Consider the following 43,459-nt stretch of genomic DNA (forward strand, 5'->3'; position numbering starts at 1 on the left):
TCGACCACGGCCAAGGCGGCGGCCGGCACGTCGGCCAGGCGGTCGAGGACGTCGTCGACCCACCACTGCGGGCCCAGTTCGAGGACGCCGCCGGGCCGCCCGCCGCCGGCCCCGATGGCGGCCAGGAGGAGATCGAGACGGGCCAGGTCGGGCTTGAGGTGGGGCAGGACGTAGAGGACCGGGCCCATGCGGTCCCCCAGCGGGCCCAGGGCGTCGAGGAAGCCGGACACCCGTTCGCCCGTCCCTTCGATATCGCGCCGGTGGGTGATGGCGGCGTGGGCCTTGGCCACGAAGCGGAAGCCATCGGGGACCTGCTCGGCCCATCGGGCCAGGGCGGGCCCCCGGGGCGCCTGGCGATGGGTGCTGTGGGCCTCCACAGCCGTGAACGTCTGGGAGTAGAGGCCCAGCATCTTGGCCGGGGGAGTGCGTACGGGGTAGAAGGTGCCCTTCCATGACGGGTAGGACCACCCGCTGGTACCGATCCTCACGGTTGCCAGGTGCCCACCCCTTCGGAGGTCAGAAGAGCGAGGTCACGGCCGACCACACCCGGTCCCAGAAGCTCGGAGCCGGTGAGGGTGGCCCCGGGCCGTCGGTGACCGGGGGATCGGGGACGGTCGGTGGCGAACCGTCGGGCAGGACCACGTAGGCCTCCTCGCCGGGGCGGACGAGCTGGTAGCGCAGGCGGGCCAGGCGCTCGATCTCCTCGTCGGTGCTGAGGCGGGCCTTCTCGCTCTCGAGCTGGCGGTTGGCACTGGCCAGCGCCTCGACCTGGCGGGCCAGGTCCTCGCGCTGGTGGAGCTGGTCGACGTAGGCGCGCGCCGGGAAGGCGCCGAGCCCCATGACCCCGGCCAGCGCCAGCAGCGCGACGAAGAGCCACGGGTGGCGCCTCACCGGACGGCGCCCCGGCGGGCCAGCACGGCCCCGCCCCTGAACTCGGCCGACTCGCCCAACTGCTCCTCGATGCGCAGCAACTGGTTGTACTTGGCCACCCGGTCGGAGCGGGCCGTGGCCCCGGTCTTGATCTGCCCGCAGTTGGTGGCCACGGCCAGGTCGGCGATGGTCGTGTCCTCGGTCTCGCCCGAGCGGTGGGAGACCACGACCCCGTAGGCCGACCGGGTGGCCAGCGAGACGGTGGCCATGGTCTCGGTCAGGGTGCCGACCTGGTTGACCTTGACGAGAACGGCGGTGGCCACTCCGTCGCGGATGCCTTGTTCCAGGCGCTCGGCGTTGGTGACGAACAGGTCGTCGCCCACCAGCTGCACGCGGTGGCCCAGGGCCGCGGAGATGGCCGCCCACCCCTCGGCGTCGTCCTCGCCCATGGGGTCCTCGATCGACACGATGGTCGGGTGCCGGTCGACCAGCCCGGCGTAGTAGTCGACCATGTCGGCCGGGGAGAGCGAGCGGCCCTCCAGCTGGTAGCGGCCGTCCTTCCACAGCTCGTTGCCGGCCGAGTCGATGGCGATGGCCAGCTGCTCGCCGGGCACGTAGCCGGCCGCTTCGATGGCCCGTTCGAGGAAGACCACGGCCTCCTCGTTGGACGCCAGGTCGGGGGCGAACCCGCCTTCGTCGCCCACGGCCGTGGCCAGGCCGGCCTGCTGGAGCAGCTTGTTGAGCACGTGGTAGGTCTCGGCCCCCCAGCGCAGTGCCTCGGAGAACGACGCCGCGCCCACGGGCACGAGCATGAACTCCTGGAGCTCGATGGAGTTGAAGGCGTGTGCCCCGCCGTTGAGCACGTTCATCATGGGCAGGGGCAGGACGTGGGCGTCGGTCCCGCCCAGGTAGCGGTAGAGGGGCAGCTCGAGCTCGTCGGCCGACGCCTTGGCCACCGCCATGGACGTGCCCAGCACGGCGTTGGCCCCCAGCCGGCGCTTCCCGTCGGTGCCGTCGAGGTCGATGAGCTGGGTGTCGAGGCCCCGCTGGTCGAGGGCCTCCCAGCCCACCACGGCCGAGCGGACCTCCCCGTTCACGGCCTCGACCGCCGACCGCACTCCCTTGCCGCCGAACCGCTCGCCGCCGTCGCGGCGCTCCCAGGCCTCGTGGCTGCCCGTCGAGGCCCCCGAGGGGACGGCCGCCCGGCCCCGGGCCCCGCTCTCGAGCACGACGTCGACCTCGACGGTGGGGTTGCCCCTCGAGTCGATGATCTCCCGGGCGTGTACGTGCTCGATGGCGCTCAAGTGTCTGTCCCCGCTCGCGGCCGCCGCCTGTTGCTGGTGTGGCGAATGTCAACAATACCGCCCGGATGCCCAGGATCGGGCCCTCTCGGTCCGCTTCCCGGTCTGGACCACGGCCCATGTGGGGTAGACCAACCGCCATGGAACCCGTCGGCCAGGCTGGGATGCTGGTGCCTTGAACCTGTTCGACACCATCTTCCTGGTGGTGCTGGCCGGAGCCGTGGTCGGTGGTTACCGGGCCGGCTTCGTGACCCGCGCCGCCTCGTGGGTGGGGCTGGGCCTGGGGGTGGCGGCCGCCGTCATGGTCGCCCCCACCGTTCTGCGGGCCGTGGGCGACGCCATAGACCCCCAGTTCCGAGCCATGGTGACCGTCGGGCTCTTCCTCGTGCTGGCCAGCCTGGGAGCGACGCTGGGCGAGGTCGTCGGGGTCACGGTGCGACGCCTCATCCCCTTCGGGCCGGCCCGGGCCGTCGACCGGGCGGTGGGCGCCGGCTTCGCGGGGCTGGTCACCGTCGTGCTGCTGTGGCTCCTGCTGCCCGCCCTGTCAGAGGTGCCCGGCGAGGTCTCGTCCCAGGTCCGCAACTCGTCGGTGGCCCAGGTCGTGGACCGGGCCGCGCCCACGGCCCCCGGCCCCCTCCAGGCCCTGCGCAACCTCGTCCAGGACGCCGACTTCCCGCGGGTGTTCGAGGGACTCGGTCCCTCCCCCTCGACCGGCGAGCCGCCCGAGGCCAGCGGGCTCGACCCCGAGGTCGAGGCCCGGGTGGCGGAGTCGACGGTCCGCCTCAGCGGCACGGCCTGCAGGCGGGTGCTCCAGGGCAGCGGGTTCGTCCCCGAGCCCGGGATCGTGGTGACCAACGCCCACGTGGTCGCCGGGGTCACCGCCCCCACCGTGCAGACCCCGTCGGGGCGCCGCCTCGACGCCCAAGTGGTCGCCTTCGACCCCGACCGCGACCTGGCCGTGCTCCAGGTCGCCAACCTGGGAGCGGCCGCCCTGCCCACGGCCGAGCCCGAGGTGGGCGGGGACGGGGCCGTCTTCGGCCACCCCGGAGGCCAGGTGCAGCTCGAAGTCTCCCCGGCCCGGGTCGAGCGCCGGATGAACGCCGTGGGGCGCAACATCTACGACGACGAGCTCGTGCGCCGGGACGTGCTCGTCCTCGCCTCGCGGCTGGCGCCCGGCGATTCGGGCGGTGCCCTGGTGAACACCAGCGGCGAGGTGATCGGCGTGGCCTTTGCCATTGCCCCCGACCGGCCGGGCACGGCCTACGCCGTCAGCAGCGCCGAGCTTCAGACCGTGCTCGATATGCCCCGCTCGCCCGTCTCCACGGGGCCGTGCATCAGGTGACGCGGCGTCCGGCGGCCAGCGCGGCGATGGTGCCCAGGGCGTCGGGGTTGGCCACCGCCCCCCGGGTCACGACCGCGTCGATGGGTTCGCCCATCAGGACCCGCTTCACGGGCACCTCCAGCTTCTTGCCGTTGAGGGTCCGGGGCACCTCGGTGACGGCCACCACCTCGTCAGGGACGTGGCGAGGGGACAGGTCGGTGCGCAGCCGGTCCTCGATCTCGGCTCTCAGGCTCGGGCTGACGACCGGGGAACCGTCGGCAGGCACGACGAACAGCCACAGCCGCCCGGTGTCCACCACCAGGCTGTCGGCCACGCCCCCGACGGCCTCCACCACCCGGTAGATCTCGGCCGTGCCGGTGCGCACGCCGCCCCGGTTGAGCGTGGAGTCCGACCGGCCGGAGATCACGACCCCGCCCGCGGCGGTGACCTCGACCCAGTCACCGTGGCGCCACACCCCCGGGAACGTCGAGTAGTAGCTGGCCCGGTAGCGGTCGGCGCCGGGAGTGTCCCCCCACAGGAACAACGGCATCGACGGCATCGGTCCCGTGAGGACCAGTTCGCCGACCTTCCCGGTGACCGGCTGGCCGGCGGCGTCGAAGGCGGCCACCGGTGCGCCCAGGCACCGGCATTGCACCTCGCCGGCCCGCACCGGCAGGGTCGGGCACGGGCCCACGAAGGCGGTGCACACGTCGGTCCCCCCGCTCAGGGACGCGAGCAGCAGGTCGGGGCCGACGTGGTCGTAGACCCACCGGAAGCCGTCGGGCCCCAGGGGGGCGCCCGTCGAGCCCACGGCCTTCACCTTCGACAGGTCGGCGGCCCGGGCCGGCTCGGTGCCCGCCCGCATGCACGCCTCCACGAACGGCGCGCTGGTACCGAACCACGTGGTCCCTGTGGAGGCGGCCAGCCGCCACAGGGCGTCGGCGTCAGGCCAGGTGGGGCTGCCGTCGTAGAGCACGGCCGTCGCCCCGACCAGCAGGGCGCCCACCAGCATGTTCCACATCATCCAGCCCGTCGAGGTGAACCAGAAGAACCGGTCGTCGGGGCCCAGGCCGGCGTGCAGCGAGAGGAACTTGAGATGTTCGAGCACTATGCCGCCGTGGCCGTGGACCAGGGCCTTGGGCCGCCCGGTCGTGCCCGAGGAGTACAGCACCCACAACGGATGGTCGAAGGCGACCGGGGTAGTGGCCAGCGCTGTGGGCCCGCCGAGGCCGAGGCCGGTGCCGAGGCCGGCGAACGGGACCGTACCGGCCAGGGGCCCGGTGCCCACCACGTCGATCAGCACCGTGGCCCGCAGCGTGGGCAGGGAACGGGCCAGCTCGGCCACCACCGGGCGGCGGTCGTGGACGGCGCCCTTCCACCGGTAGCCGTCGGCCGCCAACAGGACGGTCGGCCCGATCTGGGCGAAGCGGTCGAGCACGGCCGCGGTACCGAAGTCGGGCGAGCAGCACGACCACACGGCCCCCAGGCTGGTCACGGCCAAGAAGGCGACCACGACCTCGGCCACGTTGGGGGCGTAGGCCGCCACCCGGTCACCCCTACCCACGCCCAGGCCGGCCAGGCCCCGGGCCACGGCCGCCACCCGATCGCGCAGCTCGCCGTAGGTGACGACCGGGTGGTCCCCGGGCTCCTGGCCCTCCCAGCAGCAGACCAGGGCCGGGCGGTCTTCGGGCGCGCGGAAGACCTGTTCGACGTAGTTGAGGGTGGCCCCCGGGAACCACACCGCTGCGGGCATGGCCGCATCAGCCAGGGCGGGCCCGGGCCCGGGGTCGCCGACCACGCCCGACCAGTGCCAAACCTGCGCCCAGAACTCGCCGGGGTGGGCCACCGACCACCGCCACAGCTCGTCGTAGCGGTCGTGGCCCGCAGCCCGCCCGAAGGCGGTCACGGCCGCAGCCTCGACCGCCTCCGGCGAAGGCGACCACAGCACCTCGGCCGTCACTGGCCCACCGCGGGCTCGTCGAGCAGCAGCAGGGTCTGGGTGGTCTTGACCCCGGGGATGGACTGGAGGCCGTCGAGGATCACGTCCCGCAGGTGGTCGACGTCGGGTGCCCGCACCAGCAGCACGTAGTCCGACGAACCGGTGGTCAGGGCCAGCCACTCGACGCCCGGTAGGTGGCGCAGGCGGTCGCCCACCGGCCTCCACGAGTGCTGCTCGACCCCCACCAGCACGAGGGCGGCGATGTCGAGGCCGAGCCGGCGGGGGTCGACGTCGACCGTGAAGCGCCGGACCACACCGGACTCCCGCAGCCGGGCCAGCCGCTGGTAGGCGGTGGCCCGCGAGACGCTGGCCTCGGCCGCCAGTTCGCTGACCGAACGCCGGCTGTCGGCTCGCAACAGTTCCACCAGGCGGCGGTCGACGGCGTCGAGCCCCGGGCGGACGTTTGGATCAGCCATATAGGTCCACAGCCTCATTTTGTCTCGTTCTGCGGCGAACTACTGGACATTCAGCGCATCGAGGCGCACACTGGCCTACGAAGTGGCTGAGAGCGCCCCGCTCTATGCCCCGGTCGTGCGGGACGGCCAGGGGGAGGTCGAAGTGGTGCTGGGGGCCGGCCACCCGGGCTTCTCCGACCCCGCCTACCGGGCCAGGCGCAACGCCCTGGCCGCGCTGGCCCTCGACTGGCGCCCGGGCCGGCCCATCCCCCGGCCCCAGTACACGGCCGTCGAGCACGGCGTGTGGCGGGCCATCGCCGTCGAGCTCGCCCCCCTCCACCACCGCCACGCCTGCCGGGCGTTCCTTGAGGCCAAGGAGGAGCTGGGCCTACCTGCCGACCACGTGCCCCAGCTCGACGAGGTCACCGCCCGCCTCCGGCCACTGACCGGGTTCACCTACGTGCCGGTGGCCGGCCTGGCCCCCCTGCGGGACTTCTACGGGGCATTCGCGGCGGGCACGTTCTGCTCCACCCAGTACCTACGCCACCCGTCCGTGCCCCTCTACACGCCCGAGCCCGACGTGGTCCACGAGGTGGTGGGCCACGCCAACCAGCTCGCCTGCCCGGAGATGGCCGCCCTCTACCGGATGGTGGGCCAGGCCGTGGCCCGCACCCGCTCGGGCCCGGCCCTGCGCTTTCTGTCCCGGGTCTTCTGGTTCACGCTGGAGTTCGGCGTGGTGTGGGAGGACGGTGAGCTCAAGGCCTACGGAGCGGGCATCCTGTCGTCGGCGGGCGAGTCCCGGGCGTTCGGGGGGGCCGACGTCCGGGACCTCGACCTGGCCGAGATGGGCACGCTGGCCTACGACATCACCCGCTTCCAGCCGGTCCTCTACGCGGCCCGCTCCATGGCCCACCTGTTCGACGAGCTCTCCGGCTTCTTCTCCGCCTTCGACGACGAGACCTACCGGCGCCACACACACCAGGAGGCCGCCTGATGGTCGCCACTGCCCGCCCCACCCACCCCGTCCGCCACCCGAGCACGGTCGCCCCCCGGGAGCTGCTGAGGGGCTGGGACGCGGTCGAGCTGTGGGTGGGCAACGCCCGGGCCGTGGCCGGGTTCCTGTGCTCGTCGTTCGGCTTCCGGGTCACGGCCTACGCCGGGCCGGAGACGGGCTGGCCCGACCGGGCCTCCTACGTGGTCGAGCAGGGGCGCATCCGCTTCGTGGTCACGGCCGGCCTCGAACCGGGGTCAGCCGTGTGCGACCACGTCCGCCGTCACGGCGACGGCGTGCACGACGTGGCCTTCACGGTGTCGGATGCCATCGCCGCCTTCCGGGCGGCCACCGAGCGGGGGGCGCCGGCCATCGACGCGCCCCACGACGTGGCCGACGCCCACGGGACCGTCCGCCTGGCCTCCATCGCCACCTACGGCGACACCCGCCACACGTTCGTCGACCGCGCCCGCTACCACGGTCCCTACCGGCCGGGTTACAGCACTGACCGCCTGCCCCCCGAGCCGGCCGGCACCCCGGTCGGCCTCGACCGCATCGACCACGTGGTGGCCAACGTCGGCAAGGGCGACCTCGACCGCTGGGTCGACTTCTACCGCTCGGTGCTGGGGTTCGAACGGCTGCGCCACTTCGACGACTCCCAGATCTCCACCCGCTACTCGGCCCTCATGTCGACGGTGGTGTGGGACGGCAGCGAGATCGTCCTGCCCATCAACGAGCCGGCCGACGGGCTGCGAAAGAGCCAGGTCCAGGAGTACCTCGACACCTACCACGGGCCGGGAGTGCAGCACATCGCCCTGCGGACCGAGGACATCGTGGCCGCGGTGTCGTCCCTGCGGGCGCGGGGCCTGCGGTTCCTGGAGGCGCCGCCCTCGTACTACGCCGACGTGCGGGACCGCCTCGGCCACCTCGACCTGCCCTGGGACGACCTCCAACGTCTCGGCATCCTGGTCGACGAGGAGCCCGACGGCTGGCTGCTGCAGATATTCACCGAGACGGTCACCGACCGGCCCACCCTGTTCGTCGAGATCATCCAGCGGGGCGGCGCCCGGGGGTTCGGGCAGGGCAACTTCAAGGCCCTCTTCGAGGCCTTCGAGCGCGAGCAGGCCCGGCGGGGCCACCTGTGAGGCCACGGGTGTGAACGAGGCCGGCTTCGGTGTCGAGAACCTGCCCTACGGCGTGGCCCGCCTGCCCGGTGGGCGGGTGGTGTGCGTGACGGCCCTCGACGGGGGCGTGGTCGACCTGGCCGGGCTGGCCGAGGGCGGGGCCTTCGACCGCGTACCGGGCCTGGCCCCGGGGGCGCTGGCCCGGCCATCGCTCAACCGGTTCCTGGCCGGCGGCCGGCGGGCGTGGTCGGGGGTGCGGGCGGTCGTGGCCGAGATGGCGGACGCGGGCGACGAGCGGGTGACGGCCGCCACCGTGCCCATGGGTTCGGTCGAGCTGCTGCTGCCGGTGGCCGTGGGCGACTTCGTGGACTTCACGGCCTCGCGCCACCACGCCGTGAACATGGCCGCCCTGCTGCGGCCGGGGTCGCCCCCACCGGGGCCCGAGTGGGACCGTTTCCCGCGTGGCTACCACAGCCGGGCCGGAGCGGTCGTGGTCTCGGGCACTCCCGTGCGCCGTCCCTGGGGACCGCGGGCCGGCGGCGCCGGGACCGGGCCCACGCGGGCCCTCGACTTCGAGGCCGAGATCGGGTTCGTGGTCGGCGCTCCCAACCGGGAGGGGCGGCCGGTGCCCGCCACTTTCGAGGCGCTGGCCGACCACGTGGCCGGGGTCGTCGTGCTCAACGACTGGAGCGCCCGTGACGTCCAGAGTGTCGAGTCCCACCCCCTGGGCCCCCTGCTCTCGAAGTCGTTCGCCACCTCGATGTCGCCGTGGGTCGTCACCCTCGACGCCCTCGAACCCTGGCGGCTGCCCGGGGGCGGCTACCGGCTGGAGCTCTACGTCGCCCTGGAGGCAGCCGGCGGCGGTGGGCGGGTGACCGTCAGCCGGCCCCGGTTCGACGACCTGCACTGGACGATGGCCGAACTGCTGGCCCACGCCACCCTCAACGGGTCGGCGGTCAGGACAGGCGACCTGTTCGGGTGCGGCACCACCTCGGGCCCGTCCCCCGGGGCCCTCGGCTGCCTGGCCGAGCTCACCGGCGCGGGGGCCCGCCCGCTGGTCCTGCCGGGCGGCTCCACCCGGGCCTGGCTGGAGGACGGCGACACCGTGACCATCGGGGCTTCAGCCGGGGGAGACGGCCGCCCGGTGGTGTCTCTCGGGGCCGTGACCGGGACGGTCCTGGCGGCCCTGCCCTCGGTACGAACGGAGGCCTGAACCATGCCCTATTTCCGCAGCGTCGGCGACGTGCCCCCCAAGCGCCACCTCCGGGTGCCCGGCCCGGGCGGGGGCCTGCTGTTCGAGGAGCTCATGGGGGAGGAGGGCTTCGCCGGCGAGTCGTCGCTCCTCTACCACCTGTCGTCGCCCTCCGCTCTGGTGGCCGTCGAGGCCTTGGGCGACGACCGACCCGACCTGGTGCCCAACCGGCCCCTGCTGCCCCGCCACGTCGTAACGGCCAAGGTGGCCGTGGGGGGCGACCCGGTGTCGGGCCGCCAGGTGCTGCTGGGCAACGACGACCTGCTCCTGTGCTGGGTGGCGGCCGACGCCGACAGCCCCCTCTACCGGAATGCCGCAGGCGACGAGCTGGTCTACGTGCAGTCCGGCCGGGCCCGGTTGGAGTCGGTCTTCGGCACCCTCGAGGTGGGCCCCGGCGACTACGTCGTCGTCCCCCGGGCCACGACACACCGCTGGGCCCTCGAGCCCGGCGGCCCCCGGCTCGAACTTCTGGTGGTGGAGTCCCGGGGCCACGTGCGGCCGCCGGCCCGCTACCTGTCGCCCGCCGGCCAGTTCCTGGAAGCCGCGCCGTACTGCGAGCGCGACCTCCGGGGCCCGGTGGGGCCGACGGTGGCCGACGGGCACGGGGAGGGGCCGGTCGACGTCGTCGTACGCGACCGGGGAGGGCTGACCCGCCACGCGATGGCCTCCCACCCCTTCGACGTGGTCGGTTGGGCGGGCTGTCTCTACCCGTGGGCCTTCTCGGTCCACGACTTCGAGCCGGTCGTGGGCAGCATCCACCAGCCGCCCCACGTCCACCAGACGTTCGAGGGCCCCGGGTTCGTCGTGTGCTCGTTCGTCCCCCGGCCCTTCGACTTCCACCCCGGGGCCATCAAGGTGCCCTACCACCACAGCAACGTCGACAGCGACGAGGTGCTCTTCTACTCGGCCGGCGACTTCATGAGCAGGGCCGGGGCGGGCATAGGCGCCGGTTCGGTGACCCTCCACCCCGGCGGCTTCGTCCACGGCCCCCAACCGGGCAGCGTGGAGCGGGCCGCCGACCAGGACCGCACCGAGGAGGTGGCCGTGATGGTCGACACGTTCCGCCCCCTGGCGTTGGGACCGGCCGCCCTCGAAGCGGCCGACGACACCTACCCGTGGAGCTGGTCCCGGCCCGTGTGACGCCCGGGAGGCGAACGGCACGGGCGTAGGTAGGCTCGGAGCGGAGGCCGCGATGGTCCTTTTGTGCCCGCGCTGCGGCGCGCCCTTGGCGAGCGATGTACGAGGCGACTGGTTCACCACCCGCGAGCAGTGTTCGGACTGCGGGGTCGCCATGCGCACCATGTCCGGCATGCTGAGACCGTCGGCCGACGACGTGCGCTACGCCCTTGACGGGTGGCCGGCGGCTGACCGCGCCCTGGTCACCACCGCCCTGCACGACCTCGACGCCCTGTACCGCTGGGAGCCCGGCCTGGTTCTGGCCGTGCCCGCCCCGGCCGAGAGCGACGTCGACCGGCTCATCGAGGATCTCCTCGCCGGCGGGGACACCGAGGGGCTCGACGAGGACCGGTTCGGCGACGGCCGGTTCGGCGACGGCACCGGCGACGGCGGGGAGGTGGACGGCGGGGAGGAGGCTCAGGCCGCCATGGCTGACCTGTTCGTGGCGGCTGACCGCCTGCGCCAGGCCCCGTGGGACCAGGGGGTGGCGGCCGGGCTGTTCGACGCGGTCGACGCCGTCAACCGCAGCCTGCCGCCCTACGGGGTCCATCCTCAGGTGTGGCGCCACGTCCAGAAGCTGGGCACGGCCTTGGCCGGCAGCGCCTCGGCGGACCACCTCGACCACGACGGAGTGGCCGCGGCCGCCCGGTCCCTGCGCGATCTGCTCCGAGACTACGTATAGGGCACAATCGCGCCATGTCGAGACAAGACGTTCGCCTCACCCTCTACTGCCCCAACTGACTGCCGGGCTTCCACCTGCCGTACCTGGCGGCAGCGGTGAACGGTCTGTTCGCCGAGCACGGTCTCGACGTCGAGGTGCTCGACCCGTCGGGAGGCCCCGACAACGTGGTCCGGGTGGGCCAGGGGGGCCCCGACTTCGCGCTGACCAGCGTGCAGCACTACCTGACGGCCCGGGACTCCCACGGCGAGGTCGGGGCACGTTTCGTCGCCATGATCGTCCAGCGCAGCCCGGTGGGTGCGCTGGTCCCGGTGTCCTCGGGCCGGAGCCGCCCCGAGGACCTGGCCGGGTGCCGGCTGGGCGCCGACCCGGCCAACCCCCAGGTCTCGGAGCTTCTGGCCACCCTGGCCTACCGGGGCATCGCCGCCCCGGTCGTGGTCGAGATGGACGGGGCCGAGGCCCGGGCCGCCCTGGGCCGGGGCGAGGTGGACGCCATCGTCGCCCTGGTCGACGCCCTGCCCCGGCGGCGGCGCCAGGCCGGGGTCGACCTGCGGGCCGTGCGGGTGGGTCGCGACGACGTGTACGGCAGCGGGCTGGTGGCCGCCGATTCCGCCTCGGACACCCTCGTGCGCCAGGTGCGAGCGGCCGTAGCCGCCGCCCTCGAGGCTCAGCGGCGCCAGCCCGACGCCGGGCTCGACGCCATGTCCGAGCGCTACACCGACGACCTCCGCGAGGACGCCCCCGAGAGCTGGGACATCCTCGAGGACCTGGTGTTCACGGGCGTACCCGTGGGGACCATGGACGAGGCCCAGTGGCGTACGACCCTGGAGTTCCTCTGTGCCGCCCGGGACCTGACCGTGCCCGAGCCGTCCTCGGTCTACCGCCCCGAACTGGTGGGCGCCCCCGTACCCGGCTGACGCCCCCCACCCCACGAAACCCGCGCGGGAATCGTGGGCGTTTCGCCCACGATTCCCGCGCGGGTTTGCTCTTGGTGGGCCTCGTTCCCGCACCGATTGGGCCGAAGGGCCCATATCGGGCGGTGTCCCGGGGCCGATGGCACGGGCATGGAACTCTCGCCGCTGGCGCGGGCAGGGCGGACGGTGCTGGGTGCCGCCACTGCTTGCGTGCTCGTCACATCCCTGCTGGTCCCCGCCCCCTCGTCGGCCGCCCCGCCCTCCCGGACAACGGTCCCCGCCCCGGCCACCCTGGCTGACTACTGGGCGGGTACAGCCGACTGGGAGATGGCCGCCTTCTACCCCAAGGAGGCCTACGAGCTGCTGCCCGGCGACGGCGGTTTCGGGGCCGGCACCATGATCGACGTGGGCCCTGACGGGGCCTGGTACTGGTTCTACCGGACGATCGTCAACCCGCCCGGCTGCTCGGTCTTCCCGTCGTCGGGCACGGTCGTGCGCCGGTCGACCGACCGGGGCCGGACGTGGGGGCCGGTGGCCCGGGTGGTCACGCCCGAACCGGGGACACCGTGGGCCTGTGACGCCACCGACGGCGACGCCCACTGGGACGGCGCCCAGTGGTTCTACCTGTTCCAGTGCCGGTCGGACCCGGCTGCCCCCGGGCCGTGGGGCGAGCTGTGGAACATCTGCGCGGCCCGCAACCCCAGCCCTGACCCGACCCTCGGGACCTGGGTGCCGGTCTCGGCCGAGCCCGTCATGGGGGACTACCCGGGCGGCTACAACCCCTTCGTGGAGATCTGCGACCAGCCGGCCGACGACTGCTCCCGCCTGGCCGGGGGCCCGGGCCGGGTAGGGCAGCCGGGCACGCCCAGCATGTTCACGGTCCCGTCCGAGCCGGGCTGGGCCTTCGTCGACCTGCACGCCGTCGACCCCGGTGGCCTCCAGTACCAGTCGATCGTCAAGACCCGGGACTTCCGCACCTTCGTGGCCACCGGGACCAACCTGCCGGGAGACGCCATCTTCGACCGCGACGACGTCGCCGGCTGGCGCGAACCGGTCCCCGGTTGGCACTCCCGCCAGATCGGGGGCGGCGGCGGGGCTGTGGTCCGTAGCCCCTCGGACGGCATGTACTACAACCTGGTCGAGGCCTCCGACGGGCCGGGCGGGTGCGTGCTGGCGTCGGCTATGGACCTCGGCCTGCTGCGGGCCTCCAGCCCGGCGGCCACGACCTGGTCCCAGCCCACCCGGCCGGGCCGGGAGAACCCGGTCTTCTACTCCCAGCAGCCCGACCCCTCCGAGGAGGTCTACAGCCTGCGCTGCTCGCCGTCCTACTCGGGCATGCTCGTCGACCCCGGCTCGGGCGAGACCTACGCCTGGTTCTACCGGCGATCGAGCGACCGTGTGCAGGGTGTCTACCTGTTCAAGCTGGCGTTCAACCTGCTGGCCAACGGGGATGGCTGGCGGTGTGTCGAAGCCGCCCCCTGGGCCCTGGCCGACCTCTCGGCTCCGGCGTCGTCGTTCGCCATCTGGCGGGACGGCAACTGGGCGAGCGACGGCGGCTGCTACTTCGCCCTCTCCCGGGACGTCTTCCAGGACGTGGCCGTGGCGCCCCGCTCGCTGGCCGCCGTGGACTGGGGTGGCCACGTGGCCGTCCGCCAGTCGGGCACCACGCCCCCGATGGGCTTCGGGTCCTCCCCGGTGACTGGCCGGGTCGCGCTCACTCTCGACCAGTACAACTCGTCTGGTTCGCTGCTGGCCACGGCCTCGGTGGTGGTGGACAGCAGCGACGGCGCCTACCGGGCCCTCTCAGCCCGGACCGCCGTCCACCGCGCTGCGGTCACCCTGCGGCTGACAGTCGCCCCCGCCACCGCCGGCACGGCCGTTCTGGCTGACCAGTTGTTCGTCCGTCCCGGCCGGTAACCCGGGCCAGGCGCGACATTGCCCGCCGGGCTAGGCCGGCGGGCAATGTCGTGTGCGGGGTCAGGGCCGTCAGGGCCGTCAGGGCCCAGGGTCAGCTGGTCTTGGCCGGGGCCTTCTTGGTATCGGTTGCCTTGGCCGCCTTGCCCCCGGTCGGGGCCGGGCTGGACTTGCGGGTGACCATGGAGGCGAGGACGAGGACCAGGCCTACGGCCAGGAGCCCGATCGTGCCGGCCAGGATGATCTTGGCCGTCTTGGACGCGCCCCCGCCGAGGGGCTCGAACTGGGCGGCCGCGATGTACAGGTCCTGGAGGCCGCCGCCCAGGTAGGCGTTGTCGGCCACCGCCGGGTCGGAGTTACGGGTGTCGTCCCACCCGAACACGGCATACTCGTTGGCCGAGCCCACCCCCGGGGCCGAGGCGATGTCGTAGTTCAGCCCCCATATGCCGAGGCGGCGGTCGACCGTGCGGTCGGTCACCCGCTGGTTGGCGCTCCAGGTGCGGCCGTCGTCGGTCGAGTACGTGTAGAACACGTCGTTGGACCGCATGCCCGGCGTCTCTCGCGTGTCCCACCACACCACGTCGATGCGCCCGTTGGGGGCGATGTTGATGTTGGGGAAGTACTGACCGGCGTAGATGCTGGGGTCGTCGTCGGTGAGGTTGCGGGCTTCGGTCCACGTGGCGCCGCCGTCGTAGGAGGCCCGGTGGTACACCTCGCTGTGGCCGACGAGCTCGGGGGTGGGGTTGCGGTTGTAGACGATGTGGATGCTGCCCTCACGGGTGACGCCCATCTGCGGGTAGGACCCGGCCGGGCCGCCGGTGGCGTTCTCGTAGCTGAAGGGGATGGCGAGTTGGGTCGTCCACGTCTGGCCGCCGTCGGTCGACTTGGAGAGGGCCAGGCCGCCCGGGGGGTTGGGGTTCTGGTGAGCGGCGCCCGTGGGCCAGGTGGCGTACGCGTTGCCCCGGCCGTCGACCCGCACGATCATGCCGTTGCGGCTGCCGGCCGAGCCGAAGTTGGCGGCCTGGTCGGGAGTGGCGGCCCGTGAACCGGCCGGCGGCGTGGTCGTCGACGTGGTCGTGGCGTTGGGAGCCAAGGTGGTCGTGGTCGCCGCCGAACGGGCCTGGTCACGTATGGCCTGGCTCTCGAACAGGTCGCCCACGAGGCTGTTGCCGCCGTCGAACGTACGCCCACCGTCGCGGGACACGGCCACCATGGGCTGGGCGGGCACGGCGTTGGCGCCCGTGAGGCCCGGTCGCGTCATGGCGAACATGATGTAGACGACGTCGTTGGTGCCGTTCTTGCGGTCGACGGCGATGCTCTGGATGGGCCTCAGGTTCTCGGCGTCCTCACCCGTCTTGCCGCGCGACGTGCGGACGACGACCGTCTCCCAACTGTCGCCCAGGTCGGTGGAGCGGGCCACCATGACGGCGCCGCCGGCCCGGGCCGCTTCCTCGGCGCCCCAGCCGTTGACGGCCATGTAGACGGTGTTGCCGCCGCCGAAGGCCATCGGGGCCTGGATGACCCCGCCCTGGCTCTGCGAGCAGAACGGGTAGTCGGCCGTGCCCGGTGATGCGTCCGGCCTGGTCCAGGTGTTGCCACCGTCGGTGGTCCGTACCACGCCGCACCGCCGGGTGCGCAGGTCGGCGAAGCCGGCCACCATGCGCTTGGGGTTGGACGGGTCGATGGCGAACGACGGGCTCGAGTAGAGGCGGCCCGGGTCGAGGTCGGCCTTGGTGGTCTGGACCGGTTGGGTGAAGACCGGCGGCTCGGCGGCCGGTGCCACCCCCTGAAGCAGGGCCAGAGCCAGACCCCCGGAAACCAGGGCGGTGGCGGCCCGATGCGACTTTCTCATGTGCGTTTTTCTCCCCCTTGGATGACACTGCGTGCGAACCCAGCGCCCCCGCCACTGCAGAAGGAGGTCCTGCCAAGCCGCGCCCTGAAGTCTCGGTCTCCAAGGTGTTGAATGCAATACGACGGTCGTGATCGAGTCATTCGTTATGTCGATCTGACTGATCGCTTCTCTCGATGGGCTCGCTGGCGGAACGGCCGTCGGCGGGCGCAAGATGGGAGGCCGGCATTGTTAGCCGGCACTGGAATGCCAGCGACGTGCAAGTGGGACCGCCTCGATGAACCTCAACCAGCTCCGTTTTGCCCAGGCGGTGGCCGACGCGGGCACCTTCACGGCCGCCGCCCGGCGCTGCTACGTGACGCAGTCCACCCTGTCTTCTGGCATAGCCATGCTCGAGAAGGAGCTGGGCCAGAGGCTGTTCGTCCGGACCACCAGGTCGGTGGCGCTGACCCCTTTCGGGCGGTGCATGCTGCCCGTCATCGGCAAGCTGCTGGAAGCCGAGGCCGAGTTGCGGCGGACCGCCGAGGGCTGCATCGACCCCGACCTCAAGGTGGCCCGCCTGGGCGTGTGCCCCCTGGTCGACGGGCGACGGCTGGAGCAAGTGCTGGCGCCCTACCGGGAGGCCAACCGTAACGTCCAGGTCGTATTGGAGCAGCTCAAAGGCATCAGCCCCCGGGTGGCGCTGGAGGAAGGCCTGTTCGACTTCCAGCTCGGGCCCAACGAGATCCGGGGCACCGCCTTGGAACGGGCCCGGCTCTACGAGGACCGCCTCGTCTACCTGCCCAGCGGGAAGGTCTCCGGCCCCGGGGCCAGCCACGAACCGGTGCGCCTGCGGGACGTCGCCCGCGACACGTTCCTGCTCGTCCACGACGGCTGCGGGCTGACCATCCGCACCCGCCAGCTCTTCCGGGCCGCCCGGCTCGCCCTCGAGCCTTACCCCGGCCAGTCGGTGAGCTTCCAGGTGCTGGAGGAGTGGGCCGCCATGGGCGTCGGCTCGGCCCTGCTGCCGCAATCGAAGCTGAGCGACCCGGGGTTGGGCCGGCCGCTGCTGCTGGGCAACGGCCAGGCGGCCATGCTGCGCTTCGAAGCCGTGTGGCTGCCGTCGGTGACCGCCTCGCCCCACCTCGAGCTCCTGGCCCGCCACCTGAAGACGGCCAGCGCCCGGCTGGCCTCCCAACCCGGCTAGTCCTGAACCAATCCGGTCGACGGCCGGTCCTGGGTGTGCTCGGCCGGGATCGCTCGCGGCCGGCCGAGGTGATCGCCCGGCCCGAGATGGGCTAAGCGTGGGGCATGACCAACGCGCTGATCTGGATATCGGGGGCCTCGAGCGGGATCGGCCGGGCGCTCGTCGGTAGCGTCCCTTGGGAACGAGCCCGGATCATCGGTATCAACCGCCGACCGGCCGAGGGCACCGAGCACCTCGGGGCCGACCTGTCCGACCCGGCGTCGTGGACGGCCGTGGGCGAGTCGTTCCGCCGGGAGCTGGCATCGTTCGTGGGCGAGCGGGTCGTGTTCGTGCACGCCGCCGGCACCCTGGAGCCCATCGGTTTCGCAGCCGACGTCGACCCCGCGGCCTACCGGGCCAACGTAGTGCTCAACAGCGCCGCCCCCCAGGTGCTGGGCCAGCTCTTCCTGGCGGCCGCCGGACCGGTGACGGCCGACCGCCACCTGGTGATGATCACCTCGGGGGCGGCCAGGAGCGTCTACCCGGGATGGACCTCCTACGGGGCCGGCAAGGCGGCCGTCGACCAGTGGGTGCGCAACGCCGGGGCCGAGCAGGACGTCCGGGGCGGGGTCCGAGTGGTCTCGGTAGCCCCTGGGACCGTCGACACCGGCATGCAGGCCCAGCTGCGATCGACGACCGAGGACCAGTTCCCGTCCCGCCAGAAGTTCGTCGACCTGCACGCCGCCGGCAAGCTCACCCCGGCCGAGGCGGTGGCCCGCGACATCTGGGCCCTGCTGGACGCCGGTCTCGACAACGGAGCGGTCGTCGACCTGCGCGACCTGGGAGCGGCCCGGGCCCGGTAGCCCGACCGGCTCGGGGGGTCGTGTCTGGTTCCGAAGACCTCGTGACCTCGCCGGGGACGGGGCCACTTGCGGCCCGGGCGGCCACCGGCGACGCTCTGGGCGTGGCTTGCCAACCCGAGGGCGGGAGCCGGCGGTGACCCCGGTCGAGGGCGCGGCCGATGCGTTCTGCTACGTCACCAGCACGGGCCGGCGCACCGGCAGGGCCCATACGATCGAGATCTGGTTCGCGGCCTCACCGGCGGCGCCGGTGCTCTACGTCCTCACCTCGCCCCGCTCCGATACCGTCGCCAACCTGGGGCGCCGGCCCTCCTGCACCGTCCGGATCGGTGCCGTGGAGCACCGGGCCGAGGCCCGGGCCCTGGAGCCCGGTTCCGACGAGGACGTCCTGGCCCGCCGCCTGCTCCTGGCCAAGTACCAGTCCCCGGGCTCCTCGGACCTCGAGCACTGGGGCACCAGCGCCCACGCCATCGCCTTCGACCTCGACCCATGACCCGCCGAGCGCCTGCGCCGGGCTGGGCCTTCAGCCCAGAGGGTGCCCGTTGGGGCAGGCCGCCTGCCAGCGGAAGCCCTCGAACCCGCAGACGGCACACGTCTTGCCCGGCACGTCGCTGAACCCCGTCGACAACATCGTGCGCCGGAAGGTCTTCGCCCGCGGGGCCGTGGTCACCGCCGCCGGCACCGCCTCTACCGGGGGCGTGGGCTCGGGTGACGGTTGGTCGCCGGGGTCGTCGGCAGGCTGGTCGCTCACGATGTGATCGTACGCCCATGGCCGGCCCTGGCCGTGCGCAAGGCCGCTGGCGATCCAAAGGCCCTCCACGCCCGCCACCGGCTTCAAGCGGGGCGTGCCGGGTCGAACCAGTCGAGGCCGTCGAAGCGAGCGAAGCCGCGGTCGGCGGTGGCCACCCGGCACCCGTTGGCCAGAGCGAGGGCGGCGAGCCATGCATCGGGCACGAGATTGCCCCTGACCTGCTGATCAGGCCCTGCCAACTTCGAGAAGGCAGCCCAAACGGCGTCGGTCACCGTGACCCAGCGACGCCGGTGCGAAGCACGTACGGCGTCGACGAAAGCCATCGCCACCGGGGTGGGTGCGGGGCTTTCGTAGATGCGGGGGCTGGTGACGATCCGGAGAAAGCCGGTCAGCGTGCCCTCGGAGAGGCCGACCTCGTCCGCTCCGCCCAGGAGGTCGGCCAGCCACGCGGCGTAGCTCTCGTGGAGCGCGTGCTCCCGCCTGAAGGCGTAGACGAGCACGTTCACGTCGGGCAGGACGATCAACGAGGGTCGTCGCCTTCAAGGGCGGCCCACAGCGAGTCCCGGTCGGCGACGTCGACGAGCACCCTCCCGCCCGGGCGGCCATATGCCGGAAGCACGATCGGGTCGTGTGCCGGCTGGGCCGCGAGCACGGTCCTGAGACCCTCTTCGACGACGCTGGTGAAGGTCCTACCCTCGGCCGCTGCCTTGGCCTTGGCGGCCTCGGCCAGAGCGTCAGGCAGATTGATGGTCGTGCGCATGCATATCAGCATACCCATGTGCTCGGGCGCTGTGGCTGCCGCAGTCGGCGATGATCGGCCGGCATGGCTGAGAGCAGGTGGGCATGGGGTGGGGTCGTCGGCCCGACGGTCTTCGTCTTCGCCTGGATGGTGGCGGGCACGGTCGAGGACGGCTACTCCCAGGCCGACGAAGCCATCAGCCGGCTGGCGGCGGTGGGAGCCTCGACCCGGGCGCCTGTGAGCGCTGCGCTGGTGGTCCTGGGGACCGGGATGCTCATGTTCGCGGCTGCCGTCAGGCAGTCGGCCGGGGGCCGGTGGGCGGCGTCGGCGGCCATGGTCACCGGGTTGGCCACCATCGGGGTGGCCGCCACACCCCTTGGCTGGACCGCGGCAGTCGACGACCTTCACGGCGTCCTCGCCGTCGCCGGCTACGCCAGCCTTGCCGCCGTGCCCATGCTGGCCGCCCGCGGGGCGCGCCTACCGGTGCCTGTCCGACTGTCGATGGCGGTCGGCATTGCTGGGCTTGCTTGCCTGCTGGCGTCCGTGATCGGGACCGTGGCCCCTGGGGCCCTGCAACGGGCCGGTCTCACGATCGTCCACGCCTGGGTGGTGTTCGTCGCCCTGCGATTGGCCCGCTCGCGCACCCCGAATGAATGAATGAAGTGGGTGAGTTGGTTTGGTTGGTTGGTTGGTTGGTTGGTTGGTTGGTTGGTTGGTGGAGGTGGAGGGAATCGAACCCTCGTCCTTCAGAGCCTTGATGGGTCTTCTCCGAGCGCAGCCGGTGGATGGGTCTCGGGCGGTCGCACGTCACCGGCGCCGGGCGACTGCCCCAGTCAACTGAAGTGTCCCCGGCGGAGCTCGCTGACGTCGCTCACCGGGTAAGCCCTGCTAGATGACGTTCGGGGCCGGACCGCAGGGCTGGGCCCGGTCGAACGTCTCACGGTTGTTTAGGCCGCGAGAAGTGCCGGCTGGTTGTCGGCGTTTGTATTTTTGTTCCGGCTCTTTAACGTGGCTCCGGAGACCACGGCTCGCTTCTCCCACCTCGACGACCGAAGTCGAAACCATGCACCCCCGTGTTAGATGTCTGTGGTCAGTGTAAACGCCCCCGGGCGACCGGCCCTTCCCGGTTGCGCGAGCGCAGGGCTCGTTCGGCCTCCCGGTTGGCGTCTCGGGTGGCGATGGCGTTGCGCTTGTCGTGGCGGCGGCGGCCCCGGGCTAAGGCCAGCTCGACCTTGGCCCGCCCGTCTTTGAAGTAGACCGACAGGGGCACGAGGGTCAGCGACTCGAGCTTCACCCGCTCGGTCAGCTCCTCGATCTCCTGGTGGTGCAGGAGCAGCTTGCGGCGCCGCTCGGGCTCGTGGCCGCCGAACCCGTCGGCCTGGGCGTAGGGCGAGACGTGCACGCCCACCAGCCACAGCTCGCCGCCCTCGGGCCGGGCGTAGGAGTCCTTGAGCTGGATCAGGCCCTCTCTCAGTGACTTGACCTCGGTGCCGACCAGGGCGATCCCGGCCTCGACCGTCTCCAGCACCTCGTAGTCGTGGCGGGCACGGCGGTTCTTGGCCACGACCTTCACGGGCTTGTGGGCCGTGGACGGCGGCGGCGACGTTCGACCCTTGGCCATGGCAACGACGGTACCCTCGGCCCCCCCATGCTCACGCTCGATTACACGGACTACCTGGCCATCGTGGCCCACGCCCTCGACGGCCTGCCCGAGGAAGCGTGCGGGCTGCTGGCCGCAACGGGCGCCGCGGGCGCCGCCTCGGACCGGGTGACGGCCGTCTACCCGTGCCGCAACGCGGCCGCCTCGGCCCGGGTCTACGAGGTTCACCCCCTCGACCACCTGCGGGCCGACCGCGACGCCGAGGGCCGGGGCCTACGCATCTGCGGCGTCTACCACTCCCACACCCACACCGACGCCTGGCCCTCGCCCACCGACGTGGCCCAGGCCCCCGACCCGGCCTGGCACTACGTGATCGTCTCGCTGCGCCACCCCGAGCCGGTCGTGCGCTCGTTCCGGATCGTCGACGGGGAGATCACCGAGGAGCCGGTGACGGTCGACGGCCGGTAGGATCGGGCGCCATGGCAGCCGAAGTCCGCCTTCCCACCGTCCTGCGCCAGTACGCCGGCGGCCAGTCGTCGTTCACGGCCAACGGTTCCACCGTGGGGGAGGTGTTCGAGGACGCCGTCCGCCAGTTCCCGCTCCTGGCCGGCCACCTCGTGGCCGATGACGGCAAGCTGCACCGCTTCGTCAACGTCTACCGCAACGACGAAGACGTCCGCTACCTCGACAAACTCGCCACCCCGGTGGGCGACTCCGACGTGATCTCGGTGCTGCCGGCCGTGGCCGGCGGCTAGCGAGCCTGGCGCCACCTCGCCCATGGCCGTAGTGCGGTCGGTCCTCGACCTCATCGGCAACACCCCGGTGGTCGACGTCAGCGGGCTCAGCCCGCGCCCCGACGTGCGCATCCTGGCCAAGCTGGAAGGCCAGAACCCCGGCGGTTCGGTCAAGGACCGCATCGCCGTGGCCATGGTCGACGCCGCCGAGGCCGACGGCACCCTGAGGCCGGGCCAGACCATCCTCGAACCCTCGTCGGGCAACACCGGCATCGGGCTGGCCATGGTGTGCCGGGTACGGGGTTACGGGCTGCGCATCGTCCTGCCCGAGAACGTCTCGCCCGAGCGCCGCCAGCTCCTGGAGATCTTCGGGGCCGAGGTCATCGCCTCCCCGGGCGACGAGGGGTCCAACGGGGCCGTGCGTATGGCCGAGAGGCTGGCCAAGGAGATGGCCGACGTCGTCATGCTCTACCAGTACGGCAACCCGGCCAACGTGGCCGCCCACTACCGGGGGACGGGCCCCGAGATCTGGCGGGACTGCCCCGACGTCACCCATCTGGTGGCCGGGCTGGGGACCAGCGGCACCCTGATGGGCGCGGGCCGCTACCTCAAAGAGCAGAACCCGGCCGTGCAGGTGTGGGCCGTCGAACCCCCCGCGGGCGAGCTGGTGCAGGGCCTGCGCAGCCTCGACGACGGGTTCGTCCCGCCCATCTTCGACCCCGAGGTGCTGGACCGCAAGGTCATCGTCCGCCCCCGGGAGTCGATCGAGTGGACGCGCCGGCTCACGTCCGAGGCGGCCATCTTCGCCGGCATCTCGTCGGGCGCGGCCATGGCCGGGGCGGCCAAGGTGGCCCGGGAGCTGGCGGCCGGGGGCGTGATCGTCGTCGTGCTGGCCGACGGCGGCTGGAAGTACCTGACCACCGGGGCCTGGACCGACGACCTCGACGAGGTGGTCGAGAGGGCCTCGCGGATCGTCTACTTCTGATGGGTGGGCGCCCGGCCGCCGCCGACCCCCGGCCTATCGGCATGTTCGACAGCGGCTTTGGGGGACTGACCGTGGCCCGGGCCGTGATCGACCTCCTCCCGGGCGAGGACCTCGTGTACTTCGGGGACACCGGCCGCTACCCCTACGGCCCCCGCCCCCTCGACGAGGTGCGGCTCTTCGCCGACCAGATCGCCGACCTGCTGTGCGGGGAGATCGGGGTCAAGCTCCTGGTGGTGGCGTGCAACACGGCCACCGCGGCCGCCCTCGAGGTTCTGGCCAAGGACTGCCCGGTGCCCGTGGTGGGGGTCATCGAGCCCGGGGTGCGGGCTGCCGTCAAAGCCACCACCAGCGGGCGGGTGGGGGTGATCGGCACGGTGGGCACCATCGGTTCGGGCGCCTACCAGACGGCCATGGCCGAGGTCGCACCCTCGGTCTCGCTGACCTGTGCCTCCTGCCCGGGCTTCGTGGAACTGGTCGAACGGGGCGAGACGGCCAGCGACCAGGCCTTCGTGCTGGCCGAACGGCTGCTGGCCCCGGTGCGCGCCGCCGGCGTCGACACGCTGCTGCTGGGCTGCACGCACTACCCGTTCCTGGCCCGGACCATCGCCGACGTGGTGGGCCGCGAGGTCGTGCTCGTCTCGTCGGCCGACGAGACGGCCTTCGAGGTGCGGGCCGTGCTGGAGGCCACGGGGCTGGGGTCGGGGCGGGCGGCCGGGGGGTCGCACCGCTTCGTGTCCTCGGGCGACGTGGCATGGTTCAGGGCGCTGGGGGCCCGCCTGCTGGGCCCCGAGCTCGACGGGGTGGAGGCGTGGACGTGGGCCTGAAGGTGACCGTGCTCGGCTGCTCGGGGTCGTTCCCGGGGCCGGGCGGGGCGTGCAGCGGCTACCTGGTCGAGGACGGCTCGACCCGGTTGTGGCTGGACGCCGGTTCGGGCACGCTGGCCAACCTCCAGCGCCACATCGACCTGGCCGACCTCGACGCCGTCGTGCTCAGCCACGAGCACCCTGACCACTGGACCGACCTGGAGGGCCTTCATACCGTGCTGCGCTTCGTTCTCGAACGGCGGGACTTTCCCGTCTACGCCCCCGCCGGCCTGCGCCGGCACGTCTACGCCGACATGTCACCGTGGGTCGATTGGCGCGACGTGACCGGGGGCGACCGGGTCGAGGTCGGCTCCTTGGCCTTGACCTTCTCCCGGACGGACCACCCTCCCGAGACACTGGCCGTGCGGGTCGAGGGCTCGGTGGGCGGGGGCCCGGTCCTGGGGTACTCGGCCGACACCGGGCCGCGATGGTCGCTCGAAGCGCTCGGGGACGGTCTCGACCTGGCCTTGTGCGAGGCCACCATCCCTAGCTCGATGGAGGGCAAGATGGACCATCTCTCGGCCCGCCAGGCCGGGGAGTCGGCCCGGGCGGCCGGCGCCCGGCAGCTCGTGCTCACCCATCTGTGGGCGACGCTCGAACCCGAGCAGGCCCGGCGGGAGGGCGCGGAGGCGTTCGGGGCGGACGTGGAGCTGGCGGCCGTGGGCCGGAGCTGGGAACTGTGAGGGTCGACGGCCGGGAGGCCGACGAGCTGCGCCCGCTGTCGTTCCAGCGCGACTACACCGAGTTCGCCCCCGGGTCGGTCCTGGTCTCGATGGGACGTACCCGGGTGCTGTGCACGGCCTCGGTCGAGGAACGGCTGCCCCCGTGGCTGCGGGGCCAGGGCAAGGGCTGGGTGACGGCCGAGTACTCGATGCTGCCCGGCTCCACCCCCGACCGCAGCGACCGTGAGGTCAACCGGGGCAAGCCGTCGGGGCGCACCCAGGAGATCCAGCGGCTGATCGGCCGTTCGCTACGGGCCGTCACCGACATGGTGGCCGTGGGGGAGCGCCAGGTCATCTTGGACTGCGACGTGCTCCAGGCCGACGGGGGCACCCGGACGGCTTCGATCTGCGGGGCCTACGTGGCCCTACACGACGCCTTCACCCGGCTGGTCAAGTCGGGCCGCATCCTGTCCCACCCCCTGACCGCGGCTTGCGCGGCCGTGTCGGTGGGGATCGTGGGCGGCGTGCCCATGCTCGACCTGCAGTACACCGAGGACGTCAAGGCCGAGGTCGACATGAACCTGGTGATGACTTCGGAGGGCCGCTACGTGGAGGTCCAGGGGACGGCCGAGGGGCTGGCCTTCAGCCGCTCCGAGCTCGACGACCTGCTGGGCCTGGGCGAGCACGGCATCGCCCAGATCCTCGACGCCCAGACCGAGGTGCTCTCTTCGCCCCCGCCGCCCCGGGGGTGACGCTCGTGAGGCTCGTGCTGGCCACCGCCAACCCCGACAAGGCAGCCGAGATCGCCGACCTGCTGGCCGGCACCGGCGTCGAGGTAGTGGCCCGGCCGCCGCAGGTCGGGGATGTCGACGAGACGGGCGAGACGCTGGAGGAGAACGCCCGCCTCAAGGCCCTGGCCGTGGCCGCCGCCGCCGGGGAGCCGGCGGTGGCCGACGACACCGGCCTGGAGGTCGACGCCCTCGACGGCCGGCCGGGTGTGTACGCCGCCCGCTACGCGGGCGAGAGCGCCACCTACGCCGACAACGTGGCCAAGCTGCTGGCCGAGCTGGAGGGCGTCGGCGCCGTGGGAGACGAGGCCCGGCGCGCCCGGTTCCGCACGGTGGCCGTGGTGTGCTGGCCCGACGGCCGCGAGGTCGTGGCCGAGGGGTGCGTCGAGGGTCACATCGCGGGCTCGGCCCGGGGCCAGGGAGGGTTCGGCTACGACCCCGTGTTCGTGCCCGACGGCTCGGGCGGCCGCACCTACGCCGACATGACCCTGGCCGACAAGCAGGCCATCAGCCACCGGGGCCGCGCCTTTCGTGCCCTGGCCGCCGTCCTCGCACCCCGTGTGCCGCCGACCGACGATGAACCCGCTCCCTGATCCGGCGGGCCAGCAGCGGCGCCGGGCGGGCCGGCGCCGGCCCCGGCCCCGGTAAGGCCGCGGCTGTGGACCAGCGGCCTCGGGTGCTCGCACCCGACCCGGCGTGGGCCCTGGAGGCCGGCGAAGGAGCCTTGGTGCTCTCCGCGGGCGCCGACCTGCGCTACGGGGTGGTCGACGTGCCCGAGGCCGTCGCCCGCGAGGTCCTGACCGCGTGGCGCTGGCGGGGCGCTCAACCTGGCCGTGGAGGGCGTCCCCCAGGTGGTCGTCGTGTTCGTGCTGTTCACCGACCGGGTCGTGGCCAAGTACGGGGCCATGGGCCGGCGCTTCGCTCTCATGGAGGTCGGCCACGCCGCCCAGAACCTGGCGCTGCGCCTGGCGGCTGACGGGCTGGGCGGGTGCCAGGCCGGAGGTGTCGTGGAGACCGAGATGCTGGGCCTGCTGGGCCTGGACGGCACGCCCGCCCGGGTCGCCCTCGCCTACGCCTGCGGGCTCCCGGCCTGAGCCGGCCGGCCTCCGTCAGGGGCGCGTCCAGCCCTCGGGCAGCCAGGTGTCGAAGTAGTAGACCTGCCAGTGGTAGTAGCCGAGGTAGGCCCGCTCGTCGGCCTCCATCTGGCGGGCGTAGGCCCGAATGGCCCGCACGTAGCGGTTGGACGGGTTGTAGCGGAACAGGGCGTTGTCCATGTCGGCCGGGGCCCCGTTGGCCCTCAGGTAGCGGGCCGCGGCCCGGATCGAGTCCCGGTAGGAGTGGATGTCGCCGCCCGCGCCGTAGGCCGCCCAGGTGGACGGCAGGAACTGCATCGGGCCCTGGGCGCCGGCCGAGCTGTCCCCCCGGATGCGGCCCATGCGCGACTCCACGAGGTGGATGGCGGCCAGGTACGGCCAGCCCACGCCCATCTCCGCCTCGGCCGCCTTGTACTCGGCCAGCAGCTCGGCGGCCGGGGGCGGGGCCACGATCTGCCAGTCGGGCAGGCCCCGGGGCTCGCTGGACACGAGCTGGCGTAGCTCTCGGCTGGCGGCCACGTTGGCCTCGACGGCCGTCCGCACGGCCGGGGGCACCACGGCGAGGACCGGGGCGTCCCACTCCGGGCGGGTGGCCAGGGCGACGGTGGCCAGCTGCTGGGTGTGGCCCAGCCGGGGCAGTTCGGCCGCCGGGGTGGACGGGTCACGGACCGCGGTCTCGACCCGGGCCAACTGGGCGGCCAGGGCCTCGGGCGACGACGTGTCGGCCTCGGGCGGCCCGGGGGGGACGGTCGTCGTGGTGGTGGTCGTGGCTACGTCGCCGGCGGCCGGGCCGGGCCCGGGGTCAGGCGAGACCTGGGCCTCCCCTGCGCGACCGCCACCCTGCGAGCAGGCGGCCAGGCCCATGCTCAATGCCAGCGTGGCCAGGACCGCGGCTGCTCGCCGGCGGCCGGTCGCCGTAACCAACCTCACGTGACGGGCTGGACCTCGTCGTAGCCGGCCTCGGCGATGGCCGCCACCACGGACTCCTCGGAGGCCGTGCCGTCGATGACGGCCCGCTTGGACTCGATGTCGACCTCGACCCGCTCCACGCCCGGCACCTTGGCCACCTCGGACTCGATGGCCGACTTGCAGTGCCCGCAGGTGACCCCGGGGACGACGTAGGTGAGCGTTGCCATGGCCCCAACCTACCGGCTAGTGCCGACGGAGAGATTCGAACTCTCACTGACGACGACCTAAACGTCGTGCCTCTGCCAATTGGGCTACGTCGGCGGGCGGACCGGTGCCGGGGGGGACGGTCGGCCCTGGAACAGCGATGCCACTACCCTCGGCAGACATGATGCCCGATCAGCTCCTCCCGTCGGTAACGGCCCAGGTCGGCCCGGCCGACCGCAACTTCGACGTGTACACCCGGCTCCTCAAGGAGCGCATCGTCTTTCTGGGCACCCAGGTCGACGACTCGGCCGCCAACGACATCTGCGCCAAGCTGATCCTCCTCGAGAGCGAGGACGCCGACCGCGACATCTTCCTCTACATCAACTCACCCGGTGGCTCGGTCTCGGCGGGCATGGCCATCTACGACACCATGCAGTACGTGGCCTGCGACGTGGGCACGATCTGCCTGGGCATGGCCGCCTCCATGGGCCAGTTCCTGCTGTGCGCCGGCACCCCCGGCAAGCGCTACGCCCTGCCCCACTCGCGGGTGCTGATGCACCAGCCCTCGGCCCGCATGGAGGGCTCGGCCATCGACATCGCCATCCACGCCGAGCAGATCATGTACACCAAGCGCATCATGGCCGAGCGCATCGCCCTGCACACCGGCCAGGAGGTCTCCCAGATCGAGACCGACTTCGACCGTGACCGCTGGTTCACGGCCCAGGAGGCCAAGGAATACGGCATCATCGACCACGTGATCCAGAAGTCCCGTCAGGTATCGGCCGCCTGACTGGCGGCCGGGCGACGTGCGGGTACTGGTCAGCGGTTCGAGCGGGCTCATCGGGGGGGCCGTGGTCAGGTCGCTGGAGGCCGACGGCCACCAGGTCACCCGCCTGGTCAGGGGCCTGCCCGGGCCCGGTCAGGCGGCCTGGGACATCAAGGAGGGCACGGTGGACGCCGCCGCCCTGGAGGGCCACGACGCCGTCGTCCACCTGGCCGGGGCGGGCATTGGCGACCACCGGTGGACCGGCAAGTACAAGCGCGAGGTGCTCGACAGCCGGGTGCAGGGGACATCGCTGCTGGCCCGTACCCTCGCCGGCCTCGACGCCCGGCCCCGCGTGCTGGTCTCGGGGTCGGCCGTCGGTTACTACGGCGACCGGGGCGACGAACCGCTGACCGAGCAGTGCGGGCCGGGCCGCGGGTTCCTGGCCGACGTCGTTCGCCGGTGGGAGGAGGCCACGGCCCCTGCCGAGGACGCCGGCACCCGGGTGGTGCACGTGCGCAGCGGGATCGTCCAGGCCGGTTGGGGGGGTGCCCTCCGACGCCTGATGCTGCCGTTCAAGCTCGGCTTCGGAGGGCGATGGGGGAGCGGAAAGCAGTGGCTGAGCTGGGTCCACATCGACGACGAGGTGGCCGCCATCCGGCGGGCCATCGACGACGACGGCCTGTCCGGGCCGCTCAACGCCACCTCGCCCAACCCGGCCACGGTGCGCGACTACACGGCCGCCCTGGGCCGGGCCCTGCACCGGCCCGCGGTGGTGCCCACGCCCACCTTCGCCCTCAACGCCCTGCTCGGCACCGAGATGGTGGCCGAGATGCTGCTCGGAGGCCAGCGGGTGCTGCCGGCCAAGCTGGAGGCGGCCGGCTTCGAGTTCGGCCACCCCGACCTCGACGAGGCCTTGGCCGACGTGGTGGCCGCATCCAAGAGCCCCCAGGACAGGCGTTGACTCCGGGCCGGCCCCGCCGGCGGGTCAGCTCGGGCTCGCCTTGGGAGCCGGTGATCGGGTTCAGCCGGGCCGTGCGGGTCGGCGACCGGGTGCTGGTCGCGGGCACCGCACCGGTGTGGCCCGACGGCTCGTGCGACCCCGATCCCGCGGCCCAGGCCGGGCGCTGCCTGGAGATCATCGAGGCCGCCCTGGCCGAGGCGGGTGCCACGGTGGCCGACGTCGTCCGTACGCGTATCTACCTGACCGACGCGGCCGACGTGGCGGCCGTGGGGGAGGTGCACGGCCGGGTGATGGCCGAGGCCCGCCCGGCGACCACGATCTTGGCCGTGGCCGCTCTGGCCGACCCCCGCTGGAAGGTCGAGATCGAAGCCGAGGCCGAAGTCGGCTGAAGGGGGGGCATGGTGGCTGCCCGCGGCATTAGCCTTGGTTTATGGACGCAAGGGGCGAGATGAGCGGGTTCTGCCCCCTCTACCACCGTGCCATCGAGATCATCGGCCGGCGGTGGACGGGGGCCATCGTGCGGGCCCTGTTGGCCGGCAACCGGCGGTTCTGCGAGGTCCGTTCGACGATCCCCGGCCTTTCCGACCGCCTTCTGTCGGAACGGCTCAAGGAGCTGGAGGCCGAGGGCATCGTGGAGCGGCTGGTCAGTGGGTGCGCCCCGATGCGCATCGAGTACCGGCTGACGGCCAAGGGCGAGGCTTTGGCGGCCGTCGTCGGGGCGGCGTCGGCCTGGGCGGAGCGCTGGCTGGCGCCCGCGCCGGTCGGGGCCGGGGCTCAGGCCGGGGGCGAGCCCAGGGCCTGAGCGAGGTCGGCCACCAGGTCGCCGGTGTCCTCGATGCCGACCGAGATGCGGATCAGGCCGGGGTCGACCTCCAGGGGTGAGCCCACCACTGAGGCATGGGTCATGCGGGCCGGGTGCTCGATCAGCGACTCGACCCCGCCCAGCGACTCGGCCAGGGTGAAGACCCTTGTGGCGGCCACCGCAGCCAGCGCCCCCTCCTCGCCGCCTTGGACCGTGAACGAGACCATGGCCCCGAACCGGCGCATCTGCCGAGCGGCCACGTCGTGGCCCGGGTGGGTGGGCAGGCCCGGGTAGCGCACGCTGGCCACCGCGGGGTGCGAGGCCAGCATGGCCACCACCGCCTCGGCGTTGTCGCAGTGGCGGGCCATGCGCACGGCAAGGGTCTTGACCCCTCGCAGCACCAGGAAGCAGTCGAAGGGGCCGGGCACGGCCCCGGCGGCCCGCTGCACGAACCCGATGCGTTCGGCCAAGGCGGCGTCGTTGCAGGCCACGAAGCCGCCCACCACGTCGGAGTGGCCTCCCAGGTACTTGGTGGCCGAGTGCACGACGATGTCGGCCCCCAGGGCCAGGGGCTGCTGGAGCCACGGGGTGGCGAAGGTGTTGTCGACCACGCACAGGGCGCCCCGCCCGTGGGCGATCTCGGCCACCGCCGCGATGTCGACGATGCCCAGCAGCGGGTTGGTCGGGGACTCCACCCAGACCATGGCCGTCTCGGGGCGCCAGGCCGCCTCCACGGCCGCCGGGTCGGCCAGGTCGACGGGGGTCATGTCGGCGTCGAGGACCCGGGCCAGCAGCCGGTAGGTGCCGCCGTAGGCGTCGTGGGGGATCAGGATGTGCTGGCCGGGGCGCAGGCCCCGCAGCACGGCGTCCTCGGCGGCCATGCCACTGGCGAAGGCGAAGCCGTGGCGGGCGCCCTCCAGCGAGGCCAGGCACGCCTCCAGGGCGGCCCGGGTGGGGTTGGCCGACCGGGAGTACTCGTAGCCCTTGTGGCGGCCCACCCCCTCGTGGGCGAACGTCGAGGTGGCGTAGATCGGGGTCACCACCGCCCCGGTGGCCGGGTCGGGGGGCTGGCCCACGTGGATGGCCCGGGTGTCGAACCCCATGTGCTCGAAGCCGTCGCCGGCCGGCACCTCGGTCACCGGGCCCCTGTCACCGCTGGCTCAGGAAGCCGAGCACGTCGGAGCGGGTGAGGATGCCGACGGGGTGGCCGGAATCGACGACCAGGACGGCCGAGGCCGCCTCCAGGCGCTCCACGGCCAGGTCGACCTGCTCGCCCGCGCCCACCGTGGGCAGCGGTGCGCTCATGGCCTTGGCCACCGGCCAGTCGAGGGCCGACGGGTCGCGGAACACCAGGTCGAGCAGGCCCCGGTCGTGGACCGCCCCCACCACCTCGGCCATGGCCAGGGGCAGTTCGGCCTTGACCACCGGGGCCTGGGACACCTCGTACTCCCGCAGCACGGCCACGGCCGAGCGCACGGTCTCGTCGGGGTGGACGTGGACCAGCACGGGCAGCTCGCCGCTCTTGCGGGCCAGGACCTCGGCCACCGTCTGGCCCCCGGCCCGCAGGAAGCCGAAGTCGGCCATCCACTCGTCGTTGTAGAGCTTGGACAGGTAGCCACGGCCCGAGTCGGGGACCACCACGACCACCACGTCGTCGGGCCCGAGCTCGGCGCCCACCTGCAGGGCGGCCCACACGGCCGTGCCCCCCGAGCCCCCCAGCAGGATGCCCTCCTCGCGGGTCACCCGGCGGGCCGTCAGGAACGAGTCGCGGTCGGTCACCATCACCGTACGGTCCACGACCGAGGGGTCGAAGGTGGGCGGCCAGAAGTCCTCCCCGATGCCCTCCACCAGGTAGGGGCGCCCGCTGCCCCCCGAGTACACCGAGCCTTCGGGGTCGGCCCCGATGACCTGCACGGCCGGGTTGCGGGCCTTGAGGGCGCGGGCCACACCGGTGATGGTGCCCCCGGTGCCGATGCCGGCCACCAGGTGGGTGACCCGGCCGGCCGTCTGGCGCCAGATCTCGGGCCCGGTCGAGCGCTCGTGGGCCAGGGGGTTCTCGGGGTTGTGGTACTGGTCGGGCTGGAAGGCCCCGGGGATCTCGGCCGCCAGGCGGGCGGCCACCGAGTAGTAGGACTCGGGGTGGTCGGGGGCCACGGCCGTGGGGCACACGACCACCTCGGCCCCGTAGGCCCGCAACAGGTCGACCTTCTCCCGGCTCATCTTGTCGGGCATCACGAAGATGCACCGGTAGCGGTGGCGGGCGGCGATGATGGCCAGGCCCACCCCGGTGTTGCCCGACGTGGGCTCCACGATGGTCCCGCCCCGGCGCAGGAGGCCGGCCCGTTCGGCGGCCTCGACCATGGCGATGGCCGGACGGTCCTTCACGCTCCCGCCCGGGTTGAGCAGCTCCAACTTGGCCAGCAGGTGGCACGAAAGGTCGCGGCCCACCCGGTCGAGGCGGACCAGGGGGGTGTTGCCCACCAGCCCGAGCAGGGAGCCGGCCGCCTCCATGGGCGCCCCCGGGTCGGTCACGGGCCGCACGGCGATGTCGTGCGGGGCCGGACCGGCCGAGTCGGTGTAGAGGGTCACGGGCAGGCCGGCGTGGTGGAGGGCGATGGCCACCCGCCGGGTGGCGGCGTCGTCGTCGCCCAACACACCCACCTCCCGGGGGATGCGGGTGCGCAGCTCGGCGATCAGGTCAGGGGGCGGCCCTGCGGCCGGCGACCTGGTGACCAACGCGGCACGGGCAGCCAACCTCTCGGTTGGCTGCCCGTCGCCGACTACTACGAGTACGTCCAAGACAGAGGGAGCGGCTGGCCGCTCCTACCAGCCGCCGCCGACGACCTTCTGCTTCGTCCACCCGCTGGTCGGGAGGCCGATGTAGTACTGGCCGGGAGGTGTGACGCCGCCCCGGGCGGCCACCAGCTCCTGGCGTACGGTGAACGCCTGCCGGGCCATGACGTAGAGCTCGTCGGACAGGCTGCGCTTGATGACGGGGAAGACGTCCCGCTCCTCGCGCGAGGTGTGCAGCAGGAACTGCTTCTGCAGGCGCTTGACGAGCTTGGCCTCGTCGGGGTCACCCGGGTCGAGGTTCTGGATGTCGGCCGACAGGTCCTTGATGCGGTCGTGGGTCGCACCCTGGGCCTCGGCCAGCGAGGCGTTGAGGCTGGCGACGACGGGGAGCACGACCTCGTCCTCGACGGCTCCGTAGACCTCGATCTCCTCCAGGATGTTGTTGAGCAGCTGTCGCTCGCCCAGCGTGTACCTGTTGAGCAGGTTCTCGATCTTCTTGTGGTAGTCCCAGAGGACTTTCCAGATCACGACGCCCCCCATGCGGCGCCCTCCTTGTCTCGGTGGCTGGCCTCTACGGCGCGGGTAGGTCGGGCACAATCATGGCGGAACGGGGCGCCGCGTGCACGCCGGACCAAAATCTCGGAAAAGTTGATCAGGTAAATCAGGAATTGGTACGGTGTGGTCGCGCTCCCCGACCCGAGGAGGCCGCCATGGCCGTCACCCCCCACACAACCTCGCTCCCGATCAGCCCTGAGGCCCTCGCGGACATCGAGAAGTTCGAGCAGCAGCTCGCCCGCTACCTGGCCGGTGAGCTCGAAGAAGACGTCTTCCGGGTCTTCCGCCTCAACAACGGCATCTACGGCCAGCGCCAGGGCGGGCACAACCAGATGGTGCGGGTCAAGGTGCCCTACGGCTCGCTGACCCCCGACCAGCTCGACCGCCTGGCCCACGTCGCCGACACCTACAGCCGGGGCTGGGGCCACATCACCACCCGCCAGAACATCCAGTTCCACTTCGTCCCCCTGGAGCAGGTCCCCCAGGTGATGCGGGAGCTGGCCGAGGTGGGCCTCACCACCCGGGAGGCGTGCGGCGACACGGTCCGCAACGTGCAGGGCTGCCACCTGGCCGGGGCCTGCCCGTTCGAGGTGCTCGACATCAGCCCGTGGGCCGAGGCCGCCCACCGCCACTTCCTGCGCTCGCCCATCGCCCAGCGCCTGCCCCGCAAGTTCAAGATCAACTTCTCGGGCTGCGCCACCGACTGCGGCCAGGCCATGTTCAACGACGTGGGCGTGGTGGCCGTGGCCCGGCCCCGCGAGGACGGGTCGGTCGAGCCCGGCTTCCGGGTGTTCATCGCCGGGGGCCTGGGGGCCAACCCCCACCCCGCCCAGGCTCTGGAGGAGTTCACCTCCCGAGAGGACCTGCTGCCGACCATCGAGGCCGTGCTCAGGGTCTTCGACCGGTCCGGCAACCGGGAGAACAAGCTGCGGGCCCGGCTCAAGTGGCTGGTCGACACCATCGGCATCGACGAGCTACGGGCCCGGGTGCTCAAGGAGCGCCGGTTCCTGGTGGCCAGCGCCACCTGGCCGGGCCCGGGCGTGCCCGAAGTGGTCCGGGAGCAGGGTGACGCCCCCGCGGGCGTGAGCACCTCGGTGGAGGCGACCCCGGTGGGCACCCCCGTCACGCTGCGGCCCCGGCCCGGCGCCGAGGCCGACCCCTACTCGGTGTGGGAGCAGGCCAACGTGGTCCGGGGCGTGGCCAAGGGCACCGTCTCGGCCATCGCCTTCGCCCGCCTGGGCGACATCACCTCGGCCCAGTTCCGGGGCCTGGCCGCGGCCCAGCGCGCCTTGGGGGCCGAGGTCAGGGTCACCAACCGCCAGAACGTGGTTTTCCGGGGCCTCACCGAGGGCCAGCTCTTCGACCTCCACTTCCGCCTGGACACGCTCGGTATGGCCGACCCCGGGGCCGAGATGGCCCGCGACGTGGTCGCCTGCCCGGGGGCCGACACCTGCAACCTGGCCGTCACCCAGAGCCGGGGCCTGGCCGACGACATCGGCCGGGCCCTCGACGAGGCCGGGCTGGCCGAGGTGGGCGGCATCCGCATCAACATCTCGGGCTGCACCAACTCCTGCGGCCAGCACCACATCAGCGACATCGGTTTCTTCGGGGCCGAGCGCCGGGCCCACGGGGTGTCCGCCCCCGGCTACCACATGCTGCTGGGGGGCCACGTGGGCCAGACCCAGATCGAGTTCGGGCAGAAGGCCATGCGCCTGCCCGCCCGCAACGTGAGCAAGGCCGTCGTGGCCGTCGTCGGCCGGTTCGCAGGTGAGCGGGAGGCGGGCGAGACGTTCCCCGACTGGCTGGCCCGGGCCGGGGGTGCCAAGGCCGTCGGGGCCGAGCTGGCCGAGCTCGACGTGTTCCCCACCCCCGACGACGGCCCCGACTTCTACGTCGACTTCGGTGAAACCGGTCCCTACGTCGCCACCATCGGCGCTTCGGAGTGCGCAACATGACAGATCTGATGGAGCTCAGCTCGGTGTCCCACGACTTCGAGAGGGCCACCCCCGGCGAGATCATCGCCTGGGCGGCCGAGCGCTTCGGCGACCGGCTCACGCTGGCGTCGTCGTTCGAGGACGCCGTCCTCATCGACCTGGCCGTGTCAGTCCAGCCCGGCATCGAGGTGCTGTTCCTCGACACCCAGTACCACTTCGCCGAGACCCTGTGGTTCGTGGAGGAGGTGCGGCGCCGCTACGACCTCAACCTGCGGGTGATGAAGCCCCTCGTCGAGCCCGACAACCTGTGGCAGCTCGACGTGGCCGGCTGCTGCGGCGCCCGCAAGGTCGAGCCCCTCAACCGGGCCCTGGAGGGCAAGCTGGCCTGGGTCACCGGGCTCAAGCGTTCCGACGCGCCCACCCGGGCGGCCGCCCCCATCGTCTCGTGGGACGCGGGCCGCGGCCTGGTCAAGGTCAACCCCCTGGCCAACTGGACCGACGCCGACATCGCGGCCTACGCCCTCGAGCGCGAGCTACCAGTCAACCCCCTGGCCGAGCGGGGTTACCCCTCGATCGGCTGCTGGCCGTGCACCAAGCCCGTCGCCCCCGGCGAGGACCCCCGCTCGGGCCGCTGGTCGGGCCTCGACAAGACCGAGTGCGGCCTGCACGCATAGGCACGACGATCGGGGCGACCGCCTGCTGTGGGGTCACCCATAGGCGATACTTCCGCCCATGGCTGATCGAAACGTGCTCGGCGGTGAGCTGGAGCCGTGTGGCTTCGATCCCCTGACCGGCTTCTACCGCGATGGGTGCTGCAACACCGGCCCCGAGGACCGGGGCAGCCACACGATCTGCGCGGTCGTCACCGCTGAGTTCCTCGACCACCAGCGCAGCATCGGTAACGACCTGTCCACGCCCATGCCCCGCTTCCAGTTCCCCGGCCTGGTGCCGGGCGACCGGTGGTGCGTCACCGCTGTCAACTGGCTGCGGGCCTACCGGGACGGGGTGGCCGCCCCCGTCGTGCTGGCCTCGACCCACGAGCAGGTCCTCGACATCGTGCCCATCGTGGCCCTGCGCGAGCACGCCGTCGATGTGCCCTCCGACCCCGGTGACCTGCTGCCCTGACCAGGCCGGGCGGCGAGGCCCCCGGGGTCGCTACTGGCTGATCGAGCGCTGGTAGGCCCGTACGGCCAGGGGGGCGCACACGACCACGATCAGGACCACCCAGATGAGCGAGTAGGCCATCGGGTTGGCGATCGACCAGGGGTCCCCCGGGCCGGTGGGCGAGGTGGGGTTGCCGAACTGGATGCGGGTGGCGTTGGCCAAGGTGGTGACCGGGTTCCATTCGGCGATGGTGCGCAGGAAGCCGGGCATGGTCTCGGTGGGCACGAAGGTGGATGCCATGAAGGTGAGCGGGAACAGGGCCCCGAAGGCCAAGCCCTGCACGCCCTCGGGGGTCGAGACCAGCGCGCCCAGCAACACCCCAACCCAGATCATGGCGAAGGCGAACGCCACCAGCAGCAGGTAGCCGGCGGCCGCGTCGACCACACCGTTGCGCACCCGCCACCCGATCAGCAGCCCGCACAGGGACATGAGGACGATGGGCAGGAGGGACTTGAACAGGTTGGCCACGGCGTGGCCGCCCAGCACCGCGCCCCGGGCCATGGGCATCGCCCGGAAGCGGTCGACGGCCTGGTTCTTGCGGTCGTTGGCGATCGACATGGCCACCCCGAAGGCGACGAACACGATCGTCTGGGCGAAGATGCCGCCCATCAGGAACTCGCGGTAGTTGCCGTCGCCGGGCACGCCGATGGCGCCCCCGAAGACATAGGCGAACAGCAGCACGAACATGATGGGCTGGATGGTGGCGTCGGCCAGCGCCTCGGGCTGGCGCTTCATGTGCACCAAGCCCCGGCGGGCGACGACCCACACGTCGTGGGCCAGGCCGCGCGAGGGCTGGGGCTCGGCCGCCTCGACGGCCGGCGGTCGGACGGTGACGGCACTCATGAGTAGGCCTCCTGGGGCACGAGGTCGTCGGCGGGGGAGCCGGTGAGGGTGAGGAAGACTTCGTCGAGGGTGGGTTGGCGCAGGCTCAGGTCGTCGACGGCCACCCCCGCGGCCGTGAGCCCGCCGGCCACCAGCACGAGGGTCTCGACGCCCTTGCTCGTGGGGGCGGTGACGGTGCGGGCGGCCACGTCGACGTGGGGCTCGTTCCCGGTCACGTCGGCCACCACCCGGGCGGTGATGTCGATATGGGCGGCGTCGCCCACGACCACCTGCACCTGGTCACCCCCCACCAGGCGCTTGAGCGATCGAGAGTCGCCGCGCGCTATCACCTTGCCGTGGTCGATCACGACGATGTCGTCGGCCAGGCGCTCGGCCTCCTCCAGGTACTGGGTGGTCAGCACGACGGTCGTGCCTCGGTCGACGAGCGTGTCGATGACGGCCCACAGCTCGTTGCGGCCCCGGGGGTCGAGGCCGGTGGTGGGCTCGTCGAGGAAGAGCACCTGGGGGTGGCCGACCAGGGTGGCGGCCAGGTCGAGGCGCCGGCGCATGCCGCCCGAGTACCCGCCGGTGACCCGGTCGGCGGCGTCCTCGATCGAGAAGTCGGCCAGCAGTTCGGCGGCCCGGGCCCGGGCCGCGCCCCGCGAGAGCTGGTGCAGCTCGCCCAGCATCACCAGGTTCTCCCGGCCCGTGAGCAGGGGGTCGACGGTGGCGTCCTGGGCGGCCAACCCGATCCGCCGCCGGACCTCGTTGCCGTGCGTGCGCACGTCGAACCCGGCCACTGTGGCCTGGCCTTCGTCGGCGTCGGTCAGGGTGGCCAGAACCCGCACGGCGGTCGTCTTGCCCGCGCCGTTGGGCCCGAGCACGGCCGACACCGTGCCCGTCGCCACCTCGAAGTCGACCCCGTCGAGGGCCTGGGTCGGCCCGTACCTCTTTCGTAGGCCGCGCGCCGTCACGGCGTAGTCGGTCGGCATCTTTCGGCTTCTCCTCTTGGGTCGGGGCCCGGCTGGTCTGCCCTGTACCTACGGCGGACCGGGGCTCGCTGTCCTCACCTTAAAACCTCAAGTGGGCTTGAGGTCAAGCATTTTCCCAGCCCGGCCGACGCACTACGGTCTGCCGTGGTCGGTCCGGATGGCAAAGCGCGGGTGACGTTCGTCTCCCTGGAGATCTTCACGCCCGACCTCGGGGCGCCCCAAGGCCTCGAACAAGCCATCAGGAAGCTGAACCGCGACTACCCGTGGGTCGTGGAGGCGGGCTGGGACGTCGAGTACTGGGGCCTGCGAAGGGCGGGGGCCGGCCCCACCCGCGACCCCCGGTACCGGGCCCGGGGCCTGGCCCTCCCGGCGGCCGCTCGGCTCCCGTCGGTTGTCGCCATGCCCCTGGCCTGGCTGGTCCAAGCCGTGTTGGCCCTGCGGGCGAGGACCGGCACCGTCCTCGTGGCCCACACTCCACGGTCCGCGGCCGGGGTGGTCCTGGCTCGCAGGGTGAGCCGCCGGGCCAGCCAGCCGTTGGTCGTGCGGGTGCAGAGCCGGGCTTCGTCGAGGGCGCGGCTCGTCACCAAGTCCGAGGCAAGGGCCCGCTGGATCGAGCGGATCGAAGGTCAGGCCCTGGAGCAGGCGGACCTCGTGCTCCCGATGGGTGACTTCACGCGGTCGTACTCCCTCTCCCAGGGAGCCCGCCCCGCTCGGGTGGTGACGCTCCCGTTCCCGGTGGGGTGGGACGGGCCTCTCCCCGACGGGCTCGTCGCGGTCACCGGGGACCCCATGCGGGTCACGTGCGCCGCCCGCCTCCAGCCCGAGAAGGGGGTCGACGTGCTGCTGAGGGCCATCGCCTTGGTGGCCGAAGCCTTCCCCGGCGTGGTCCTGGACATCGCCGGCAACGGGCCCGAGCGGCCGCGGCTGGTGGCGCTCGCCTCCGAGCTGGGGATCTCGGGCAACGTCAGGTTCCGGGGCTGGCTGGCCCCGGCCGACATGCCCGCCTTCTACGCCGGCTCGGCGGTGTCGGTGCTCCCCTCGCTGGTCGAGGAGGGGTTCGGCATGTCGCTCATCGAGGCAGGGCTCGTGGGGTGCGCGCTGGTAGGCACGGACCACGGAGGGATCCGGGACATCGTCGTGCCCGGCCGGACCGGGCTCCTGGTCGCGCCCGGCGACAGTGCCGCCCTGGGCCAGGCCCTGGGCCGGTTGCTGGGCGACCCGAAGTGGGCGGCTTCCCTGGGGGCCGGGGCCATGGTCGAGGCCCAGCGGTACGTGAGCCAGCGGGCGGCCGCCATCGCGGAGGTCCGGCGGCGGATGGCGGCCCTGGTCCCGGCCTCGGCCCACTGAGGGGCACGCCCGGGTCAGGCCGTGCGCAGGTACTGCACCCGGGCGCGCGCCGGCTGGAGCTCGGCCAGGCGGCGGGCCAGGGGCTCCTCGTAGGTCGTGACGAAGATCTGTTCGAGCCCACCCGGGGCGCTCAGGTGGGCCAGGGTGGACGCCACCAGCCGGCGAGAGACGGGGTCGAGGTGTTCGAGGGGTTCGTCGACCCAGCAGAAGGGCACGGTGGTGGTCGTGAGCAGGGTGGTCAGGCGCATCATGAGCTTGGCCACCGTCTGCTCGCCCGCACTGAAGGCCCCGAACTCCAAGGGCGTACCGTCGAGGTCACGCGAGATCTGGCCGTCGGGCAGCACATGGAGGTTGGGGCGGTCGGGGAAGACGGCCTCCCAGCGGCGGTTGACCTCGGCCGCCACCGGGGCCAGTTGGCGGGTGAGGACCGTGGTGATGGTGGCTTCGAGAGCGTCGCGAGCAGCCGTCAGCAGGGCCTCGGCCCGGTACTGCCCGGCCAGGGCCTGTTCGGCTTCCAGCTCCGAGCGCACCTCGGCGGCCCGGCCGGCAGCCGCCTGCTCGGCCAGCTCGGCCTCCCGCAGGGTGACGACGGCCGCCTCCAAGGCGGCCCGGGCCAGAGCTTCGGCCTCGACGACGGGGCCGGCCACGGGCCCGCCCGCCGACGGCGGGGGGCCGAGGCCGGCCGCCTCCCGGGCCAGCTCTCGTACCGTCGCCAGGGCTTCGGCTGCGGGCGTGGCCGCCACCGACTCCAGGTCCGCGCGGACACCTTCGAGGACGGCCCGGTGGGATTGTTCGGCGTGGCCCCGGCTCTCGCCGTCGAGCTCGCGCAGGCAGACCGGGCAGTTCGCGCCCGCCTCGTGCAGGGCGGCCAGCGCCGACTCGGCCGCTTCGAGGCGGGCGGCCAACGATGCCTGGCGTTCGCGGACGGCGTCGAGACCGGTCACCAGCGACGCTTCCAGGGAGGCCAGGGCGGCCGTGAGGGGCTGGTCGGCGGAAACCCCTGCGAGGAGGGGCGCGGCTCGTGCCCGCAGCTCGGCCTCCCGTTGTCGCCACTGCTCGGCCGCCTCGGGGTGGCCGGCAGCAGCCAGGGCCTGGTCGAGGGTGGCCCGGGCCTCGGAGTGGGCCGCCCGGGCGCCGTCGGCCTCGGCCCGGGCGGCGGCGGTGGCCGCCGCCCGCTCGACGACCGCGGCCTCGGCCGCTCCTAGCTCGGCCCGGGTGGCCGACAGCTCGGCCCTCGATGACCTCAACCCCCGAGACACCTGGGCCAGAGCCGGTTCGATCTCGGCCATGGCCGCCTCCAGGTCGTCGAGCGAGTAGGCCCGGCACAGGTGGGACCGCAGGTTGGGGCTCTCGCTGTCGCGCCGCAGGTCCTCGGTGAGAAAGGCGGTGCGGGAGACGAAGCGGGCGTCGGCCGACCAGGCCCCCTCGAGGATCGACATGGCCCGTTCCTCGCTCACCGGTAGGCCCGCGAGGGTGGCGGAAACCTCCGTGGTCAGGCGGGCGCCCTTGGACCGCAGGCTCCGGCGCACGGCCAGCGGGCCCTTGGCCGTTGCCAGCGTGACCTCGACCGAGGCCCGGTCGTGGCCCTGGCGGACCATCGCCGGGCGGGGCTGGACGTGAGCGGCGGCCAGGGCCCACCGCACGGCTTCGAGCAGCGAGCTCTTGCCCACGCCGTTGGGCGCCACCAGGAACGTGGTGCCCGGTCCGGCCTCGATGTCGAGGTTGCGGTAGGCCCGCCAGTTCTCCAAGACGATGCGGGTGATCACGTGTGGGCGTCCTCACCGGGACCAGGACCGTCGCCGGGACGAGGGGCTACGAGGCCGGGGACGACGCTCTCGCCCGTCATGGCCCGGTGCAGGGCGGCTCGCAGCTCGTCGTGGGCGAGCGACGCGGCCTCGTAGCCCCGGCGCTTGGCCTGGATCTTGAACCGGCCGGCCTGGCGGGCGGCGTCGGCCAGCGCGGCTGACGCGGCGTCGTCGAGCACGCGGTCGAGCCGGAGCGGCTGCACCGCGCCCCGCCTGGCGAGTTCGGGGGCCCGGCCTCCTGTGCTCTGGTCGAGGAACTTGGCGAGGGCGTCGACCGGCGCCAAGCCGGCGATGAGGGGCCGGGGTGGGGTGAGGGCGCCCGAGGGGGTGGTGATCCCCGAGCTCAAGGCGGGCGCGTCGAAGACCTCGGCGTGCTCGCTCACCTCGGGGGCGAGCACCACCAGCGCGGTGGCGTTGAGACGGGTCAGCACCGACCGCCCGGCGTCGAAGTCGGCGTCGTCGGACAGGCCGTGGGGTGTCCACAGCACGACGACCACCACCCCCACCTCGTCGACGGTGAGCAGCGGCTCCCACCCGAGGCGCTCGGCGGCCACGACCCCAGGCCACGAGTAAGTGGGCCGTACGTCGCACGTCGAGCCCCGCCACGTCCTCAGGTCGTGGGCCAGTCGGGCCCGTGCCTGCTCGACGGCCGTGGGGGTTCGGGCGTCGCCTCCCCGCCCGGGTGAGCCGTCGTCGTAGGCCGGCGGGGCACCCACCGCCTCCATGGCCTCCACCAGCCACTGGCGCAGTTCCTCGGCCGGCCCGGCGGCGCTGGGGTCGGCACCCGTACCGGCGTGATCGCGGGCCGACGGCGCCCCCGGCGCGGGGACGGTCCCGGGGCCCGAGCCGCCCGGGGCGCTCGGGGCGTTCGGGGCGCTCGGACCCGCAGGGGCGGGCGTGACGGCGGATGTGGCCGCGGACGGGACGTCCAGGTCTGAGGTCGTCGCCCGCCCGGAGTGGGGCACGGTGGGCGGGGCCGCGCTGGTCCCGAGGTGCTCGGGTGCGACGCTGCCGACGAGGTCGCCGAGGCGGGTCACCGGTATGGGCGCGGCCAGTGACAGGTGGACGGCGAGGGGCAGGCCGAGGGGCGACCGCCGGCCGTCGAGGACAGGGTCGGCCGGGCTGGCCGCCTCGGCGTCGAAGGTGACCGGTGCGACTACCACGGCGCCGCCCGCGCCGGGCTCGTCCAGCACCACCACGGTCAGGAAGTCGCCGGCACCGCCGGGAAGGCGGTTGCCATCCGGCGGTGACGCCAGCCTGAGCTGACCCGGGGACGGCGGTCCTGGGGCCGGGCGGTGGGGGACGGGCGCGAACCGGGGAGGGGTCGTGGGTGCCTCCACCGGCCCGGTCGCCGGCCCCGCCTCTCGCAGGCGGGAGAGCTTGATGTGGCACGGCAGGCAGTCGCCGACGTGGGCCTCGATCTCGGCCACCCGGGCGGGGTCGGGGCCTTCTCCTGCGCCCTCGCCGGCGGTACCGGCCAGCTCGACGTCTAGCGGGTGGGCGCGGCCGGCGCTGGTCATCGCCCTGCCAGTACGGCGGACCGCGTGCCCGTGTCCGCCCAGGCCGGTCCCTCGGCCCACTCGCGGGCCAGTTCGATGACCAGCAGGGCGATGGCCTCGCCGTCATCGTCCCCCTGGAGCTCCCCGCCGATGATGGCTGCCGCCCGCGCCCGGATGGTCTGGGCCTGGGACGGGCCCCTGCCCAGCAGCGGGCCCAGCTCACGCACCGTGTACTCGGGGTAGGCGACCGAGAGGCGCTCCCGGTCGGTCAGCCGGGCGAGCACCTCACCCGCCCGCATGGCTCGTACGGCCTGGTCACCGGTGGCGTCGTCGCCCGGGGCGGCGGTCGGGGTGGGGGGGTCGAGCCCGTCGACGTCGAGGGACAGAGGGGCCTGGCCGATGCCCAGGCGGTCGGCGATGGCCCGGGCCAGCGTGCGGGGGGCGAGTGCCCCACCGGCGGCGTCGAGGGCCGTGCCGCACAGGGCGACGATCGTCGCCCGGTCGGCCACCGGCCCGGCCCGGCGGGCGCCGGCCCCCCACCGGGGTACGGGCGCTACCGCGACGGCCGCCAAGGCCACAGCCAGCGCTACCGGGTCGTCAGGCCCGGGCGCAGCGGGGGAGCCGGTCCCGCCGGCCCCGGGGCTGGCCCCAGCCGACCGATCGGCCCCCGAGCCGGGCCCGCCGGTCCGATCGGCCCCCAGGTCGGCACGAGTCCCGCCGAGCACGGCCTCGGCCGAGCCCGGCCCGGCCCCCGACCCGGCCCCCGACCCGGCGGTCCCGCCGGAGCCGGTCCCGCCGGAGCCGGTCTCCCCGGAGCCGGTCTCCCCGGAGCCGGTCTCCCCGGAGCCGGTCTCCCCGGAGCCGGTCTCCCCGGAGCCGG

48 protein-coding genes, 1 tRNA gene and 1 other RNA gene (1 of these 50 running past the window's edge) are annotated in these 43,459 nt (G+C 73.1%); 28 read left to right on the plus strand and 22 right to left on the minus strand.

The genetic code is table 11. The features are described from left to right. The 3 genes in view from AB1673_04980 to eno are tightly spaced (at most 28 nt apart) and all read right to left on the minus strand, a layout consistent with a single transcriptional unit that may run on beyond the window. Positions 1-488, minus strand: partial view of a DUF72 domain-containing protein gene (locus AB1673_04980; protein ID MEW6153333.1) — the 5' portion only. Its footprint begins 253 nt before the window's first position; the window shows 488 of its 741 coding nt (coding positions 1-488); its start codon is at positions 486-488; the stop codon falls past the left edge of the window. A gap of 28 nt (positions 489-516) precedes the next feature. Further along, the gene (locus tag AB1673_04985) at positions 517-891 is read right to left on the minus strand and encodes a septum formation initiator family protein (GenBank protein ID MEW6153334.1); all 375 of its coding nucleotides are present in this window, start codon (positions 889-891) and stop codon (positions 517-519) included. Beyond that, the gene (eno, locus tag AB1673_04990; GenBank protein ID MEW6153335.1) at positions 888-2,174 is read right to left on the minus strand and encodes a phosphopyruvate hydratase; all 1,287 of its coding nucleotides are present in this window, start codon (positions 2,172-2,174) and stop codon (positions 888-890) included. Before eno ends, AB1673_04985 begins: the two co-directional genes overlap by 4 nt. A 172-nt stretch (positions 2,175-2,346) precedes the next feature. Here eno and AB1673_04995 point away from each other — a divergent pair, with 172 nt between their 5' ends. Then, the gene (locus AB1673_04995) at positions 2,347-3,513 is read left to right on the plus strand and encodes a MarP family serine protease (protein ID MEW6153336.1); all 1,167 of its coding nucleotides are present in this window, start codon (positions 2,347-2,349) and stop codon (positions 3,511-3,513) included. On the opposite strand, the gene AB1673_05000 is transcribed toward AB1673_04995, so the two are convergent. Next, positions 3,506-5,452, minus strand: coding sequence for an acetoacetate--CoA ligase (locus AB1673_05000; protein ID MEW6153337.1), 1,947 nt, complete (start codon positions 5,450-5,452; stop codon positions 3,506-3,508). The genes AB1673_04995 and AB1673_05000 overlap by 8 nt on opposite strands. Further along, positions 5,449-5,907, minus strand: a complete 459-nt coding sequence (locus AB1673_05005; protein ID MEW6153338.1) for an Lrp/AsnC family transcriptional regulator — start codon at positions 5,905-5,907, stop codon at positions 5,449-5,451. Before AB1673_05005 ends, AB1673_05000 begins: the two co-directional genes overlap by 4 nt. Before the next feature lie 82 nt (positions 5,908-5,989). Here AB1673_05005 and AB1673_05010 point away from each other — a divergent pair, with 82 nt between their 5' ends. The 7 genes from AB1673_05010 (at position 5,990) to AB1673_05040 (ending at position 13,939) form a co-directional block, all read left to right on the plus strand. Further along, complete coding sequence (locus AB1673_05010) at positions 5,990-6,880, plus strand: phenylalanine 4-monooxygenase (protein MEW6153339.1); 891 nt, start codon at positions 5,990-5,992, stop codon at positions 6,878-6,880. Further along, complete coding sequence (gene hppD / locus AB1673_05015) at positions 6,880-8,022, plus strand: 4-hydroxyphenylpyruvate dioxygenase (GenBank protein MEW6153340.1); 1,143 nt, start codon at positions 6,880-6,882, stop codon at positions 8,020-8,022. Before AB1673_05010 ends, hppD begins: the two co-directional genes overlap by 1 nt. Positions 8,023-8,032: 10 nt before the next feature. Beyond that, positions 8,033-9,214: a fumarylacetoacetate hydrolase family protein gene (locus AB1673_05020; GenBank protein ID MEW6153341.1), complete on the plus strand. Its 1,182-nt coding sequence runs from the start codon at positions 8,033-8,035 to the stop codon at positions 9,212-9,214. Between the two features lie 3 nt (positions 9,215-9,217). Continuing rightward, a complete protein-coding gene (locus tag AB1673_05025; protein ID MEW6153342.1) occupies positions 9,218-10,393 on the plus strand; it encodes a homogentisate 1,2-dioxygenase in 1,176 nt (391 codons plus the stop codon). A 169-nt stretch (positions 10,394-10,562) separates the two neighbouring features. Further along, positions 10,563-11,111, plus strand: a complete 549-nt coding sequence (locus AB1673_05030) for a hypothetical protein (GenBank protein ID MEW6153343.1) — start codon at positions 10,563-10,565, stop codon at positions 11,109-11,111. Between the two features lie 83 nt (positions 11,112-11,194). Beyond that, entirely contained in the window at positions 11,195-12,025 is an 831-nt protein-coding gene (locus AB1673_05035) for an ABC transporter substrate-binding protein (GenBank protein ID MEW6153344.1), read from the plus strand. 147 nt (positions 12,026-12,172) lie between these two features. Then, positions 12,173-13,939, plus strand: a complete 1,767-nt coding sequence (locus AB1673_05040) for a hypothetical protein (GenBank protein ID MEW6153345.1) — start codon at positions 12,173-12,175, stop codon at positions 13,937-13,939. A gap of 91 nt (positions 13,940-14,030) precedes the next feature. On the opposite strand, the gene AB1673_05045 is transcribed toward AB1673_05040, so the two are convergent. Next, positions 14,031-15,788 (minus strand): hypothetical protein, encoded by a 1,758-nt coding sequence (locus AB1673_05045; protein MEW6153346.1) that lies wholly within the window; start codon positions 15,786-15,788, stop codon positions 14,031-14,033. Between the two features lie 274 nt (positions 15,789-16,062). On the opposite strand from AB1673_05045, the gene AB1673_05050 reads away from it, so the two are divergent. The 3 genes from AB1673_05050 to AB1673_05060 all read left to right on the plus strand — a co-directional run bounded on the left by AB1673_05050 (position 16,063) and on the right by AB1673_05060 (position 18,303). Then, complete coding sequence (locus AB1673_05050; GenBank protein ID MEW6153347.1) at positions 16,063-16,971, plus strand: LysR family transcriptional regulator; 909 nt, start codon at positions 16,063-16,065, stop codon at positions 16,969-16,971. 104 nt (positions 16,972-17,075) lie between these two features. Beyond that, positions 17,076-17,813: an SDR family NAD(P)-dependent oxidoreductase gene (locus tag AB1673_05055; GenBank protein ID MEW6153348.1), complete on the plus strand. Its 738-nt coding sequence runs from the start codon at positions 17,076-17,078 to the stop codon at positions 17,811-17,813. 133 nt (positions 17,814-17,946) lie between these two features. After that, a complete protein-coding gene (locus AB1673_05060) occupies positions 17,947-18,303 on the plus strand; it encodes a nitroreductase family deazaflavin-dependent oxidoreductase (GenBank protein MEW6153349.1) in 357 nt (118 codons plus the stop codon). 30 nt (positions 18,304-18,333) lie between these two features. Here the strand turns inward: AB1673_05060 and AB1673_05065 are convergent, their stop codons facing one another. The 3 genes from AB1673_05065 to AB1673_05075 all read right to left on the minus strand — a co-directional run bounded on the left by AB1673_05065 (position 18,334) and on the right by AB1673_05075 (position 19,321). Next, entirely contained in the window at positions 18,334-18,561 is a 228-nt protein-coding gene (locus tag AB1673_05065; protein ID MEW6153350.1) for a hypothetical protein, read from the minus strand. Between the two features lie 83 nt (positions 18,562-18,644). Next, entirely contained in the window at positions 18,645-19,085 is a 441-nt protein-coding gene (locus AB1673_05070) for a TA system VapC family ribonuclease toxin (GenBank protein ID MEW6153351.1), read from the minus strand. Continuing rightward, entirely contained in the window at positions 19,082-19,321 is a 240-nt protein-coding gene (locus AB1673_05075) for a CopG family transcriptional regulator (protein MEW6153352.1), read from the minus strand. The genes AB1673_05070 and AB1673_05075 overlap by 4 nt, the downstream gene beginning before the upstream one ends. 63 nt (positions 19,322-19,384) lie before the next feature. On the opposite strand from AB1673_05075, the gene AB1673_05080 reads away from it, so the two are divergent. After that, positions 19,385-19,957, plus strand: coding sequence for a DUF998 domain-containing protein (locus AB1673_05080; GenBank protein MEW6153353.1), 573 nt, complete (start codon positions 19,385-19,387; stop codon positions 19,955-19,957). A gap of 56 nt (positions 19,958-20,013) precedes the next feature. Here the strand turns inward: AB1673_05080 and ssrA are convergent. Both ssrA and smpB read right to left on the minus strand, forming a co-directional pair. After that, positions 20,014-20,373: a transfer-messenger RNA gene (gene ssrA / locus AB1673_05085) on the minus strand. Positions 20,374-20,390: 17 nt separating this feature from the next. After that, entirely contained in the window at positions 20,391-20,921 is a 531-nt protein-coding gene (smpB, locus tag AB1673_05090) for an SsrA-binding protein SmpB (protein MEW6153354.1), read from the minus strand. Positions 20,922-20,948: 27 nt separating this feature from the next. Here smpB and AB1673_05095 point away from each other — a divergent pair, with 27 nt between their 5' ends. The 8 genes from AB1673_05095 to AB1673_05130 all read left to right on the plus strand — a co-directional run bounded on the left by AB1673_05095 (position 20,949) and on the right by AB1673_05130 (position 26,026). Continuing rightward, positions 20,949-21,368, plus strand: coding sequence for a M67 family metallopeptidase (locus AB1673_05095; GenBank protein MEW6153355.1), 420 nt, complete (start codon positions 20,949-20,951; stop codon positions 21,366-21,368). Positions 21,369-21,379: 11 nt separating this feature from the next. Then, positions 21,380-21,655, plus strand: a complete 276-nt coding sequence (locus tag AB1673_05100; protein ID MEW6153356.1) for a ubiquitin-like small modifier protein 1 — start codon at positions 21,380-21,382, stop codon at positions 21,653-21,655. Between the two features lie 22 nt (positions 21,656-21,677). Beyond that, positions 21,678-22,619, plus strand: coding sequence for a cysteine synthase family protein (locus AB1673_05105; protein MEW6153357.1), 942 nt, complete (start codon positions 21,678-21,680; stop codon positions 22,617-22,619). Next, the gene (gene murI, locus AB1673_05110) at positions 22,619-23,443 is read left to right on the plus strand and encodes a glutamate racemase (protein MEW6153358.1); all 825 of its coding nucleotides are present in this window, start codon (positions 22,619-22,621) and stop codon (positions 23,441-23,443) included. Before AB1673_05105 ends, murI begins: the two co-directional genes overlap by 1 nt. Continuing rightward, the gene (locus tag AB1673_05115; protein MEW6153359.1) at positions 23,428-24,165 is read left to right on the plus strand and encodes an MBL fold metallo-hydrolase; all 738 of its coding nucleotides are present in this window, start codon (positions 23,428-23,430) and stop codon (positions 24,163-24,165) included. Before murI ends, AB1673_05115 begins: the two co-directional genes overlap by 16 nt. After that, a complete protein-coding gene (gene rph, locus AB1673_05120; GenBank protein ID MEW6153360.1) occupies positions 24,162-24,896 on the plus strand; it encodes a ribonuclease PH in 735 nt (244 codons plus the stop codon). Before AB1673_05115 ends, rph begins: the two co-directional genes overlap by 4 nt. Then, positions 24,893-25,525 carry an RdgB/HAM1 family non-canonical purine NTP pyrophosphatase gene (gene rdgB, locus AB1673_05125; protein MEW6153361.1) on the plus strand — a complete coding sequence of 211 codons (633 nt, stop codon included), beginning with the start codon at positions 24,893-24,895 and terminating at the stop codon, positions 25,523-25,525. Before rph ends, rdgB begins: the two co-directional genes overlap by 4 nt. Positions 25,526-25,765: 240 nt before the next feature. Further along, entirely contained in the window at positions 25,766-26,026 is a 261-nt protein-coding gene (locus AB1673_05130; protein ID MEW6153362.1) for a nitroreductase family protein, read from the plus strand. A 15-nt stretch (positions 26,027-26,041) separates the two neighbouring features. Here AB1673_05130 and AB1673_05135 read toward each other — a convergent pair whose 3' ends face one another. The 3 genes from AB1673_05135 to AB1673_05145 all read right to left on the minus strand — a co-directional run bounded on the left by AB1673_05135 (position 26,042) and on the right by AB1673_05145 (position 27,256). After that, the gene (locus tag AB1673_05135; protein ID MEW6153363.1) at positions 26,042-26,956 is read right to left on the minus strand and encodes a lytic transglycosylase domain-containing protein; all 915 of its coding nucleotides are present in this window, start codon (positions 26,954-26,956) and stop codon (positions 26,042-26,044) included. Continuing rightward, positions 26,953-27,162 (minus strand): heavy-metal-associated domain-containing protein, encoded by a 210-nt coding sequence (locus tag AB1673_05140; GenBank protein MEW6153364.1) that lies wholly within the window; start codon positions 27,160-27,162, stop codon positions 26,953-26,955. Before AB1673_05140 ends, AB1673_05135 begins: the two co-directional genes overlap by 4 nt. A 20-nt stretch (positions 27,163-27,182) precedes the next feature. Further along, positions 27,183-27,256, minus strand: a tRNA-Leu gene (locus tag AB1673_05145). Between the two features lie 67 nt (positions 27,257-27,323). Between AB1673_05145 and AB1673_05150 the strand changes: the two genes are divergently transcribed. From AB1673_05150 to AB1673_05165, 4 genes are read left to right on the plus strand one after another with little or no spacing between them, the layout of a single operon-like run. Further along, positions 27,324-27,929, plus strand: coding sequence for an ATP-dependent Clp protease proteolytic subunit (locus tag AB1673_05150; GenBank protein ID MEW6153365.1), 606 nt, complete (start codon positions 27,324-27,326; stop codon positions 27,927-27,929). Positions 27,930-27,945: 16 nt separating this feature from the next. Continuing rightward, a complete protein-coding gene (locus AB1673_05155; GenBank protein ID MEW6153366.1) occupies positions 27,946-28,866 on the plus strand; it encodes a TIGR01777 family oxidoreductase in 921 nt (306 codons plus the stop codon). Then, positions 28,863-29,255, plus strand: coding sequence for a RidA family protein (locus tag AB1673_05160; GenBank protein MEW6153367.1), 393 nt, complete (start codon positions 28,863-28,865; stop codon positions 29,253-29,255). Before AB1673_05155 ends, AB1673_05160 begins: the two co-directional genes overlap by 4 nt. Before the next feature lie 41 nt (positions 29,256-29,296). Further along, positions 29,297-29,668, plus strand: a complete 372-nt coding sequence (locus AB1673_05165; GenBank protein MEW6153368.1) for a winged helix-turn-helix transcriptional regulator — start codon at positions 29,297-29,299, stop codon at positions 29,666-29,668. On the opposite strand, the gene AB1673_05170 is transcribed toward AB1673_05165, so the two are convergent. The 3 genes from AB1673_05170 to AB1673_05180 form a co-directional block, all read right to left on the minus strand. Next, on the minus strand, positions 29,641-30,771 hold the full coding sequence (locus tag AB1673_05170; GenBank protein MEW6153369.1) for a cystathionine gamma-synthase: 1,131 nt from the start codon (positions 30,769-30,771) through the stop codon (positions 29,641-29,643). The two genes, AB1673_05165 and AB1673_05170, sit on opposite strands and share 28 nt — an antisense overlap. 46 nt (positions 30,772-30,817) lie before the next feature. Continuing rightward, positions 30,818-32,179 carry a cystathionine beta-synthase gene (locus AB1673_05175; protein ID MEW6153370.1) on the minus strand — a complete coding sequence of 454 codons (1,362 nt, stop codon included), beginning with the start codon at positions 32,177-32,179 and terminating at the stop codon, positions 30,818-30,820. Positions 32,180-32,491: 312 nt separating this feature from the next. Further along, a complete protein-coding gene (locus AB1673_05180; GenBank protein MEW6153371.1) occupies positions 32,492-33,001 on the minus strand; it encodes a hemerythrin domain-containing protein in 510 nt (169 codons plus the stop codon). Between the two features lie 170 nt (positions 33,002-33,171). Between AB1673_05180 and AB1673_05185 the strand changes: the two genes are divergently transcribed. From AB1673_05185 to AB1673_05195, 3 genes are read left to right on the plus strand one after another with little or no spacing between them, the layout of a single operon-like run. Next, a complete protein-coding gene (locus AB1673_05185; protein MEW6153372.1) occupies positions 33,172-34,971 on the plus strand; it encodes a nitrite/sulfite reductase in 1,800 nt (599 codons plus the stop codon). Between the two features lie 8 nt (positions 34,972-34,979). Further along, entirely contained in the window at positions 34,980-35,624 is a 645-nt protein-coding gene (locus AB1673_05190; GenBank protein ID MEW6153373.1) for a phosphoadenylyl-sulfate reductase, read from the plus strand. 58 nt (positions 35,625-35,682) lie between these two features. Next, positions 35,683-36,075, plus strand: a complete 393-nt coding sequence (locus AB1673_05195) for a DUF2237 domain-containing protein (protein MEW6153374.1) — start codon at positions 35,683-35,685, stop codon at positions 36,073-36,075. Positions 36,076-36,105: 30 nt separating this feature from the next. Here the strand turns inward: AB1673_05195 and AB1673_05200 are convergent, their stop codons facing one another. Continuing rightward, positions 36,106-36,957 carry an ABC transporter permease gene (locus tag AB1673_05200; GenBank protein MEW6153375.1) on the minus strand — a complete coding sequence of 284 codons (852 nt, stop codon included), beginning with the start codon at positions 36,955-36,957 and terminating at the stop codon, positions 36,106-36,108. Beyond that, positions 36,954-37,928 carry an ATP-binding cassette domain-containing protein gene (locus AB1673_05205; protein MEW6153376.1) on the minus strand — a complete coding sequence of 325 codons (975 nt, stop codon included), beginning with the start codon at positions 37,926-37,928 and terminating at the stop codon, positions 36,954-36,956. The genes AB1673_05200 and AB1673_05205 overlap by 4 nt, the downstream gene beginning before the upstream one ends. Before the next feature lie 171 nt (positions 37,929-38,099). On the opposite strand from AB1673_05205, the gene AB1673_05210 reads away from it, so the two are divergent. Next, positions 38,100-39,275, plus strand: a complete 1,176-nt coding sequence (locus AB1673_05210; protein MEW6153377.1) for a glycosyltransferase family 4 protein — start codon at positions 38,100-38,102, stop codon at positions 39,273-39,275. 14 nt (positions 39,276-39,289) lie between these two features. Here the strand turns inward: AB1673_05210 and AB1673_05215 are convergent, their stop codons facing one another. The 3 genes from AB1673_05215 to AB1673_05225 form a co-directional block, all read right to left on the minus strand. Beyond that, positions 39,290-41,041, minus strand: coding sequence for an ATP-binding protein (locus AB1673_05215; protein MEW6153378.1), 1,752 nt, complete (start codon positions 41,039-41,041; stop codon positions 39,290-39,292). Beyond that, a complete protein-coding gene (locus AB1673_05220; GenBank protein ID MEW6153379.1) occupies positions 41,038-42,600 on the minus strand; it encodes a hypothetical protein in 1,563 nt (520 codons plus the stop codon). The genes AB1673_05215 and AB1673_05220 overlap by 4 nt, the downstream gene beginning before the upstream one ends. Continuing rightward, positions 42,597-43,459, minus strand: an 863-nt coding sequence (locus AB1673_05225; protein ID MEW6153380.1) for a hypothetical protein, incomplete at its 5' end; no start/stop codon positions are given. The genes AB1673_05225 and AB1673_05220, both read right to left, overlap by 4 nt.

Source organism: Actinomycetota bacterium, from assembly GCA_040754375.1.
Taxonomy (GTDB): Bacteria; Actinomycetota; Acidimicrobiia; order Acidimicrobiales; family AC-14; genus JBFMCT01.

Excerpts from the sequence above, each read along its gene's own strand:
- AB1673_05005 (MEW6153338.1), bottom strand. The coding sequence starts at position 5,907 with ATGGCTGATCCAAACGTCCGCCCGGGGCTCGACGCCGTCGACCGCCGC.
- hppD (MEW6153340.1), top strand. The coding sequence starts at position 6,880 with ATGGTCGCCACTGCCCGCCCCACCCACCCCGTCCGCCACCCGAGCACG.
- AB1673_05025 (MEW6153342.1), top strand. The coding sequence starts at position 9,218 with ATGCCCTATTTCCGCAGCGTCGGCGACGTGCCCCCCAAGCGCCACCTC.
- AB1673_05030 (MEW6153343.1), top strand. The coding sequence starts at position 10,563 with ATGCTGAGACCGTCGGCCGACGACGTGCGCTACGCCCTTGACGGGTGG.
- AB1673_05040 (MEW6153345.1), top strand. The coding sequence starts at position 12,173 with ATGGAACTCTCGCCGCTGGCGCGGGCAGGGCGGACGGTGCTGGGTGCC.
- AB1673_05045 (MEW6153346.1), bottom strand. The coding sequence starts at position 15,788 with ATGAGAAAGTCGCATCGGGCCGCCACCGCCCTGGTTTCCGGGGGTCTG.
- AB1673_05050 (MEW6153347.1), top strand. The coding sequence starts at position 16,063 with ATGAACCTCAACCAGCTCCGTTTTGCCCAGGCGGTGGCCGACGCGGGC.
- AB1673_05055 (MEW6153348.1), top strand. The coding sequence starts at position 17,076 with ATGACCAACGCGCTGATCTGGATATCGGGGGCCTCGAGCGGGATCGGC.
- AB1673_05075 (MEW6153352.1), bottom strand. The coding sequence starts at position 19,321 with ATGCGCACGACCATCAATCTGCCTGACGCTCTGGCCGAGGCCGCCAAG.
- AB1673_05080 (MEW6153353.1), top strand. The coding sequence starts at position 19,385 with ATGGCTGAGAGCAGGTGGGCATGGGGTGGGGTCGTCGGCCCGACGGTC.
- smpB (MEW6153354.1), bottom strand. The coding sequence starts at position 20,921 with ATGGCCAAGGGTCGAACGTCGCCGCCGCCGTCCACGGCCCACAAGCCC.
- AB1673_05095 (MEW6153355.1), top strand. The coding sequence starts at position 20,949 with ATGCTCACGCTCGATTACACGGACTACCTGGCCATCGTGGCCCACGCC.
- AB1673_05100 (MEW6153356.1), top strand. The coding sequence starts at position 21,380 with ATGGCAGCCGAAGTCCGCCTTCCCACCGTCCTGCGCCAGTACGCCGGC.
- AB1673_05105 (MEW6153357.1), top strand. The coding sequence starts at position 21,678 with ATGGCCGTAGTGCGGTCGGTCCTCGACCTCATCGGCAACACCCCGGTG.
- murI (MEW6153358.1), top strand. The coding sequence starts at position 22,619 with ATGGGTGGGCGCCCGGCCGCCGCCGACCCCCGGCCTATCGGCATGTTC.
- AB1673_05140 (MEW6153364.1), bottom strand. The coding sequence starts at position 27,162 with ATGGCAACGCTCACCTACGTCGTCCCCGGGGTCACCTGCGGGCACTGC.
- AB1673_05150 (MEW6153365.1), top strand. The coding sequence starts at position 27,324 with ATGCCCGATCAGCTCCTCCCGTCGGTAACGGCCCAGGTCGGCCCGGCC.
- AB1673_05165 (MEW6153368.1), top strand. The coding sequence starts at position 29,297 with ATGGACGCAAGGGGCGAGATGAGCGGGTTCTGCCCCCTCTACCACCGT.
- AB1673_05170 (MEW6153369.1), bottom strand. The coding sequence starts at position 30,771 with ATGGGGTTCGACACCCGGGCCATCCACGTGGGCCAGCCCCCCGACCCG.
- AB1673_05175 (MEW6153370.1), bottom strand. The coding sequence starts at position 32,179 with ATGGAGGCGGCCGGCTCCCTGCTCGGGCTGGTGGGCAACACCCCCCTG.
- AB1673_05180 (MEW6153371.1), bottom strand. The coding sequence starts at position 33,001 with ATGGGGGGCGTCGTGATCTGGAAAGTCCTCTGGGACTACCACAAGAAG.
- AB1673_05185 (MEW6153372.1), top strand. The coding sequence starts at position 33,172 with ATGGCCGTCACCCCCCACACAACCTCGCTCCCGATCAGCCCTGAGGCC.
- AB1673_05190 (MEW6153373.1), top strand. The coding sequence starts at position 34,980 with ATGGAGCTCAGCTCGGTGTCCCACGACTTCGAGAGGGCCACCCCCGGC.
- AB1673_05195 (MEW6153374.1), top strand. The coding sequence starts at position 35,683 with ATGGCTGATCGAAACGTGCTCGGCGGTGAGCTGGAGCCGTGTGGCTTC.
- AB1673_05200 (MEW6153375.1), bottom strand. The coding sequence starts at position 36,957 with ATGAGTGCCGTCACCGTCCGACCGCCGGCCGTCGAGGCGGCCGAGCCC.
- AB1673_05205 (MEW6153376.1), bottom strand. The coding sequence starts at position 37,928 with ATGCCGACCGACTACGCCGTGACGGCGCGCGGCCTACGAAAGAGGTAC.
- AB1673_05220 (MEW6153379.1), bottom strand. The coding sequence starts at position 42,600 with ATGACCAGCGCCGGCCGCGCCCACCCGCTAGACGTCGAGCTGGCCGGT.